The sequence below is a fragment of the Desulfobulbaceae bacterium DB1 genome, from assembly GCA_001914235.1.
Classification (GTDB): domain Bacteria; phylum Desulfobacterota; class Desulfobulbia; order Desulfobulbales; family SURF-16; genus DB1.
Genome location: MQUF01000016.1, coordinates 57,672 through 115,342, shown reverse-complemented (window position 1 = coordinate 115,342; position 57,671 = coordinate 57,672). Strand labels below are relative to the sequence as shown.

Annotated in this window: 51 protein-coding genes, 2 tRNA genes and 1 other RNA gene (1 of these 54 only partly in view); 26 read left to right on the top strand and 28 right to left on the bottom strand. The window is 57.5% G+C overall.

Annotated features, from left to right (window positions below):
- Nucleotides 1-54 precede the first annotated feature (54 nt).
- The 9 genes from BM485_14200 to BM485_14160 form a co-directional block, all read right to left on the bottom strand.
- Nucleotides 55-1,974 (bottom strand): threonine--tRNA ligase, encoded by a 1,920-nt coding sequence (locus BM485_14200; protein ID OKY74405.1) that lies wholly within the window; start codon nucleotides 1,972-1,974, stop codon nucleotides 55-57.
- 108 nt (nucleotides 1,975-2,082) lie between these two features.
- Nucleotides 2,083-2,157: transfer RNA gene (locus BM485_14195), tRNA-Val, on the bottom strand.
- A gap of 89 nt (nucleotides 2,158-2,246) precedes the next feature.
- Nucleotides 2,247-2,846 (bottom strand): recombination protein RecR, encoded by a 600-nt coding sequence (locus BM485_14190; protein ID OKY74404.1) that lies wholly within the window; start codon nucleotides 2,844-2,846, stop codon nucleotides 2,247-2,249.
- Between the two features lie 7 nt (nucleotides 2,847-2,853).
- Entirely contained in the window at nucleotides 2,854-3,174 is a 321-nt protein-coding gene (locus BM485_14185; protein OKY74403.1) for a YbaB/EbfC family nucleoid-associated protein, read from the bottom strand.
- A 186-nt stretch (nucleotides 3,175-3,360) separates the two neighbouring features.
- Nucleotides 3,361-5,142, bottom strand: a complete 1,782-nt coding sequence (locus tag BM485_14180) for a DNA polymerase III, subunit gamma and tau (protein ID OKY74402.1) — start codon at nucleotides 5,140-5,142, stop codon at nucleotides 3,361-3,363.
- Nucleotides 5,143-5,254: 112 nt separating this feature from the next.
- Nucleotides 5,255-5,354: signal recognition particle sRNA small type (ffs, locus tag BM485_14175), an RNA gene on the bottom strand.
- Nucleotides 5,355-5,410: 56 nt separating this feature from the next.
- Nucleotides 5,411-5,498, bottom strand: a tRNA-Ser gene (locus BM485_14170).
- A 64-nt stretch (nucleotides 5,499-5,562) separates the two neighbouring features.
- Nucleotides 5,563-6,039, bottom strand: a complete 477-nt coding sequence (locus BM485_14165; protein ID OKY74401.1) for a tRNA-specific adenosine deaminase — start codon at nucleotides 6,037-6,039, stop codon at nucleotides 5,563-5,565.
- Nucleotides 6,039-6,956, bottom strand: coding sequence for a thioredoxin reductase (locus BM485_14160; protein ID OKY74421.1), 918 nt, complete (start codon nucleotides 6,954-6,956; stop codon nucleotides 6,039-6,041). The genes BM485_14165 and BM485_14160 overlap by 1 nt, the downstream gene beginning before the upstream one ends.
- A gap of 173 nt (nucleotides 6,957-7,129) precedes the next feature.
- On the opposite strand from BM485_14160, the gene BM485_14155 reads away from it, so the two are divergent.
- From BM485_14155 to BM485_14145, 3 genes are read left to right on the top strand one after another with little or no spacing between them, the layout of a single operon-like run.
- Nucleotides 7,130-10,321 (top strand): DNA helicase II, encoded by a 3,192-nt coding sequence (locus tag BM485_14155; GenBank protein OKY74420.1) that lies wholly within the window; start codon nucleotides 7,130-7,132, stop codon nucleotides 10,319-10,321.
- Nucleotides 10,317-10,859: a hypothetical protein gene (locus tag BM485_14150; protein OKY74400.1), complete on the top strand. Its 543-nt coding sequence runs from the start codon at nucleotides 10,317-10,319 to the stop codon at nucleotides 10,857-10,859. The genes BM485_14155 and BM485_14150 overlap by 5 nt, the downstream gene beginning before the upstream one ends.
- Nucleotides 10,856-11,932 (top strand): NADH-dependent flavin oxidoreductase, encoded by a 1,077-nt coding sequence (locus BM485_14145; GenBank protein OKY74399.1) that lies wholly within the window; start codon nucleotides 10,856-10,858, stop codon nucleotides 11,930-11,932. Before BM485_14150 ends, BM485_14145 begins: the two co-directional genes overlap by 4 nt.
- A gap of 35 nt (nucleotides 11,933-11,967) precedes the next feature.
- Here BM485_14145 and BM485_14140 read toward each other — a convergent pair whose 3' ends face one another.
- The gene (locus BM485_14140) at nucleotides 11,968-12,345 is read right to left on the bottom strand and encodes a response regulator (GenBank protein OKY74398.1); all 378 of its coding nucleotides are present in this window, start codon (nucleotides 12,343-12,345) and stop codon (nucleotides 11,968-11,970) included.
- A 160-nt stretch (nucleotides 12,346-12,505) separates the two neighbouring features.
- Here BM485_14140 and BM485_14135 point away from each other — a divergent pair, with 160 nt between their 5' ends.
- On the top strand, nucleotides 12,506-13,669 hold the full coding sequence (locus BM485_14135; protein OKY74397.1) for a hypothetical protein: 1,164 nt from the start codon (nucleotides 12,506-12,508) through the stop codon (nucleotides 13,667-13,669).
- A gap of 125 nt (nucleotides 13,670-13,794) precedes the next feature.
- Here the strand turns inward: BM485_14135 and BM485_14130 are convergent, their stop codons facing one another.
- Both BM485_14130 and BM485_14125 read right to left on the bottom strand, forming a co-directional pair.
- Nucleotides 13,795-14,826, bottom strand: a complete 1,032-nt coding sequence (locus BM485_14130) for a hypothetical protein (protein ID OKY74396.1) — start codon at nucleotides 14,824-14,826, stop codon at nucleotides 13,795-13,797.
- 120 nt (nucleotides 14,827-14,946) lie between these two features.
- Nucleotides 14,947-15,711 carry a hypothetical protein gene (locus BM485_14125; protein OKY74395.1) on the bottom strand — a complete coding sequence of 255 codons (765 nt, stop codon included), beginning with the start codon at nucleotides 15,709-15,711 and terminating at the stop codon, nucleotides 14,947-14,949.
- A gap of 457 nt (nucleotides 15,712-16,168) precedes the next feature.
- Here BM485_14125 and BM485_14120 point away from each other — a divergent pair, with 457 nt between their 5' ends.
- From BM485_14120 to BM485_14090, 7 genes are all read left to right on the top strand, one after another.
- Nucleotides 16,169-17,953, top strand: a complete 1,785-nt coding sequence (locus BM485_14120; protein OKY74394.1) for a sodium-independent anion transporter — start codon at nucleotides 16,169-16,171, stop codon at nucleotides 17,951-17,953.
- 308 nt (nucleotides 17,954-18,261) lie between these two features.
- Nucleotides 18,262-18,786: a hypothetical protein gene (locus tag BM485_14115; protein ID OKY74393.1), complete on the top strand. Its 525-nt coding sequence runs from the start codon at nucleotides 18,262-18,264 to the stop codon at nucleotides 18,784-18,786.
- Complete coding sequence (locus tag BM485_14110) at nucleotides 18,732-19,121, top strand: hypothetical protein (GenBank protein ID OKY74392.1); 390 nt, start codon at nucleotides 18,732-18,734, stop codon at nucleotides 19,119-19,121. Before BM485_14115 ends, BM485_14110 begins: the two co-directional genes overlap by 55 nt.
- Nucleotides 19,078-21,276 carry a hypothetical protein gene (locus BM485_14105; protein OKY74391.1) on the top strand — a complete coding sequence of 733 codons (2,199 nt, stop codon included), beginning with the start codon at nucleotides 19,078-19,080 and terminating at the stop codon, nucleotides 21,274-21,276. Before BM485_14110 ends, BM485_14105 begins: the two co-directional genes overlap by 44 nt.
- Nucleotides 21,155-21,457 (top strand): hypothetical protein, encoded by a 303-nt coding sequence (locus BM485_14100; GenBank protein OKY74390.1) that lies wholly within the window; start codon nucleotides 21,155-21,157, stop codon nucleotides 21,455-21,457. Before BM485_14105 ends, BM485_14100 begins: the two co-directional genes overlap by 122 nt.
- Nucleotides 21,403-21,627 (top strand): hypothetical protein, encoded by a 225-nt coding sequence (locus BM485_14095; GenBank protein OKY74389.1) that lies wholly within the window; start codon nucleotides 21,403-21,405, stop codon nucleotides 21,625-21,627. Before BM485_14100 ends, BM485_14095 begins: the two co-directional genes overlap by 55 nt.
- On the top strand, nucleotides 21,591-22,229 hold the full coding sequence (locus BM485_14090; protein ID OKY74388.1) for a hypothetical protein: 639 nt from the start codon (nucleotides 21,591-21,593) through the stop codon (nucleotides 22,227-22,229). The genes BM485_14095 and BM485_14090 overlap by 37 nt, the downstream gene beginning before the upstream one ends.
- A gap of 32 nt (nucleotides 22,230-22,261) precedes the next feature.
- On the opposite strand, the gene BM485_14085 is transcribed toward BM485_14090, so the two are convergent.
- Genes BM485_14085 through BM485_14070 form a run of 4 tightly spaced genes read right to left on the bottom strand, consistent with a single transcriptional unit; the run spans nucleotide 22,262 to nucleotide 25,056 of the window.
- Entirely contained in the window at nucleotides 22,262-22,741 is a 480-nt protein-coding gene (locus BM485_14085; GenBank protein OKY74387.1) for a flavodoxin family protein, read from the bottom strand.
- A gap of 58 nt (nucleotides 22,742-22,799) precedes the next feature.
- Nucleotides 22,800-23,690, bottom strand: coding sequence for a (4Fe-4S)-binding protein (locus BM485_14080; protein OKY74386.1), 891 nt, complete (start codon nucleotides 23,688-23,690; stop codon nucleotides 22,800-22,802).
- Nucleotides 23,687-24,514: a (4Fe-4S)-binding protein gene (locus BM485_14075; GenBank protein OKY74419.1), complete on the bottom strand. Its 828-nt coding sequence runs from the start codon at nucleotides 24,512-24,514 to the stop codon at nucleotides 23,687-23,689. The genes BM485_14080 and BM485_14075 overlap by 4 nt, the downstream gene beginning before the upstream one ends.
- Before the next feature lie 17 nt (nucleotides 24,515-24,531).
- A complete protein-coding gene (locus BM485_14070) occupies nucleotides 24,532-25,056 on the bottom strand; it encodes a hypothetical protein (protein ID OKY74385.1) in 525 nt (174 codons plus the stop codon).
- Between the two features lie 259 nt (nucleotides 25,057-25,315).
- Between BM485_14070 and BM485_14065 the strand changes: the two genes are divergently transcribed.
- Nucleotides 25,316-26,395 carry a hypothetical protein gene (locus BM485_14065; protein OKY74384.1) on the top strand — a complete coding sequence of 360 codons (1,080 nt, stop codon included), beginning with the start codon at nucleotides 25,316-25,318 and terminating at the stop codon, nucleotides 26,393-26,395.
- Nucleotides 26,396-26,410: 15 nt separating this feature from the next.
- Nucleotides 26,411-28,852 (top strand): hypothetical protein, encoded by a 2,442-nt coding sequence (locus BM485_14060; GenBank protein ID OKY74383.1) that lies wholly within the window; start codon nucleotides 26,411-26,413, stop codon nucleotides 28,850-28,852.
- A gap of 18 nt (nucleotides 28,853-28,870) precedes the next feature.
- On the opposite strand, the gene BM485_14055 is transcribed toward BM485_14060, so the two are convergent.
- From BM485_14055 to BM485_14045, 3 genes are all read right to left on the bottom strand, one after another.
- Nucleotides 28,871-30,067 (bottom strand): hypothetical protein, encoded by a 1,197-nt coding sequence (locus BM485_14055; GenBank protein OKY74382.1) that lies wholly within the window; start codon nucleotides 30,065-30,067, stop codon nucleotides 28,871-28,873.
- Between the two features lie 115 nt (nucleotides 30,068-30,182).
- Complete coding sequence (locus tag BM485_14050) at nucleotides 30,183-30,662, bottom strand: hypothetical protein (protein ID OKY74381.1); 480 nt, start codon at nucleotides 30,660-30,662, stop codon at nucleotides 30,183-30,185.
- Between the two features lie 36 nt (nucleotides 30,663-30,698).
- Entirely contained in the window at nucleotides 30,699-33,047 is a 2,349-nt protein-coding gene (locus BM485_14045; protein ID OKY74380.1) for a penicillin-binding protein 1B, read from the bottom strand.
- A gap of 200 nt (nucleotides 33,048-33,247) precedes the next feature.
- Between BM485_14045 and BM485_14040 the strand changes: the two genes are divergently transcribed.
- Together BM485_14040 and BM485_14035 are read left to right on the top strand one after the other, a co-directional pair.
- Entirely contained in the window at nucleotides 33,248-34,750 is a 1,503-nt protein-coding gene (locus BM485_14040) for a radical SAM protein (GenBank protein OKY74418.1), read from the top strand.
- Nucleotides 34,751-34,853: 103 nt separating this feature from the next.
- On the top strand, nucleotides 34,854-36,497 hold the full coding sequence (locus BM485_14035; protein OKY74379.1) for a glycosyl transferase family 1: 1,644 nt from the start codon (nucleotides 34,854-34,856) through the stop codon (nucleotides 36,495-36,497).
- Between the two features lie 78 nt (nucleotides 36,498-36,575).
- On the opposite strand, the gene BM485_14030 is transcribed toward BM485_14035, so the two are convergent.
- The gene (locus tag BM485_14030) at nucleotides 36,576-37,655 is read right to left on the bottom strand and encodes a hypothetical protein (GenBank protein ID OKY74378.1); all 1,080 of its coding nucleotides are present in this window, start codon (nucleotides 37,653-37,655) and stop codon (nucleotides 36,576-36,578) included.
- A gap of 76 nt (nucleotides 37,656-37,731) precedes the next feature.
- Nucleotides 37,732-38,073: an alkylphosphonate utilization protein gene (locus tag BM485_14025; protein OKY74377.1), complete on the bottom strand. Its 342-nt coding sequence runs from the start codon at nucleotides 38,071-38,073 to the stop codon at nucleotides 37,732-37,734.
- 298 nt (nucleotides 38,074-38,371) lie between these two features.
- On the opposite strand from BM485_14025, the gene BM485_14020 reads away from it, so the two are divergent.
- From BM485_14020 to BM485_14005, 4 genes are all read left to right on the top strand, one after another.
- The gene (locus BM485_14020; GenBank protein OKY74376.1) at nucleotides 38,372-38,806 is read left to right on the top strand and encodes a hypothetical protein; all 435 of its coding nucleotides are present in this window, start codon (nucleotides 38,372-38,374) and stop codon (nucleotides 38,804-38,806) included.
- Nucleotides 38,807-39,227: 421 nt separating this feature from the next.
- Nucleotides 39,228-40,667, top strand: a complete 1,440-nt coding sequence (locus BM485_14015; GenBank protein OKY74375.1) for a hypothetical protein — start codon at nucleotides 39,228-39,230, stop codon at nucleotides 40,665-40,667.
- Between the two features lie 167 nt (nucleotides 40,668-40,834).
- The gene (locus BM485_14010; GenBank protein OKY74374.1) at nucleotides 40,835-41,515 is read left to right on the top strand and encodes a hypothetical protein; all 681 of its coding nucleotides are present in this window, start codon (nucleotides 40,835-40,837) and stop codon (nucleotides 41,513-41,515) included.
- The gene (locus tag BM485_14005; protein ID OKY74373.1) at nucleotides 41,512-41,874 is read left to right on the top strand and encodes a hypothetical protein; all 363 of its coding nucleotides are present in this window, start codon (nucleotides 41,512-41,514) and stop codon (nucleotides 41,872-41,874) included. The genes BM485_14010 and BM485_14005 overlap by 4 nt, the downstream gene beginning before the upstream one ends.
- Before the next feature lie 108 nt (nucleotides 41,875-41,982).
- Here the strand turns inward: BM485_14005 and BM485_14000 are convergent, their stop codons facing one another.
- Together BM485_14000 and BM485_13995 are read right to left on the bottom strand one after the other, a co-directional pair.
- On the bottom strand, nucleotides 41,983-43,071 hold the full coding sequence (locus BM485_14000; protein OKY74372.1) for an arsenical-resistance protein: 1,089 nt from the start codon (nucleotides 43,069-43,071) through the stop codon (nucleotides 41,983-41,985).
- Nucleotides 43,072-43,108: 37 nt separating this feature from the next.
- Nucleotides 43,109-43,546 (bottom strand): MOSC domain-containing protein, encoded by a 438-nt coding sequence (locus BM485_13995; protein OKY74371.1) that lies wholly within the window; start codon nucleotides 43,544-43,546, stop codon nucleotides 43,109-43,111.
- 486 nt (nucleotides 43,547-44,032) lie between these two features.
- On the opposite strand from BM485_13995, the gene BM485_13990 reads away from it, so the two are divergent.
- Together BM485_13990 and BM485_13985 are read left to right on the top strand one after the other, a co-directional pair.
- Nucleotides 44,033-45,475 carry a hypothetical protein gene (locus BM485_13990; GenBank protein ID OKY74370.1) on the top strand — a complete coding sequence of 481 codons (1,443 nt, stop codon included), beginning with the start codon at nucleotides 44,033-44,035 and terminating at the stop codon, nucleotides 45,473-45,475.
- Complete coding sequence (locus BM485_13985) at nucleotides 45,459-46,136, top strand: hypothetical protein (protein ID OKY74369.1); 678 nt, start codon at nucleotides 45,459-45,461, stop codon at nucleotides 46,134-46,136. The genes BM485_13990 and BM485_13985 overlap by 17 nt, the downstream gene beginning before the upstream one ends.
- A 695-nt stretch (nucleotides 46,137-46,831) precedes the next feature.
- Here the strand turns inward: BM485_13985 and BM485_13980 are convergent.
- From BM485_13980 to BM485_13970, 3 genes are all read right to left on the bottom strand, one after another.
- On the bottom strand, nucleotides 46,832-47,161 hold the full coding sequence (locus tag BM485_13980) for a plasmid stabilization protein (GenBank protein OKY74368.1): 330 nt from the start codon (nucleotides 47,159-47,161) through the stop codon (nucleotides 46,832-46,834).
- Nucleotides 47,158-47,436 carry an antitoxin, Phd family protein gene (locus BM485_13975; protein ID OKY74367.1) on the bottom strand — a complete coding sequence of 93 codons (279 nt, stop codon included), beginning with the start codon at nucleotides 47,434-47,436 and terminating at the stop codon, nucleotides 47,158-47,160. Before BM485_13975 ends, BM485_13980 begins: the two co-directional genes overlap by 4 nt.
- Before the next feature lie 151 nt (nucleotides 47,437-47,587).
- Nucleotides 47,588-50,218 (bottom strand): hypothetical protein, encoded by a 2,631-nt coding sequence (locus BM485_13970; GenBank protein OKY74366.1) that lies wholly within the window; start codon nucleotides 50,216-50,218, stop codon nucleotides 47,588-47,590.
- Between the two features lie 265 nt (nucleotides 50,219-50,483).
- Between BM485_13970 and BM485_13965 the strand changes: the two genes are divergently transcribed.
- The 5 genes from BM485_13965 to BM485_13945 are packed head-to-tail and all read left to right on the top strand — an operon-like array spanning nucleotide 50,484 to nucleotide 55,146.
- The gene (locus BM485_13965; GenBank protein OKY74365.1) at nucleotides 50,484-51,191 is read left to right on the top strand and encodes a hypothetical protein; all 708 of its coding nucleotides are present in this window, start codon (nucleotides 50,484-50,486) and stop codon (nucleotides 51,189-51,191) included.
- Between the two features lie 22 nt (nucleotides 51,192-51,213).
- Nucleotides 51,214-51,408, top strand: a complete 195-nt coding sequence (locus tag BM485_13960; GenBank protein ID OKY74364.1) for a hypothetical protein — start codon at nucleotides 51,214-51,216, stop codon at nucleotides 51,406-51,408.
- 14 nt (nucleotides 51,409-51,422) lie between these two features.
- On the top strand, nucleotides 51,423-53,339 hold the full coding sequence (locus BM485_13955; GenBank protein OKY74363.1) for a carbon-monoxide dehydrogenase catalytic subunit: 1,917 nt from the start codon (nucleotides 51,423-51,425) through the stop codon (nucleotides 53,337-53,339).
- Between the two features lie 27 nt (nucleotides 53,340-53,366).
- Nucleotides 53,367-53,873 (top strand): 4Fe-4S ferredoxin, encoded by a 507-nt coding sequence (locus tag BM485_13950; protein ID OKY74362.1) that lies wholly within the window; start codon nucleotides 53,367-53,369, stop codon nucleotides 53,871-53,873.
- A 1-nt stretch (nucleotide 53,874) separates the two neighbouring features.
- Nucleotides 53,875-55,146, top strand: a complete 1,272-nt coding sequence (locus BM485_13945; protein ID OKY74361.1) for a hypothetical protein — start codon at nucleotides 53,875-53,877, stop codon at nucleotides 55,144-55,146.
- Here the strand turns inward: BM485_13945 and BM485_13940 are convergent.
- Complete coding sequence (locus tag BM485_13940) at nucleotides 55,143-55,973, bottom strand: hypothetical protein (GenBank protein OKY74360.1); 831 nt, start codon at nucleotides 55,971-55,973, stop codon at nucleotides 55,143-55,145. The genes BM485_13945 and BM485_13940 overlap by 4 nt on opposite strands.
- A gap of 234 nt (nucleotides 55,974-56,207) precedes the next feature.
- Nucleotides 56,208-57,671, bottom strand: partial view of a DEAD/DEAH box helicase gene (locus BM485_13935; GenBank protein ID OKY74359.1) — the 3' portion only. Its footprint extends 309 nt past the window's final position; the window shows 1,464 of its 1,773 coding nt (coding positions 310-1,773); the start codon falls outside the window, past its right edge — the gene reads right to left on this strand; the stop codon is at nucleotides 56,208-56,210.

The following is a 57,671-nucleotide window of genomic DNA, read 5'->3' as shown; positions in this document are numbered from 1 at the left end:
ACTTGTTCGCGGACAAACAAATTTTACAAAGTCTTTCCCGGTGACAACAATCGGCTATCGCTTCAGGCTTTCGCTCCGGATCAGCTCTGCAAAAGCGGAAACAGACATCGGGTCGAGATTCTTGCCGTCGCGCAGACGTACCGTCACCATGCCTGTTTCCTTCTCCTTATCTCCAACAATGACCATATAGGGAATTTTTGCCATCTGCGCTTCCCTGATCTTATAATTCAATTTTTCATTGCGGGTGTCTTTTTCCACCCTGATACCGGCCTGTCGCAGTTGCTGGTAAACCGTGTCAACGTAATCAAGCTGCGCGTCGGTGATATTGAGCACCTTGGCCTGCACCGGAGCCATCCAGAGGGGAAAGGCGCCAGCGTAATGTTCGATGAGCACACCGAAAAAGCGTTCCAAGGAGCCCATCAGGGCCCGGTGGATCATGATCGGCTGGTGTTCCTTGCCGTCTTCGGCGGTATAGCCCAGCTGGAAACGATCGGGCAGATTAAAATCCACCTGAATGGTTGAGCACTGCCAGGCGCGGCCCAGCACATCCTTGATCTTGATATCAATCTTCGGCCCGTAAAAAACCCCCTCACCCGGATCAACCTGATAGGCAAGCCCTTTTCTTTCCAGGGCCCGTTTCAAGGCATCGGTGGCCTTTTCCCAGTTCTGCGGGGTGCCGACAAATTTTTCCGGCTGGGTGGACAGATAGATATCGTATTCAGTAAAGCCAAACGACCGGAGAATATGCAGGTTCAGGTCGAGAATATTGAAAATCTCGTCATCCAGCTGTTCCGGCAGGGTGAAAATATGGGCATCATCCTGGGTGAAGCCGCGGACCCGCATCAAACCCTGCAAAGCACCGGTTCGCTCGAACCGGTAGACGGTTCCCAGCTCGCACCAGCGGATCGGAAATTCCCGGTAACTTCTTTTTTTCGTTTTGTAGATGGCGATATGGAACGGGCAATTCATCGGCTTCAGCTGATAGCTGACGTCCTCGACCTCCATGGGGGAAAACATGTCATCCACATAAAAGTCAAGATGGCCGCTGGTGGCCCACATATCGCGCTTGGCAATGTGCGGGGTGTAAAGCAGCTCATAGCCGTTCCGGTAATGCTCGTCCTTCCAGTAATCCTCGATCAGCTTGCGTGCCAGCGCCCCTTTGGGCTGCCAGAGGATGAGACCCGGACCCACCTGGTCGCTGATGGTAAAAAGCTCAAGCTCCTTCCCCAGCCTGCGATGGTCTCTTTTTTTCGCCTCTTCCAGCTGATACAGATATTGTTTCAGCTCCTTGGGGTCAAAAAATGCCGTTCCGTAAAGGCGTTGCAGCATCGGCCGCTTTTCATCCCCGCGCCAGTAGGCGCCGGCGATGCGGATCAGCTTGAAAGCCTGCAGCTGACTGCTATCGGCAATATGCGGTCCCCGGCAGAGGTCGACAAAATCGCCCTGGCTGTAAAGGCTAACCGTGTCATCCTTTATATCGTCGAGCAATTCAACTTTATAAACCTGCCCTTTTTCCTGAAAAAACTTTTTGGCTTCGCTGAGCGAGAGCGTCTTCCGGCTGAAAGGACGGGCGGCGGCAACGATTTCCCGCATCCTGGCTTCAATGGCGTCGAAATCATCCGGGGTGAACGGCGCCGCCCGGTCAAAATCATAATAAAAACCGTCATCAGTGGCCGGACCGATGGCCACCTTGACTTCCGGTCCGTAAAGAGACACTACCGCTTCCGCCATGATGTGCGACGCGCTGTGCCTCAGGATATGCAGACCTTCCGGTGAATCTTTCGTGATCGGCTCAATCACCCAGTCTTCATGCAGCGCCTCGGAAAGATCAACAAGCCGGTCGCCGAGTCGTGCCGCGATGACACGCTTGCGCTCCTTGCTCGAACAAAGCTCCTTCACCGCCTCGGCCACGACAGTGCCGTCGGGAAAGGTCTTTGACTCGCCGTCTTTTATGCTCAACCGGATTTCAGACATTGGAATTTGATTTCAGCCTGTGCGTCATTTTCTCAGGTACGAATAAAGAAACTTCGCAACAGTGTCTATTGCGAAGTTTCTTTATCCGTACCACAACGCTCAATATTCTGGTAGGCACGGGCGGGATTGAACCGCCGACTTCTACCATGTCAAGGTAGCACTCTCCCACTGAGTTACGCGCCTGTTTTTTTCACATGACTCTCTAAACGGGAAGGAAATACCAATAAAGAGCGCCTCTGTCAAGAACATTATGCATCGCTTGATGCAATCGGTCAATACCTTTTCCGTGCCTCAATCGCCCGGCTCAAGGTCAGTTCATCCGCATATTTGATGTCCATGCCCATGGGTATCCCGCAGGCAAGCCGGGTCAGTTTCACATTGGCCGCCCGCAGACATTCGATGAGATACGCGGCGGTCGCCTCACCCGGCACGGTGGAACTGGTGGCGATCAGCACCTCTTCGGCCTGCTGGCGCTCAATGCGTTTCAGCAGATCATTGACCTTGATTTCATCCGGCCCGATACCGTCCATGGGCGACAGGACCCCGTGCAGGATATGGTATTGCCCCTGAAATGTCCCGGTTTTTTCGATGGCCATGAGATCCGCCGCCTCTTCCACGACACAGATCAGCCGGCTGCTCCTCCGATGGTCCGCGCAGATGGCGCAGGGATCGGTCTCGGAAAAGGCAAAACAGTTGGAACACAAGCGGATTGCCTCATGCAGCTCCGCCAAATCGCGCGCCAGCACCCGGGCCTCCGCCGCCGGACGGCGAAGGAGATGCAGGGCAAGGCGCGTCGCCGTTTTCCGTCCCACTCCGGGCAACCGGTTCAGGTCGACAATCAGCCTTTCAAGGGCCGGAGGGACAACGTTCACCTTTTGCTCACCCGCCGAACATGCCCGGCAGATTGATACCGAGTCCGCCGGTCAACTTCGACAGTTCGGACTGGGTCATCTCCCTGGCCTGGCGCATGGCGTCATTTACCGCGGCAATCACCAGATCCTGCAGCATTTCCGGCTCCGCCGGATTAATCGCCTCTTTGTCGATGCGCAATGAGACGACCTCGAATTTTCCGTTGACGGTGACGCTCACCATGCCCCCGCCGACAGTGGTGGTGATGGTGCGCCGCGCCAACTCCTCCTGCATCTGGCTCATCTGATACTGGAATTGCTGCGCCCTTTTTAAAATCGAATCCATATCCATAATGTTCGTCCTGTTGGTCTTACTGGTCTGACTGGTCTGACTGGTCTGACTGGTCTGACTGGTCTGACTGGTCCTGCTGGTCTTATTGGTCTTATTGATCCTATTGGTCTTGTTGGTCCAACCCGCCTGACTCAAAAACCACTGACCAGCAAGACCACAGAGGCTGGTTAGACCAGTTAGACCAATTTATCGAAACCTCGGCCCGGTGCGGATCGCTCCCACCTGACCGCCGAACACATCAAGTGTCATCTGCACCAGCGGATCATTAGCCAGGGCCCGCCGTTCTTCCTTCGGCCCGTCATGGACCGCTTCTCCGCTCCCGTCCCCGCGGCTGCCGATCTTCAGCGTCAGATCCTTCTGGAAGAAATCCAATGCATACTCCGTCAGATCCTTAACATTTTCCGTCTTTTGCAGCAAGGTGCAATCGGATGGATTTTCAAAACGGATAAGCAGTTCCGTCCCCTCTTCCCGGGGATTTTCACAAAGACGCAGCACCTGAGCCATCCAGGGCTTTCTTTCCTTGACATAGGCCAGGAATTCATCCCAGTTCCGTCGCACATCCCTGGCACGGGGATGAATCGCAAGCCCGCTTTTTTTCATCTCCTCCGGCCCGGCCTTCTCGGCGTGCGGCGCAACGGCGATCTCTTTGTCTTTTTCGGCCTCTTTTATCGGCGCAACCGCCTTTTCTTCCCCGGCAACCGGAGCAGCATCGGCCCCCCGCTCCGCACCCGGCACGGGGATTGCCTTGGCCGACGACGGTACGGGCCGCGCCGTGACAGTTACGGCCGGTTCGGCGGGACCTGTCGGAGCAAAGTTTCCCCCTCCCCCCTTCCGCACCAGATCATCAAGCCGGGCGAGCAGCGTGGCCGCGGGAGTCACCTCTCCCGCCTGGACCGCCTTGATAAAGGCCATTTCCAGCACCAAACGGGGATGAGCGGAATACTGCATCTCGCTTGCGCCGGTAAAAAGCAACTGAAAGACAAGGGACAGCGTTTCCCGTCCGTACCTGGCGCTCAACTCGCGCAGCTCGTCAAGCTCCTGATCGGAAACATCAAGCATGACCTCGGGGTGCGGACTTGTGCGACAAATGAGCAGTGCGCGCATGTAGGCAATGAGATCCGAGGCAAACCGCTTGAGATCAAGACCGGCATCATAGGCCTTTGCCAGCAGGTCAAAACAGCCGGCCAGATTGCCGGACAAAATCGCCTCGGCCAGGCCGAAAAAAATCCGCTGGTCAACCAGGCCGAGCACCTGCACCACATCATCGACCGTGACCGTTGTCCCGCCGAAGGAAAAAACCTGATCCAGCAGACTCAACCCGTCACGCACGCTGCCGTCGGCCTCCCGAGCGATCATCTCCAGGGCCTGGCGGGGGATCTCCACCTCTTCACGGGCGGAAATCCTCTCAAAAAACGAAACCAGCTGACCAAAAGGAACTCGCTTCAACTCATACCGCTGGCAGCGGGACAGAATGGTAATGGGCACCTTGTGCAGCTCGGTGGTGGCAAACATGAAATAAACGTGTTCGGGCGGCTCCTCCAGGGTCTTCAACAGGGCGTTGAAGGCCTCGGTGGTGAGCATGTGAACCTCGTCGATGATGACAACCTTGAAACGGTTCTGGGTGGGAAAAAAACGGATGTTTTCCTTGAGCTCGCGAATCTCCTGGATGCCGCGGTTGGAAGCGCCGTCTATTTCCTGAAGATCCACCGCGGAACCGGCGGTGATTTCCAGGCACGACCGGCACTGATTGCAGGGCTTTTCTCCGCCGTCTCCCAGGCAGTTCAAGGCCTTGGCCATGATACGGGCAAGGGTGGTCTTGCCCACGCCCCGCACGCCGGAAAAAATCATGGCATGGGCAACCCGGTTGCGCGCAAGTCCGTTCCGCAGGGTGCGGACAACCGCCTCCTGACCAACGACGTCAGCGAAAGTCTGGGGCCGCCATTTGCGGGCAAGGACAAGATAGGACATGGTAATTGATAATGAGAAAATTGATAATGGCTGCTTATCAATGAAATTGCGATAATTGCCGTCTCAAGACGGGCAACCGTTCCGGTATCTGTCGAGGGTGGCCTGAAAAAATGATAGCCAGGCACCCCCGCGGCACACAAAGGGGATTCATTACCGCTGCTTCCTCCCGGACCTGACGGGGTTCATGAGCCTCTGTTGCGCGGGACCCGGCTATCACACTCGTAATCAAAAAAAGAGCTGAACGGTCACCCTGCTATGTTCTGCAAACTGGCGGAGAAGGAGGGATTCGAACCCTCGGTACGTTTCCGTACACACGATTTCCAGTCGTGCACCTTCGGCCTCTCGGTCACCTCTCCACATCTTCGTCATTTGCAAAGACAGGCACTTTACAACCAAAGACGACTTTTTCAAAGGGGAATTTTAGAGGTCTTTCGCTTTTTTTCTTCTTTCCCGGAAAAAGGAACTCATCAGCAAAGAACACTGTTCCGCCAGCAGCCCCCCTTCCACCAGCAGGGTATGATTCAGTTTTTTATCCATGCCCACCCCGTAGCGCGAAACAACGCCCCCGGCCTTGACATCATCGGCGCCGAAGACAAGACGGCTCACCCTGGCATGTACCAACGCCCCGGCGCACATGACACAGGGCTCCACCGTGACATAGATGGTGGTGCCGCCCAAGCGGTAATTAGCCGTTTTTTCCCCTGCCCGGCGCAGAACCAGGATTTCCGCATGGGCGCAGGGATCATGCAGTTCAATGGTACGGTTGCCGTCCCGGGCCAGCACCTCGCCGCCCGCGCCCACCAGCACCGCGCCCACCGGCACCTCCCCCCGTTCGGCGGCGCGCCGCGCCTCCTCCAGGGCAATCTCCATGTACAGGGCCTCCTGCTCCTTGCCCATCAATCGGCGCCTTGCTCCCGTTTCTGCTTGTTGGCGTAATTGGCCGCATACCAGCCCGCCACGCAGCCTTCACCCACCGCCTTGGCCATCTGATGGGGAGGACCGGCAATATCACCCGCCGCATAGACCCCGGGCAGATTGGTTTCCTGGCGTTTATTCGTGTCAATAAAGGAAAAGGACTCCATGTCGAGCTGGACGCCGAGATTGGTGGCAAGTTCCATGGCCCCCTTGGCGCCGAGTTCGACGAAAACCCCATCGACATCGAGCATGGAGCCATCCTCCAGCACCAGTTTCTCCACTGTTTTGTCGCCGACGATTTCCTTCACCCAGCTGCCCAGATGCAGCGTGACCCCGCTGCCCTTGATCTTTTCGGCGAGTTCCGCTGAAACGGCGAGTTCCCGGGCGACAAGGTGCACTTCCGAGGCGTATTTCAGCAATGTCAAGGCCCCATCCACCGCGGCGCTTTCATTGCCCACCACCGCCACCCTGGCATTACGGAAAAAATTGGCGTCGCAATCAACACAATAGCTGACTCCCTTGCCGGTCAGTTCTTTTTCGCCGGCCACCTTCAGCTTGTTCTTGTGGGTGCCGGTGGCAAGAATCAACGTCCGCCCCCGATACAGCCCGCTTTCCGTCCGCACCTGGTACTGATCGTCAACCTGCTCAATGCCCAGCACGTCCTCCTCGACAAAGCGGGCGCCGAAACGGACAGCCTGCTCACGACCGATTTTCAGCAGTTCATGGCCGTCGGTCACCCCGTCGACACAAAGATAATTTTCCACATGGGCCCAGTAAATGGCGCTTTTCTGCGGACGACCCAGCACCAGCACGGTGGTTTTTTTACGCGCGGCATGAACCGCCGCCTGCAGACCGGCCGGTCCGGCTCCGACAATAATGACATCCATCAGTTCCGACATGATTGCATCCTTCATATTTTGGGTTCAGGGTATTGAGTCCCGCATTCCGAGTTCAAGGTTCATGACAAAATTTTCTCCTTGGAACTTTGCATCGTGGTCCTTATAGTAAGTCGATACCTTAATTCCGCTTCCGACGAATGTCAAAAAAAGATGGCGCCGCAAAAAAACAATCCATGAAATTTCTCGCCGACCTCCATATCCATTCTCCCTTTTCCCGGGCCACCAGCAAGGAAAGCACGGTTGCCGGTCTTTCCGCCTGGGCGCGGGTCAAGGGCATCCACCTTATCGGCACCGGCGACTTTACCCATCCCGGCTGGTTTCAGCAGTTAAAGGAGCAGCTTATCCCGGCCGAGCCCGGCCTGTTCAAGCTGCGCGATGAAAAAAACGCCCCGGCGTTGCCCGGCGTTGCCCCCGAGGACATCCCGGTGCGCTTCATCCTGACCGCGGAAATAAGCTCCATCTACAAACGGCACGACCGGGTGCGCAAGGTGCACAACATCCTCTTTGCCCCGGATCTCGAAGCCGCCGAACGGATCAACCGGCGGCTGGCCGCCATCGGCAACATCGAGTCCGACGGCCGCCCCATTTTAGGCCTTGACTCCCGGAACCTGCTGGAAATCCAGCTCGAGGAGATGGAAGAGGGATTCCTGGTGCCGGCCCATATCTGGACCCCCTGGTTTTCCCTGTTCGGCTCAAAATCAGGTTTTGACTCCATCGAGGAATGTTTCGGCGATCTCACCCCCCATATTTTTGCGCTGGAGACCGGCCTGTCGTCGGACCCGGACATGAACCGGCTGGTCTCGGCCCTGGACCGCTACACCCTGATCTCCAATTCCGACTGCCACTCCCCTGGGAAGCTGGGCCGGGAGGTCAACCTCTTTGACTGCGAACTCGATTTCTTCTCCCTGAAAAAGGCCCTGCAAAAGCCATCCCTGGGCTTTCTCGGCACCATGGAATTTTTCCCGGAAGAGGGCAAATACCATCTGGACGGCCACCGCAAGTGCAATGTCGTCATGGAGCCCAACGAGACCAGGGGCTGCCGGGGGATATGCCCGGTCTGCGGCAAGCCGCTCACTGTCGGCGTCTTCCACCGTGTGATGGACCTGGCCGACCGGGACACTCCCTTTTATCCGGAAAACGGCCCGACATTTCAAAGCCTCATCCCATTGCCCGAAGTGATCGGCGAGATCATGGGCAAAGGCCCTGCCGGCAAGGGGGTCATGGAGCAGTACCGGAAAACGGTCAACCGCTTCGGCTCGGAATTCAACCTCTTTCTCCATGCCCCGCCTGAAGAAATCAATGCCTTTTCGCCCCTGCTGGCTGAAGCGGTTGCCAGGATACGCACGCGCAGGGTGATCCGCCGGGCGGGCTTTGACGGCGAGTTCGGGGTCATCCACGCCTTTGCCGAGGGCGAGATCGAACGTTTGCGCGGCCAGGCCGCCCTCTTTGCCGATCAGCCGCCGCAAGCCGGAAAAAAACCAAAAAACGCCGTGCCGAACAGCGCTCCGCATCGCGACCGCGAACCGGCATTACCGGCCGCTCCGGCCGCCGCCAACACGAAGCAGCAGCAGGCGGTCAGCAGCAGTGCCCGCCGCATTCTGGTGTCCGCCGGACCCGGCACCGGCAAGACCCACACCCTGGTTGCCCGCCTGGCTCATTTGCTGACGGTACGAAAAATCGACCCCGGGCACATTGCCGCCATCACCTTTACCAACCGGGCGGCGGATGAGGTCAAGGACCGCCTGCTGCAAAAAGCGGGTGAGGGATCGGAACGGGTCTTTGTCGGCACCTTCCACCGCTTCTGTCTCGACTGGCTGCAGCGGGAAACTCCGGATCTGGCGGTCATCGGCGACGACGATCGCGAACTGCTGGTCAAACGCCTTTATGCCGGGGCAACACCAGGGGAACGAAAAAAAATCATTCAGGCTATTCGCGCCTTTCCGCCGCTGCCGGAAAACGTACCACTCGTCACCCCGTATCTCGCGGAACTGAAAAATATCAAGGCCGTCGACCTGGAGATGATCATTGCCGTCTTTGTCGAGAAACTGCAAAACGATGCCGATTTTGCGGAGCTGGTGCGGGACCGGGTGCGCCATCTCTTTGTTGATGAATTCCAGGATGTCAACCGGAGCCAGTTCACCCTGGTTTCCCTGCTGGGCCGGTCCGCCTCCCTCTTTGTCATCGGCGACGCCAACCAGTCCATTTACGGCTTCCGGGGCAGCGACCTGACCTTCTTCCTCCGTTTTGCCGAGGAACCGGGAACAGAATGTCTGGCCCTTGACCGCAATTACCGTTCCGCACCTGTTATTCTTGCCGCGGCAAGCGATCTGATCCGCCATAACCGGGTCCGCAGCGACGTAAAGATAACGGCGGAACGCCCTACCGCGGGCCGCATCTCCCTTTTTACCGCGCCAAGCGGGCGGGCGGAAGCCGAACACGTGGTCAGGCAGATCGAAAAACTCCTGGGCGGCATCTCAAGCTTTTCCATTAATTCCGGCCGCTCCAGCGGCGAGGAACGCCGGTACACCTTCCGTGACATCGGCGTTCTTTACCGCCTCTCCCGCCAGGCCGAATCCCTGGCCGAGGCCCTGGAACGCCGGGGCATTCCGTTTCAACTGGTGGGCGCGCGCCCCTTTTTCATGGGAAAGGACATTCTCCCCCTTGCCCTTGCCACACTGGTTGCGGCAGGCATCGCCACCCCGGTGGACGCCCTGGCCCTCTGCCGGGAAATGCCGGGAATAGGCCCCGTGGCCCTGGCGCGGCTGGAAAAGGAGCTCCCCCTTACCGGCCCGGATTTCTTCAGCAGCATGCAGTCCCTGCCCCTTGGCGCCGGACAGGCGACAATACTGGACACCCTGCGACAGGCGACAAAGGTTTTTCATGATACGGCGCCCGCCTCCCTTGCCCGTGCCTATCAGCCGCTTTTTTCCCTTTTCCGGCGCGATCCCGCTGCCGCCAATGCCCAGCGCTTTCTCCGGCTGGCAGGCGCTTTCAATGATCTTGCCTCATACGCCCGTCATCTTGCCGAAAACAGGGCGGCAACCATCTATGACGACCGGGCCGAGGCGGTGTCGCTGCTGACCCTGCACGGGGCCAAGGGTCTGGAGTTTCCGGTGGTGTTTATTACCGGAGTCAACGACGGCCTGCTGCCTTGCCGCATGCCGGGCTGCGACCCGGAAGAGGAACGGCGACTTTTTTATGTCGGCATGACCAGGGCGAAAGACCGGCTGCTCCTTTCCTGTTCAGGCGAGGAGAAACCATCGCCGTTTCTTGCTGAAATTCCGTCGGAACTGGTGGAAATAACGAAAGAGAACGGCCCAAAACGAAACAAACCCCAGGGGAAACAACTCAAACTTTTTAATTAAACAGCCAATCATGCAAAAAAAAATACAAATCGGCCGGGCCACCATTGGGCTGATCGGTCTTGATCAGGCAATGCAGCAGGCTCTCACCATGGGAATCCAGATTGACGAGGCGGTTGAATTTCTTTTTGAATCAATAAGCCGGGAAAACTACGTGCCGCCCGTTGCCGTTGATCTTTACAAAAACGCCCTGCGTGCGGAGTTTGAACGGGCTTCAGGCGGCAAGGAGCAAAACCGGCAGCAGCTCACCATCAAAATCCTTGGCCCCGGCTGCGTCAGCTGCAACAAACTCAACACCATGATTTTCGATATCATGCAGCGGCTGGACATTGCCGCGGACATCGAGCAGATCCACGATCTTGATGAGATATGGCGTCATGGGGTCATCACCACGCCGGCGCTCATCATCAACGGCGGGATCAAATGCGCGGGCCGCATGCCGCCGCCCGCCGAGGTGGAAAAATGGCTGGTTGACGAATGGGAAAAACTGCCATTCCCGTCAAAACAAACAACCTTGCCCAATCAGGAGGAAAAATCATGAGCACGGACACGGGAAAAACCTTTACCCCCTTCACCCTGAAGAACTTCACCCTGAAAAACCGGCTCGGCGTAGCGCCGATGACCCGCATGTCATCGGTCAAAGACGCCATTCCCCGCCAGGATGTGCTTGATTTCCTGGTGCGCCGCGCGGCCAACGGCGCAGGCCTAGTGTTTACCGAGGCGATTGTCACCGATTATGAAAGCGCCCAGGGCTATCCGGGACAGGCGCGGCTGCTCACCGAGCGGCAGATCGCCGCCTGGCGCCCGGTAACCGAAGCGATTCACCGGCACGGGGCGCTCGCGGTGATGCAGATGTTTCACTGCGGCCGCATGAGCTGGAACGAGGTCAATCCGGCGGGCCGGGTCATCGCGCCGAGCCCGGTTGCCCCCAGTCAGCAGAACCCGCTGACCGGCGCCCCCTACCCGGTGCCGGACGAAATGAGCCGCTTTGACATCGACCACGCCGTCAATGGTTTTGTCGAGACGGCCAAAGGTGCGGTGGCCGCCGGTTTTTCCGCCATCGAAATCCACGGGGCGCACGGCTATCTCATCAACCAGTTTCTTTCTTCCTACTCCAACAAGCGAACAGACGGTTACGGCGGCAGTGCGGCCAACCGCTTCCGTTTTGCCGGGGAGGTGATCGCGGCGGTCAAGGCGGCGGTGCCGGAAGAAATCATTCTCACCTTCCGCATCTCCAACTGGGGAATCGCCGACATGGATGTTTCGCTTTTTGCGGACAGGCACGAGTGGCAGGAAATGATCGCCATGATAGACGCCGCCGGGGTCGATGCCGTCTCGGTCTCCACCTATAATTTCAGCGACAGGGCTTTCGGCACGGAACACACCATGGCCCGGCTCACCCGGGAGATGACAAAACTGCCCCTGATGATCTGCGGCAAGATCCATGACCGGAAAACAGCGGAAGAGGCCCTGCTGGATGCGGACATCGCTTTAAGCGGCAAGTCGATACTGCTGAACCCGAACTGGGTGGAGGACGTAAAGGCCGGCAAGGAGCTGCCCGGCTTTTCATCGGACGAGGCCAATATCGCCTACACGACCGAGCCGCTGCCCTGACAGCGGCAGAAAAGCGGCAGGTTCCCGCACCTGCGCTAATGAACAACCATGTTGATTTTTTCCTCCAGCACCTGGAGAGAAAACGGTTTCAGAATAAACTGATTCACCTTGAGCTGCAGGGCCATGGCGACCTTGCTGCCGCATGTCTCCGCGGTGATCATGATAAAAGGAATATCACTGAGGTCGCTGTCTTCACGCACGGACTTCAACAATTCATAGCCGTTCATCTCCGGCATATTCCAGTCGGAGATGATGAGATCGATTTTTTTCTTCCGGAGAATTTCAAACGCGTCGCTGCCGTTGGCCGCTTCGCTGACCCGGTCGTAACCCATTTTCCGCAGGAGCACCCTCATGATGGTCCGCAGGGAGGAAACATCATCGACAACCAGTATTTCCATGTTTTGGTTCGGCATTTTTCTTCCTCCATGGCTGTTACGGCGGTAATCGTCGTTGAAAACCGGCCTTTTTTAAAAGCCTTCAACCTACTTTTCGGCAGATGCAAAAAAAACTTTACCGGCCGTCACCATGGGGACGCACCCAGAGGCATCCCCCAAAATATCTTTTCCCCATTCCATGAAACGCGACATCATCCATCTTGACATGGACGCCTTTTACGCTTCCGTGGAGGTTATGGACAACCCCGAACTTGCCGGCAAGCCCGTTATCGTCGGCGGCGCCTCAGACCGCAGCGTGGTGTGTGCCGCTTCCTATGAAGCGCGGGCTTACGGCGTTCATTCGGCGCTTGCCGTGGCCATTGCCCGCAAACGCTGCCCGCAGGGGATCTTCCTGCCGGTGCGCATGGGCCGCTACCAGGAGGTGTCGGAACGGATCATGGATATCTTCCACGACTATTCGCCCAAGGTGGAGCAGATCTCGGTGGATGAGGCATTTCTTGACGTTACCGGCTGCCACCGCCTTTTCGGTTCCCCTGCGCGGATTGCCGAAATGATCCGCGCCCGGGTCCGGGAAGAAATCGGGCTGACCGTTTCCGCCGGGATCGCCGGCAGCAAACTTGTCGCCAAAATCGCCTCTGACCGGGACAAACCGGACGGACTGACCATCGTCCCCCATGGCGAGGAAGAGCGGTTTCTTGCCCCGCTCGCCATTAAGTGCCTGTGGGGCGTGGGCAAAAAAACGCTGCCCGCCCTGGAACTGCTCGGGGTAAGAACCATCGGGGATCTCACCCGCTTCTCCCTTGATTTCCTGGAAAGAAAATTCGGCAAACAGGGCCGCCACATGTACTTCTGCGCCAGGGGAATTGACAATCGCCGGGTGGAAACGGAGCATGAAACCAAGTCCATCGGCAACGAGGAAACCTTTGCCGCCGACATGACGGACATGATTGCAATCAGAAAGGAACTGCTGCGGCTGGCCACCAGGGTGGCGGAACGACTGCGCCGCCATCATTGCAGCAGCCGCACCGTTACCCTGAAAATCAAATATTTTGATTTTTCCGCAATAAGCCGGGCCGTTACGCTGCATCATCCAACCAACGACGCGAAGCAGCTTTACCAGGCGGTCATTGACCTGCTGCCCAAGACCATGGCCGGCCGCAAGCCGTTGCGACTGGTGGGAATCATTGCAGGCAACCTGACAAACGACACCCTGCCCGCCCAGCTCAACCTCTTCGACGGCAACGGCAGGACCGAACGCCGGGCGTTGAACAGCGCCCTTGACCGGATCAACGAACGCTTCGGCCCGCAGACCATCAAACCGGCCGCCCTGACTGAAGAGTGAGCAGATAACGGGGGACGGCAGGAGTGTGGCTCCAGGCCATCCGCCGAAAAACCGAGGAAAATTGATGGAGGAGAAAAATGAAGATGAGGGGTGAAAAAAAGCTGGTTCACCGTCGGCAAGGCGGATCACCCCAGTGTTCGCGGACAGTCACAAACCGCCCATACGGAGAAATGAGCCCCCTGTTTGTATCCGACCCCCACCGCCCCTTTGACGAAATAGAGCGCCCATGCCCAGTCCGGCTCGAACATGCTCGAGGTGGACGACCAGTATCCTTCCCGCACCAGTTGAAAGGGATGCCCGGCGGGCAAGGCGGGTCCATGCCTGCTGCAATCCACCAGGGATTCAAGTTCGTTGATGGTGGGCAGCCGCCAGCAATTTTCCCCGCACTTCCGATTGAAATCCTTCACCGCCGCCAATGCGTCGCTCCATGATACCGGCCTGCCGGTGAGATCGGCATTCCTCAGCCAGCAGAGATTTGTCAGATGATCGATGACGGCAGCTCCCAGAACCTCAAAACGAGGCAGCGGCCATGCCCGCCCGGATCGGAGTTCTCCGTCCTGCCCCGTACCCGCGCAGGGAAGCAGCCGGCCGGCCGTATCGTAACACGCTGTCTGTCCGGTGGCGGGCAACACGGCATATCCTTGGCCGCGGACCGGCCAGAGCAGACAGAACTGCTCTTTAGCGCCGTAAAACATCCGCGCGCCTTCCATGTGCACATACCAGGCGTAAGCGGTATTGATCGCCGCGGTCGTGGACGTCCAATACCACCCAAGAAAAACGTTTTGAAACGGGTGGTCTTCCGGCAGGGCGGGTTTTTTTGCTTGATGGCTGACCAGACTGCGAAGTTCGCGCCGATTGGGCAGCCGCCAGCCGGAGAAACCAAAGGCACTCTCCCGATTCATTTCCGCGACAAAGTCAAGCGCCGCCTGCCAGGCCATGGGAAATTCGGCAAGGTTTGCGTTCAGGGTCCAGGTGAGACCTGTCAGGCGATCCAGCGCCGTCTCGGCCTTCGGCTCAAATCGCGGCGTCGGCCAGGGGGCGCCTTTGCTGAATTCTCCATCCTGCCCGCTTCCGGCACAGGCAATCTCGTTACCTGACGTGTCGTGACATGTGCGCTGGCCGGTCTGCAGATATCCGAAAAACTTCGCTTTCGTCATCCATGCCTCCTTTTCGCGGATTCCCCCCGCTTTTCCCCGACCTCCCCGGGGACGCTTTCAACGACAACGGCAAGGCGGTCCGGTTCATGGTGCAACAAGGGACTCTTCGGGCCGCGGGCATCACAGAAACGGCGTTATCAGAAATCCCCACAGCCGCTGGTACCTTGTTTCCCTGTAGGACTCCAACCCCATCGTGACGGCATGCGTGTCTTCCCTTGTCCGGAAGGACCGGAACAATCGGTCCCAGACGGACAGAAGGCTGGTGAAGTTCGAGTTCGTCTCGGCCATTTCCACCGAGTGGTGCACACGGTGCATGTTCGGCGTCACAATGACCGTGCGCAGCAGGCGGTCCCATTTCTCCGGCACTGCCAGGTTGCTGTGGTGGAACAGGGTGGAGACATTCAGTAAAACCTCGAACAGGAGCAGTTGGGAAAAGCTCATGCCGATCAGGATGAGGACGGGCAGTCGAAAAAACGTGGAAAGGAGGAGTTCGCCGGGATGAAAGCGAAGCGCCGTGGTCGTATCCATCTCGGTGTCCGAATGGTGGGCCCGGTGGAACCGCCACAAAAATCCGATATGGTGGTTGGCCAGATGCCACCAGTACATCCATATATCGAAGAGCACGAAGACAATAATGAGTTTCGCCACAGCAGGAAGCGGCAGGACGTGGGCAAGCCCCAGGGATTTCGTTTCCGCCCAGGCGATTGCCGCCATCGTCAGCCCCGCCAGAAGAAACCTTGTCAGAAGGCCGTTCATGATCGCTGTCATGAAGTGGGGAAGGGCGTGTTTCACCCTGGCCGTGCGGTTCCGATAGTGGGGAAACACGCCTTCGAGCGTAAAGATCAGGGCGACTGCCGCGATGATAAAAAAGAATTTGGTATCCATAACCGTGCGTTATCCTCCTGAGCAGTGCACTGAAAACCAGGATCGATGGATTGCCCGCAGCGGACAAGCTCCTTCTTCCCTGCATGCAGGACGTCAACAAAAGTGCCTGCTGTTTCACCATAATAAACTTGATGTTTCCCTGTCAAACAACATCCTTGTTTTTTGTCTGCGACAAGAACCTGGTAATTGACAGGCAAACCGACCGCACGCGGGGTGCAATGTCCGGAGCGCGCAGCCGATTCAGTTCACCCCCTCGTGAGGGAGACACGGTTCCGCCCATGATGGGCAAGAGAGGATCGCCGGGGAACATTTATCGAGTAACAAAAGAAAAAACTTGGCATTGCCGAACAAGGGCGCAATAATCATGACAGGAGAAGATTCGGCAAGTCATTCCAGGCCGGTTGCGCGCCACGACTTGTATCGGCTGCGCTCTACGGCAAAAAAGGAGAAAAACGCCATGAATCAGCGGAACTGGATTGCAGCATTGTTTCCTTTTGTCTCCTGGTGGCCGCTGGTTACCGGCAAGACCTTTCGCTGCGATCTGACCGCGGGCATTACCGGCGCCGTCGTTGCCCTGCCCCAGGGGGTCGCCTTTGCCACCATCGCCGGCATGCCGCCGGAATACGGGCTTTACGCCGGCATGATCCCCGCCATCGTTGCCGCGCTTTTCGGCTCATCCCGGCATCTGGTTTCCGGCCCCACCACCGCCGCCTCCATCGTCATCTTTTCCGTGTTGAGTGAACATGCCACACCCGGCAGCGCCGAGTACGTCAAACTGGCCCTGACGCTTACCATCATGGTCGGCGTCATCCAGCTCAGCATGGGCCTGGTCCGCTTCGGCACCCTGGTCAATTTCATCTCCCATTCCGTGGTGGTCGGCTTTACCGCAGGCGCCGCCATTCTCATTGCAACCAGCCAGCTCAAGCATTTTTTCGGACTGGCGCTGCCCAGGGGCGGAAATTTCCTGGAAACAATTTTTGCCATCCTTGCCGGCTGGCGGGACATCAATCCATACGCCGCCGGTGTCGGGCTGATGACCATGCTTGCCGGACTGCTCATCAAAAGATTCCGTCCCCAATTTCCCTATATGATCGTTTCCATGCTGGTGGGCAGCCTGTTTGCTTTTTTTCTGTCCCGCATGATGGGCGACGAAGTGACGCACATCGCCTCGGTCGGCGCCCTGCCCTCTTCCCTGCCGCCCCTGTCCGCTCCGCATCTGACCCTTGACACCATCCGGATGCTCGCGCCGGCGGCCCTGGCGACAACCCTTTTCGCCCTTACCGAGGCCATATCCATCGCCCGTGCCCTGGCGGACAAGTCCGGCCAGGATCTTGACGCCAACCAGGAATTCATCGGCCAGGGCCTTTCCAACATCATCGGCAGTTTTTTTTCCGGCTATGTGGCCACCGGTTCCTTCAACAGAAGCGGCCTCAATTATCAGGCCGGAGCGAAAACACCGCTGGCCGCCGTTTTCGCCGGAGGATTACTGATTGTCCTGGTTGTGCTGGTTGCCCCTCTGGCCCGCTACCTGCCCAACTCGGCCATGGCCGGTATCCTCTTTCTGGTGGCCTGGGGCCTGATCGATTTCCACCACATCAAAAAAATCCTGCGGGCCAGCCGCTATGAAAGCCTGATCCTGGGGACAACATTTTTTTCCACCCTCTTTCTGGAACTTGAATTCGCCATCTTCCTGGGAGTGATGCTGTCCATGGTTCTCTACCTGCGCCGCACCTCCCAGCCTCGGCTTCGCGTCAGGGTGCCGGACCCGCGCCAGGCCGGCCGACCCTTTGTCACCGACCCCGGTCTGCCGGAATGTCCGCAACTGAAAATCGTGCGCATCGATCACTCCCTTTATTTCGGCGCGGTCAACCATGTGCGGGAAACGCTTAACACCCTGCTGCGGGAAAATCCCGGCCAGAAACACCTGCTGATCGTGGCCAGCGGCATCAATCTCATCGACATGGCGGGCGCGGAATTTCTCGTCCGCCTGGCGGAGGAGAGGAGGGCGGCCGGCGGCAGGTTATACATCTATCACATCAACGAGGGGGTTTGTGATCATTTTCGCCTGGTCGATGAACTCGTAAAAATAGGGGTTGAAAATCTTTATGAAAAGAAAGCGGATGCCATCGCCGACATCTTCCGGCGATTGGACAAGAATATCTGCGCCCGCTGCACGGCTCGCATTTTTCTCGAATGCCGGTCCGTACCGCAAATAAAAGAGACACGAGATGATTCAGCGTAATACCATCAATTCCCCGGCCTGGCGTTTCCACCCGAAGGAAATCCCCTTGCCGTCTCATTTCCTTACTCTCTCCCGACAAAGGAGGTGTAGTGACTGAAACGGAAGCACACCACTCATTGGACGAGATCCCGGCAGCAGACCTCCGCCCGTAACCCTTTTCAATTGCTTTTTTTCGCCGCTCTTGCCAAAATTATTTCATACGCGACATCTCGTGTCGCCGCCACCGGCGGTCTCCCCCTCACCTCACATTGAGAAAACTTTCGTGAACAACATGAAAAAAAACGCCCTCCCCCTGCCATCCGCACCTTTTGTTACGGATGCTGCCCGTCCTCGCCCTGCTGCCGGCCTGGGCCGCGCCGCTGCTGAAGATCAGTCTCAGCGTACCGGGCCCGCACAATCTTTCCTTTCTGCCGGCCGACCTGATGCGGAAAGTCGGGGCGGACCGGATCGAGGGGGCCGAACTCAGGATCATCTCCGTCGGCGGCGGCAGCGGAGCACTGCGCAATCTCAATACCCGCAACAGCGATTTCGCCATGCTCGGCATGCCGGCCATCATGTCCCAGAAGGCGAAAGGTCTTGATGTGGTCGCCATTGCCGCGGTGAACGACGCGCCGCTGTGGACCCTCATGGTCCGTTCCGACCTGAAGGACGAGGTGCGAAACATTGCCGATCTCAAGGGACGGACCATCGGCGTGACCACCAGTTCCGCCACCAGCAAAACCTTACCCAGCAGGTTATGGAAGCTCTCCTCGCCCAGGCAGGTATCGAACCCGGCAAGGTGCGCTTCCTTTCCATCGGCAAGAACTGGCAGGACCAGTCGGCCTGCATCCTGAGCGGCTCGGTGGACGCCATCATGGGCGACGAGCCATTCGCCACTCGGCTTGCGGCCGAAGGCAAAGTTTTTATCCTCGCCAACCCGGCCATACCCGAACTGTCGCCCTCCATTCCCGGACTCGGCTTCCTCCACGCCACCCTGGTCACCCGTTCCGATGTCATCAACGACCAGCCGGAGATGGCCGCGACCATGGTGCGCATTCTCCGCCGGACCCTGGAATGGCTGGCGTCCCACTCGCCGCAGGAAGTGGTGGCGCAGCTATATCGAGGCGGGACGGCTCACCCCCGACATGCAGGATACGTTACGAAAGGCGGCTCGCGGCGGCAACGATGAAATATCCCAGGTCACTTCTTCCTTTCAGGAACTGATCGGCTGGGTGCAGGGACGCGAGGCCGGCCTGCGGGAAAGCGAGGAACGTCTGCGGGAGATCACCACCACGGTGGCGGAAGGAATCTTCGTTCTCGACCGGGAGGGACGCATCACCTTCATCAACCCGGCGGCGGAAAGGCTTCTCGGCTGCCAGTCCGCCGATGTGCTGGGCAAGGGAAGCCATGACATCTTTCACCATTGCCGGCCGGACGGTTCGCCCAATCCGATTGCATCGTGCCCGGCGCATCTCGCCATTGTCAACGGCCTGTCCCAGATCGAACGCGATGAACACTTTATCAAATCAGACGGTTCATTCCTGCCCGTCTCCATCAGCTCCACCCCCATCATCCGTCAGGGAGTCGCGGCCGGCGCGGTGGTGACCTTCCGCGACATCAGCGAACGACTGGCTGCCGAGGAAAAAACCAGGGAACTGGCAGCCATCGTCTCCTCCGCCGAAGAGGCGATTATCGGCAAAACCCCCACGGGCATCATCACGAGCTGGAACCGGGGGGCGGAAAAAATTTACGGTTACCGGGAAGAAGAGGTGATCGGCCGTTCCGTCCTCATGCTCTCCCCAGCCGGCCATGACGATGAAATGCGGGACATACTCGCCACCCTCCAGCGGGGCGAGGCGGTGGAACATCTCGAAACCACCCGGCGGCGCAAGGACGGCCGGGAGATCGACGTCGCCCTCACCGTATCCCCGATCAAGGACAACGCGGGCAGGATCATCGCTGCTTCGGTCATCGGCAGCGACATCACCCGACGCAAACAAACGGAAACGCAGCTGGCCAGGACCATGGACGCGCTGCGCCGGGAAGAGGAACGTCTTTCCGTCCTGCTGCAGCTTTCACAGCGCCCCTTTGCCTCGGAACGGGAGCTGACCGATCATGCCCTGGAGGAGATGGTGCGACTGACCAGAAGCGAGGTTGGTTATCTCCATTTCTTCCATGAGAACAAGGAAGGCATCGAACTCTATTCCTGGTCGCGGGCGACGCGGGAACGCTGCACCGCGGCGCCGACCCTCCATTACCCGCTGGCCGACGCCGGTATCTGGGCGGACAGTATCCGCCTGCGGCAGGCCGTCATCCACAACGATTATCCGGGCATGGCCGAAAAAAACGGCCTGCCCGACGGCCATTTTCCCCTCAGCCGCCACCTGTCGACCCCCATTTTTTCCGGGGAACGGCTCGTCGCCGTCATCGGCGTCGGCAACAAGGAAGAGCCCTACGACGAAACGGATGTCCGCCAGATCAACCTTTTCATGAACACCATGTGGAACATCCTGATGCAGCGCCGGGCGGAGGAGGATCTCGCCTTCCGCTCGCTGATGCTTGACAACGCCATCGACTCGGTTTTTGTTCTCGATCTCGAGGGCCGCATGGTTTATGCCAACCGCGCCGCTTACACAAGCCGCGGCTACAGCCAGGCGGAGATGCTGGAACGTGGTCTTTCGGAAATCGATACCCGGGAACAGGCCCACCTCATCGAGCAGCGACTGCGGCAGATCTTCACCACCGGAGAGGCGGCTTTTGAGACGACCCATTCCCGCAAGGACGGCACGGAGATGGAGGTCGAGGTCTTTGCCCGCCTGGTGACCGTGAGCGAACGGCAACTCATTCTCAGCGTGGCCCGTGACATTACGGAAAGAAAAAAGGCGGCGCGGGAACTTCTCCATGCCAAGGAGGAGGCCGAGGCGGCCACCCGGACCAAAAGCGAGTTTCTCGCCAACATGAGCCACGAGATTCGCACGCCGTTAAACGCCATCATCGGCATGGCCGATCTGCTCAAGGAGACCCCGCTCACCCACGAACAGCGGGAATACGTTCAAGTATTCGAAAACAACGGCGAGGCCCTGCTCGCCCTCATCAACGACATCATTGATCTTTCCAAGGTGGAGGCCGGCCGGATCGAACTCGACCTGACTGAATTCAGCCCCCTGGAGCTGCTGGAAGGCGTCTGTTCGCTCATGGCGTTGAAGGCCCATGAAAAGGGGCTTGAACTGCATCTCGACCTGTCCCCGGACGTCCCCCTCCTGCCTGCGGGGCGATTACGGCCGGTTGCGACAGATTCTCATCAACCTGACCGGCAACGCCATCAAGTTCACGGCGCGAGGTGAGATTACCGTGCGCTGTCGGCTTTCCAACGACGCCTGCCGGGAAGACGCGGTGGATCTGCTCTTTGCCTTGCCGACACCGGCCTCGGCATCCCGGCGGACAAACAGGAGGCCATCTTCGAGCGCTTCGTGCAGGCTGATTCCTCCACCACCCGGCGTTTCGGCGGCACCGGCCTCGGCCTGACCATCTCCAAGGAACTGGTGACCCTGATGGGCGGTCGAATCTGGCTGGAAAGCAGGGAGGGCCGGGGCAGCACCTTTTTCTTCAGCCTGCCCATGGGGACGGCACCCGCCCTGCCGGCCTCCGCGCGGCCAGGGTGCTGCTGGTCGAGGATTACATCCACAACCGCCTGATCATCGAACGCTTTTTCAGGGGCACCCCCATTCAGCTCGACATGGCGGAAAACGGCACATCCGCGGTGGAAATGTTTCAAAGCAGGGATTATGACCTGGTGCTCATGGACATCCAGATGCCGGTAATGGACGGTTACAGCGCCACCCGCCTGATCCGCGACCATGAAAGGGAAACCGGCCGGCCGCCGACACCGGTGATCATCATCACCGCCGACACCTCAAGCGACAGCCTGCAGGCCGCCTTTGATGCCGGGGCGGTGGATTACATCACCAAACCTTTCAACAAGGTGGAACTCATTGCCAGGGTGCGTTCCCTTCTCCGCCTGAAAACCGAAATCGACACCCGCAAGGTCAGGGAACGGGAAAAGGAGCGGCTTATCACGGAGCTGCGCGAGGCCCTGGAGCACATCAAAACCTTGCGGGGCATCATCCCCATCTGCGCCAGCTGCAAAAAAATCCGCGATGACGCGGGCTACTGGCAGCAGGTGGAAGGCTACATCATGAAGCACTCCGACGTCTCCTTCAGCCACAGCATCTGCCCGGAATGCGTGAATAAGCTCTACCCGGAACTCGATCTGGACGAGGAAGAGGAAAACGACTGACCGGTCCGACTGAGTCGGACCGGCCGGGCAGATTAAAGGCAGGCCAGGACCGCGTCTTTGACCGCGGCAATATCCGTCGCGTCCGGGTGTCCGGCGGCAAAGGGGGCATCGGCCAGCCACAGCGGCGGCGGTACTTTGGCCCGGGCCGTTTCCATCACCTTGGCCTGCACCTCGCCCTGGCAACTGAAGCTGCCGACCACCTGGGCGCCAGCCGCGATTTTAACCGCATGCGCCATGGCTGCCGCGGCATGGGCCGAGCCTTTGGCCGCGCCATGGGTGGCGAAAAGAAATACTTTTTTCCCCGCCACCCCGGCCAGGAATTCACTGCTTTTCGGGTCCGGCTTGCCCGCCATCAGCCAGAATCCCACGGCGACAAGATCGACTCCGTCCAGTTTTTCCGGCGCGCCATCCACCGCCACCACTTCTTTTTCTCCGGGCAGCGCATCCGCCACCGCCTGGGCCAATTTTTTTGTATTGCCCGACTGACTTGAATAAACAACGAGTGATTTCACCAGCTACCTCCACAAATTAAAATTTTAGGAAAATATCCTCAAAGGGATTGTCTTTTTTTTAATCCGGCACCTTCATTCCCAGATCCGCGAAATTCAACAAATTCTGCCACAACTGCCGCACCGCCCGGGCAGCCGGGGAATTTTCCGCATGCTCAATAAGGGTACGTCCCTGGACAATGGAATCAACCACCGCCACGTCAAAAGGAACCCGGCCGAGGAGCGCAATATTTTTTTCCCGGCAGAACGCCTCTATCTCCGCGGCAACGTCCGGCTGCAGATCCCACTTGTTGATACACACCCCGGTCAGGATTTTAAAATGCGCGGCCAGTTCCGCCACCCGCGCCAGATCATGCAGGCCGGATCGGGTCGGTTCGGTAACCAGCAGGGCAAAATCAACCCCTGACAGGGAGGCAATGACCGGGCAGCCGATGCCGGGCGGGCCATCCACCAGCAACCACGAAGCGCCGCATCCTTCCGCCACCTCGCGCGCCTTTCTTTTCACCAGACTGACCAGTTTGCCCGAGTTTTCCTCGCCGATTCCCAGCCGGGCATGCACCATGGGACCATACGCCGTATCAGCGACAAACCAGTCGCCGGAAAGCTTTTCCTCCAGCCGGATGGCCCCTTCCGGACAGAATTCGGCGCATACTCCGCACCCCTCGCAGGAAAAAGGCAGGAGTCGCGCTGTTTCCTCAAGGGTGATGGCATGAAAACGGCACAGCTCGACGCAAGTGCCGCAGGCCACGCAACGCTCCGCATCAATCACCGCCTCCACCCCGGACCAGAATTCATGCTCTTCCCGGGCACGCGGGTTCAGGACAAGATGCAGGTCCGCGGCATCCACATCACAATCGGCAATCACCTTGTTTTCCATCAGGGCAGCCAGGGCGGCGGCAATGGTGGTTTTGCCGGTACCGCCTTTTCCGCTCAGCACAAGAAGCTCTTTCATGATTGCAACTCCTCAAGCAATGAAGAAAAGGTCTGCCGCAATTCCGGTCGACTGTCGACCAGCGGCACACCCGCGGCATATCCTTCGGCAATTTTCCGGTCAAAGGGTATTTCACTATGAATCGTGATATTTTCCCGCCTGCACCACGACGCCGTCTTGACGTCACCCAGATCGGACCGGTTGATGATCACGCCGAAGGGCAAACCGAGCTTGCGCAGCACGGCCACTGCAATTTTCAGATCATGAAGACCGAAAGGGGTGGCCTCGGTGACCAGCAGGACGTATTCAGCCTCTTTCACCGAAGCGACAAAAGGACAGGAGGTGCCGGGCGGCGCATCAATGATCACCAAACCCTCCGCCGCAGCCTCCTCCAGGACGGCATGAATAAGCGGTACCGCCATGGCCTCCCCCACCCGCAAACGACCATGAACAAAATCGATTTCCCCGGATCGTCCCTTTTCCAGCAGACCGAGCACCCGTCGTTCTTCGACAAATGCCTTTTCCGGACATACGAGAAAACATCCGCCGCAGGCATGGCAGAGGTCGGGAAAAACCATGATGGTGCGACCGAAGACGGTAATGGCGTTGAATCGGCAGAGATCGCGGCATTTCCCGCACCAGGTGCATTTTTCCTCCAGCACCCGGGGAACGGCCAAAGAAATTTCCCGGCTTCCGTGAAAAACGGGCCGGAGAAAGATATGTCCGTTCGGTTCCTCCACGTCACAGTCCAGATACTGCACCGGCCCCCCGGCCGAGCAGGCCAGGGCCACCGCCACCGTGGTTTTGCCGGTGCCGCCCTTGCCGCTGGCCACCGCTATTTTCATCACGCCCCCGGATCCGCTCACTGATTTCCGCATTGGCCACGGCGCCTGCCGCCCCCAAGCCCCATTCCGCCGCTCATTCTTCCACCCAGGCCCTTCCCGCCGCACCTGCCCATGCCGGCCCCCGCAACCGTGCCGGTTCCAGCACTCCTTCCGAGTCCCAACCGTGGCCTGCCGGGTTGCGTTGCCGTTGTTTGCGCGATCCGCGCCCCAGGCTCGATTTCATACTCGCCGACGAATTGTTCCACCGCCTCGCGAACCGTGCCGCTTGCGCCGTTAATCATGGAGATGCCCGCCTTGTCGCAGACCGCCGCCGCTTTGGGGCCGATGAGACCGCTGAGCACCGCCTGAACCCCTGCCTCGGCAATGCGTGAAGCGGCGTTGATGCCTGCTCCGTGGGCCATGGATACGGCCTGGCTGTTATCGATCACCTGGGCCACGGACATGGTGTCCGTCTCCACCACCACCAGGTATGCTGCCCTGCCGAAACGCGGATCAACTGCGGATTGAAGCTCTTTTCCCGTGGAACTGACGGCGACTTTCATGACGATTCCTCCTCATTTTGCATGAATTAATTATGAACATATGCACATAATATATCCCTGAAATACGGGTTGTCAAGCACATGAGAAAAAATAATTTATAACAAGCCGGAGAGGTGCCCGAAATATAAGAAAAATTCCATGGAGTCGAGGAAAAAAACTCGTGATTTTTTTTTCCCTGCTATAATAAAATCAGCAGTAACAAAAGACGCAAGGCCGGGACGCCCTGTCCCATCGCCATAATTCTGAGAGCTGTGCCGCCATGCAAAAGACGCGATTGCCCCGTACCCTTCTGCTTTTTTTCCTCTTTTGTTTCCTCATGCCGTTTTTTTCCGGAGCCTGCCGGGCGGAAGCGCAAACCGATGAGGAAAAGAAACTCATCCTGCTCAACTGGTCGGACTATATCGACCCGGAGATTCTCGCTGAATTCAAAAAAAGGACGGGCATCACGGTGAGCGAGGTCTATTATGAAACAGATGAAATGAGAAACGAAATGCTGGTCAATGCCGACGGCAAAGGCTATGACCTGGTGCTGTCCAACGGCAGCAGTATCGCTTCCTTTGTCGCGCGGGGCTGGCTCGTCCCCATCAACGAGAAGGAAATCGACAACCTGCGTTTTATCGACCGCAGATGGAGGGAGGCCTTTCCCGAGGCCGAAAAGTACGGCGTCCCCTATTTATGGGGAACCCTCGGCATCGGCTACCGAAGCGACAGGCTGGCGGAACCGGTGACAAGCTGGATGGACCTGTTCAGGCCGGATCCCGCCCTGAAAAACAAGATTCTCATGATCAAGGATTCCCGCGACCTGGTGGGCATGGCCTTGAAGGCCCTTGGTCATTCCGCCAACTCCATCGACCCCGGCCAGCTCGACCAGGCCGGGGAACTGCTGCTGGCCCAGAAACCCTTTGTCAAGAGCTATTCCCTTTATTCCCTTACCGAAGACTCGGCCCTGGTGCAGGGCGAGGCCCTGATCTCCATGATGTATAACGGCGACGCCCTGGCCCTGCGGGAATTCAATCCGGCCATCCGTTTTGTGCTGCCCAGGGAAGGCGGCAATCTCTGGTGCGACTATTTCGTCCTGCTCCGTTCTTCGACCAAGGGGCAGTGGGCGCGACAGTTTCTCAATTTCATCCATGAGCCGACCGTCATGGCCCGACTCGCCCGTTTCGCCTATTTCGCCACCACCAACAAGGAGGCGGAAAAGCTGCTGCCGAAGGAATTTCTCACCGACCCCGTCATCTATCCCTCCAGGGAAAGCCTCTTGAAATCGGAAAGTTATGCCCAGCTTCCACCCCGGGTGACCAAAAAGGTCAACACCATTTTCAATGACGTCATCCACTAAGCGGAGAATCTGCCGGTGCGATTACAGTCGAAAATAATCCTGCTGATCACCCCGGTGGTTGTCGTCAGCATGGTGGCGCTGGGCGCGATATCCTGTTCGTTTCTCCGCAACGCCACGGTGAATCAGGCGTTCAACTCCGTCTCCATGTTCCTGGCCCGCACCGCCGATCACTTCCAGTCCGTGCTGGCCGCCGCCTTCAAGGATGTCGACGTGATCGCCGCCTCAAGCATTCTCCAGCAGTATCTGCTCACCCCGGACGAAAACGAACGATACAGCCTGCTGCAGCCGCCCCTGAATCGTTTATTCAGCTCCTTCCGGGAATCAAACCCCGCCTACTATGAAATGCGCGTTTTGCTGCCGGACGGCTATGAAGACACCCGGGTGGCTCCCCCTGAACCGGCAAACGTTACCGAAGAGGAAGGGAGTTCACCATTTTTCCAGGCCATGCACGCCAACCCGCACAACCTCTTTGCCACGTTCTTCATCAACCCCGACACCAACCGGGTGGCCCTGCTGGTCAGCCGGCGAATCCTGCTGCGCGATCTCAGCCGGGAAAGCGTCACCGCGCCGGAGCAGTTGCGCGGCTATGTCGCGCTTACCATCGACTGCGGATTTATTGCCGAACAATTACGCCGGTTCAAGGATGACTACCAAACTTCTTTTTTTCTCCTCAACCGGCATGGCCGCATTTTTTATGAAGCCGGCATCCCGGAACTTGCCCACGTCCTTACCCCGGAAAAGCTTGATTCGCTCCAGCATTCCGGCAAAGACGATTTCACCGTGATTGACGATGGGCACGAAAGATATTTCATCGCCGGCCGGCGGTTTGTCGGAGATGTCTTTCTCTTTTCCGTCACCCCGCAAAAAAATCTGACCGCGGCGAGCAACCGGCTCGCCGTCTTCACCGGGATTGCCGCCCTTGCCGCGATTGCCGTCATTTCCCTTCTCCTCCTTGCCGCCTGCCGGAAAATGATCATCAGTCCGGTGCAACGATTACAAAATGCGGCGCGGCAGTTCGGCGAGGGCAACCTGGACGCCGCTCTTTTCCCGGCAAACACCGGACAACACGATGAAATAGCGGAACTGTCCCGCTCGTTCAGCGACATGCGGGAAAACCTGCTCGCCTCCCAGGAGCAGATCCGCCAGCTCGCCTACTATGATTTCCTCACCGGCCTTCCCAACCGGGTCATGTTCCATGATTTTCTTTCCCGGACCATGGCCCGGGCCAAGAGACACAACGAGATGCTCGCCCTCATGTTTGTCGATCTGGACGATTTCAAAAGGATCAACGACACCCTCGGCCACAAACTTGGGGATGAGCTGCTGAAAAACACGGCGCAGCGGCTGACTACCGCGACCCGCAACTCCGATTACGTTTTCCGCGACTTCGCCGACCGGGAGCCGGACATGGTTGCCCGGCTGGGCGGCGACGAATTCACCATACTGCTGACCTACATCAAGGAACGCAGCGACCCGGCAACAACGGCCCGCCGGATTCTTGAAGACGTTTCCCGTCCCATCATCCTTGCCGGGCACGAGCTCTCTATCGGGCTCAGTATCGGCATCGCTCTTTTCCCCGATGACGGAGAAAACGCCGACGAACTGATCAAAAACGCGGATATCGCCATGTATCACGCCAAGGAACTCGGCAAAAACAATTACCAGTATTTTTCCCCGTCCATGAACGCGGCCTCCCTGGAACGGCTCACCCTGGAAAGCGAGTTGCGACGGGCCGTCGACAACCAGGAATTTTTCCTGCATTATCAACCCCAGGTGGATGCCGTTTCCCTTGCCGTTGTCGGCCTGGAAGCCCTGATCAGGTGGCGGCATCCGCTCCGCGGCACCATCCCGCCCGCCCAGTTCATTCCGGTGGCGGAAGAATCGGGCCTCATCGTGCCCATCGGCGAATGGGTGCTGCGCCAGGCCGCCCGTCAGCTCAAGACGTGGCAGCAGCAGGGCAGACGCCTGGTACCTGTTTCGATCAATCTGTCGAGCCCCCAGTTCCGGCATGTAAAAATCGACAAACTGATCGCCGGGGTGCTGGAGGAGGAGGAGATAGATCCGCACTATCTGAAGGTGGAGTTGACGGAAAGCATCCTGCTGGGGGCGGGAAGCGAGGTGGTCCGCATGCTGCGGGCAATCAAAAAAACCGGGGTGCAGATCTGCCTGGATGATTTCGGTACCGGGTTTTCATCACTGAACTACCTGAAACGTTTTCCCATTGATGTGCTGAAAATCGACCGCAGCTTTGTCATGAATCTTGCGCACGACACCAAGGACGCGGAAATCAGCGCGGCCATCATCGCCCTGGGCAAATGTCTGAATCTTTCCATCGTGGCGGAAGGGGTGGAGGAGAAGGAGCAGTATGATTTCCTGCGGGGGAAAGGCTGCGATGCGATCCAGGGCTTTTATTTCCACAGACCGCTGCCGCCGGAACAGGCGGCTGAATTCCTCTAGGAATTTGCCGCCATACCGTTATCCTCGCGAAAACTCGCCTCCCCGGAAAAATGCCCGCACCTGGTCGCGACCGGTTTCCTTGGCCACATAGAGGGCCTGATCAGCGGACTCGGAAAGCATGCAGGTCAGTTTATACATGGGGTTTTCATTGGCAGGATCGCAAAAGATGGATTTGGAGTTCAAAGTGTCGGCCGGCACATCCTTCCAGCCGATATCGAGTTCGCAGACGCCGATGCTGGCGCGGATGGTGAAAGATATCTCCCGGGGCGGACCGTCGGTTTGCCGCAGGTTGAAGCAGAGAGGTTTTTTGCAAATCTCCCCCCGGATGATTTCGGCCTTTTTCAACGCATTGTCGCGGTTGGTGCCGATGAGAAAAAGGGCAAATTCATCGCCGCCCAGTCTGATGGGCGAATCAATGCCGGCCCGGCAATTGTTCTGAATGATGGCCGCCACCTTCTGCAGGGCCCGGTCGCCGATGAAATGACCATGCGTGTCATTGACCTCCTTGAAGTGGTCGATATCAATCAGCAGCAGGGAAAAGGGCACCTTGCCGTCATGGTCGAGAAAGGTCTGGACCACCTTGGGCAATTCCTGGTCAAAGAAACGACGGTTGAAGATGCCGGTCAGCTTGTCGATCAGGGCGTTTGACTCCAGCACCAGCAGGCTTTCCATGGAAAGTTCCATTTTCTCCTGGGCCTTTTTCACCGTGCCGTGCAGCTCATCAAAGCCTTTTTTCACCGCCTGCAGGATCTCCTGCCTGTTTTTGACTTCCCGGATAACCTTCAGGGTGTCGGCCTTCAGGCTTTCAATCATGCCGCAGGTGTCGGCGCCATTGATGATACCGGCCAGCTGGTTGATATTTTTACCGATGGAATCAAGAAGTTCGCGGATAAAATCCTGTTCCTCCTTCAACACCTTGGCCACGCCGCTTCTTTTCAGCTTGTCCACCTCGGCCAGGAAATCGCGGCCGAGCCGCTCCACCTCCGCATCCCGCTTGCCCGGAATCAGCTTCAGATACTCATCAAAGGCCTCCTGCACCATCTCTTTCTGTTCCGTGGACAAACAGGTCGAGTGCTCAATATTTTTGATGAAATGGCCGATCTGCAACCAGACGGAGGTGTAAGGAAGGCCTTTTTCCTTCATCTTGGCGCAGATGGCGTTGCAGGCAATGAACGGCGAGCCGACCAGTATGGTGGTGTCTTTTTTGTCTGTCATGATTAAAAACGAAAGATAACGAAAAAAAGAAATGTTTCTGCTGAAATGTTCTTATGTCCTATCATACCGACAAAATGGAAGTAAAGCAAAAAGCATCACTGGATATGATCGTTTGCTAATAACTTCCGGACTGCACCCTGCGCCGCGCCTCACTCGCCCCGGCGCTGTCGCCCATGCCGCCGTAGGCCTGTTCCATCAGGCTCCAGTTTCGTTTCTTGAGTGCCCGGTTTTCGCCGGCCAGGCTGTTTGACTTGAGACAAAGCTGGATGGCCTGGCCGTAGTTCCGCTGGCCGTAACGCACCTGGGCCATGGTATGCCAGACCCGGGCGTTGCGCGGTTCAACCCGCAAGGCCCGTTCCATATTGAGCTCGGCCCGGTTGAAATCGCCCGCCCGCAGGGCGCTGTCCGCCTCGGCCAAGAGTCCCGCCGCCGGGCCCCTCTCAATTTTCTCCACCTCTTTGTGAACTTGCGGCTCCGGAACCCTGCCTGTTTCGGGGAATTTAACCGCGCAACCGTTGGTGAAAAGGACGAAAGCCGACAGCAAAAGCCAATAAAGGCCGGACGCGATACGGGGGAATTTATCAGCGATGATCATGCAAATATCCTCGATATACAGGAAAAAAAGTTTTTTTCACCACGGCAGCCATTTGCGCAGCCGCTCAAGCACGCCGCTGCCCCGGTTGTTGTTTCGCGGGGCGGGAGAAGATGACGGCGCCGCGGCAAGCGTTCCCCGGGGGGCGGTGCCCGGTGCAAAAGGCAGGGTGACGCTTCTGTCCCGGTACCGGCTGGACGGCGAATAGTCGGCGCCTCCCACCCGGGCCCATTCGATACCGTCAGGAGCGGCAAGATCAAGGGGTTGCGGATTCAGCCCCCCCATTATTTTTCCCCAGACCACCATGGCACCTCCCGAACCGGTGAGTCCGGTCGGCTTGTTATCATCCGTGCCGAGCCAGACCACCGCCAGCCGGTCACCGGTGAAGCCGGCAAACCAGCTGTCTTTCAGATCATCGGATGTGCCGGTCTTGCCCGCCGCGGCAAGGGCCGGGGGAAGATAGCGGGAAAGAGAGGCGGCGGTGCCGTCGCTCACCACCCGCTGCATGCCGCTGTTGACCAGAAAAACCGGCAGCGGATCTACCCGCTGTTCCACTGAAAGGCCGTAGCTCTGCACCACCTTGTTATCCGCGGAAAGCACGCTGCTGATGGCCCGCTGGGGTACGTGAAATCCGCCGGCCGCCAGGGTCTGGTACATCCCGGCCACGGCCAGCGGGGTCATCTGCCCGGCGCCGAGAAGAAAAGAGGGATAGGCCGGGAAATCGCCCTCCGCGCCCAGTTTTTTTGCCGTGTCAATCACCTTTTTCACCCCGACCGCCATTCCGGTTTTCACCGTGGCCAGATTATAGGAAAAGGCCAGGGCCTCGACCAGCGGCACCGTGCCGTGCTCCTTGCGGTCATAATTGGCCGGGGTCCATTTACCGCCCCCGGGATTTGCCAGGGTGAGCCCGGTATCGGCAAGCGGACTTGCCAGGGTAGAGCCGTTCATCAAGGCGGTGAGAAAAACAACGGGCTTTATCAGCGAACCCACCGGACGGCTGGCGTCAAGGGCGCGGTTAAAACCGTAATCCAGCGGTTTCCGCCCGCCGGCAATGGCCTGGATCTCGCCGTTTTCCCGGCCGGCAACCACCACCGCTCCTTCCAACCCCTTGCGGCCCGTCTTCTTTTCCAGCTCGGCCACGGTTTCCGCCAGGCTTTTTTCCACCTGTTTCTGCACCTGGGGATCGAGGGTGGTGAATATCTTCAGCCCGTCGCTGGTGAGATCCCGCTCTTGATAATCACGGGTGAGCTGCCGGCGTACCAGATCAAGAAAGGCGGGAAAACGGTTGAAACCGCTCATCACCTTGTCCACGCCGGTCAACGGCGCATTCCCGGCCCGAATGAATTGCTCCTCGGAAAGAATGTCGCGCTCCCGCATGACCGAAAGCACCATATCGCGCCGTTGCCGGCAGCGGTCGGGATGACGGCGGGGGTCATAATAGGACGGCCCTTTCACCATGCCGACCAGCACCGCGATCTGCTCGGCGGGGAGATCCCCCAGATCACGGCGAAAATAGAACTGGGCCGCCAGCCCGAAACCATGCACGGCCCGCCCGCCGTCCTGGCCGAGAAAAACCTCATTGACATAGGCGGCAAGAATCTCATCCTTGCTGTAATGGGACTCAAGCAGAATCGCCATGACCGCCTCGTTCAGCTTGCGACGCAGGGTCCGCTCATTGTTCAGAAAAAAATTCTTGACCAGCTGCTGGGTCAGGGTGCTGCCGCCCTGCACCGTTTCCCCGGCACGGACATTGGCAAAGGCGGCCCGGAGAATGGCCAGCAGGTCCACGCCCATGTGGGAATAAAAATTCCTGTCCTCCACCGCCACCAGTGTTTTGACCAGCAGATCAGGCAGTTCCTTGCGGGTCAGCAGCACGCGATCCTCGTGCTCCAGGGGATGAAAACTGCCGATGCGGGCCGGATCGAGGCGAACCAGGGAAAGAACGGCGCCGCTGCCCGTGTCGTGTATGTCGCGAACCGCATTGTTGCTGAAAGTCACGGTAATCCGGGCCGTTTTTTCCAGGCCGTCGGCAAAGTGAAAATCACGGCTGACCAGTCGGATGGTATTGCCCTGCCGATGGAATCCTCCGGCGCCTTTCACCTCCGTTTCAGCCCGGTAACCGGCAAGCAGCAATTCCTCCTCCAGCATGCCGGGCGTCATGGCGCGTCCGGCAAAAAGCTCCAAGGGCCGGGCATACACCACTGCCGGCAGGGACCAGCGCTTTCCGGCAAACTTCTGGCGCACCACCGTGTCCAGATGGCCCACATAAAGGAACAAGCCGACAAAGACAAATAACAGGAAAAATCCCACTGCTTTTTTGAACATGGCGCCGCTTTTTTTGTTTTTTCCAGCCGGGGTCTTCCCGGATTTTTTCTTTTTTCGTGCCAAGGTGATCTGCTTCGCTGATAAAATGAATAGTTGATTGACTCCCGACTCCTGACGAAGCCCCTACTATCCCACGATCCCCCTGCAACTTCAACTGATAAATGAGGCCCTTGACACATGAGCCGTTGACGGTTCACGGATCACGGTTTACAGTGACCCTTTTCCCAAGTGTCCACCAACTCTTTCCGGCAATCGCTTCCATGATACTGCTCATCAATCCGCCCATCGCCAAACCCTGCGAGCCGCCGGCAGGCATTGCCCGTCTGGCCGGGGCCCTGCGCGGGCGAAAGATCACCTGCACCACTCTTGATGCAAGCCTGGAGGGACTTCTTTTCCTTCTTGCCGATCCCCCTGCCGCGGACGACACCTGGAGCCGCCGCGCCTGCCGCAATCTGCGGCACAACCTTGCCGCCCTGCGCACCCCGGAGCCGTATGGCAATTTCGACCGCTACAGCCGGGCGGTAACCGATATCAATCGGGTGCTGACCCTGGCAGGCGCTCCCAGGCTGTCCCTTTCCCTGGTCAACTATCAGGATGAAACGCTGTCGCCCTTGAAAAGTAATGATCTGCTTCAGGCCGCGGCCCAGCCGGAAAGAAACATCTTTTACCCCTTCTTTGCCGAACGTATCACCCGTCTGGTGGAAACAGAACAGCCCGCGTTTGTCGGCATTTCGCTCAATTACCTGAGCCAGGCACTTCCCGCCTTTGCCATGCTCGGCTTTGTCCGTCAGCGTTTTCCCGGAATCAGTACCGTGCTCGGCGGCGGGCTTGTCACCTCCTGGCTCAGCAAGCCGGGCTGGCAAAATCCCTTTGGCGGACTGGCGGATCATCTGGTGGCCGGGCCGGGCGAAGGTCCGCTGCTCGCCCTGCTCGGCGCAAACGCCGACTCCCCCTGCGCCGCCCCGGACTACAGCGCCTTGCCCCTGCATGATTATCTTGCGCCGGGCATCATTCTGCCCTATGCCGCATCATCCGGCTGCTACTGGAACAAATGTTCCTTTTGTCCGGAAAAGGCGGAACACAATCCATATCTGCCCCTGCCGACCACGCAGGTGCTCCACGACATCAACCGTTTGACAAAAGAAATCCGTCCCAGCCTGCTTCACCTGCTCGACAATGCGGTCAGCCCGGGCCTGCTGACGGCCCTGAGCGAGAATCCACCCGGGGTTCCATGGTATGGTTTTGCCCGGGTCAGCCCGCAGCTCGGCAACCTCGACTTCTGCCGGCAGCTGCGCCGCTCCGGCTGCCGGATGCTGAAACTCGGCCTCGAATCAGGAGATCAGGGGGTGCTCGACGCCATGGACAAGGGCATCGACCTGCCGCTGGTTGCCGGAACGCTTGACGCGCTCAAGGCCGCGGGCATCGCCACCTACATCTATCTCCTTTTCGGCACCCCGTCGGAAAACCTCGCCGCAGCCCGGCGCACCCTTGATTTCACCGTCAAACACCATGAGGCCATCAGCTTCCTCAACCTGGCGGTCTTCAATATGCCGGTTGCCGGCCCCGATGCCGCGGCACTCTCGGTGAGCGATTTCTATGAAGGCGACCTTTCCCTCTACAGCGATTTCGACCACCCTCTTGGCTGGCACCGCAAGGAGGTACGCCGTTTTCTCGACCAGGAATTCAAGCGCCATCCGGCCATCAGTGCCATCCTGCGGCGCGATCCGCCCCTTTTCACCTCGAATCACGCCCCCTTTTTCCAATGATTTCCCCCGGAAATCCCAGGGCAGCCGCCCTCAACCAAAATAAGCTTGCGCTCGCCTTCGTCCTTATGCTACCTTCCGCCCTTTTTTAACGGAGCGTTTTCTCATGATTTCCCTGACCAATATCAGCAAGCAGCACGGCTCGCAAATCCTTTTCCAGGGGGCCGGCCTGCAGATTCCGCCCGGCACCCGCACCGGGCTGGTCGGCCCCAACGGCGCCGGCAAGAGTACCATTTTCCGCCTCATCACCGGCGAAGAGGAGCCTGACAAGGGAGACGTTTCCTGTCCCAAAAACATCGTCATCGGTTATTTTTCCCAGGATGTCGGCGAGATGGCCGGCTGTTCCGCCCTGGAGGAAGTCATGTCCGCTTCAAGCGAAGTGGTGCGGCTCGGGGAAGAGATGCGGCAAATGGAGGCCGCGATGAGCCTCCCCATGTCGGACGACGAAATGACGGCCCTGCTCGAACGGTACGGCAATGCGGTGGAGCAGTTCGAGCACCGGGGCGGTTACGATCTCGATGTTCGCAGCCAGGCGGTGCTCACCGGACTCGGCATCGGTCCGGACGACTTCCACCGGCCGGTGGAATCCTTTTCCGGCGGTTGGAAGATGCGCATCGAACTGGCCAAGATCCTGACCATTAATCCCGATTTCCTGCTGCTTGACGAACCCACCAACCACCTTGATGTCGAATCCATCATCTGGCTGGAGGAATGGCTGACCACTGAATTCAAGGGCGCCGTGCTGATGACCAGCCATGACCGGGATTTCATGAACCGCATCGTCTCCCGCATCATCGAGGTGGCCAACCGCACGGTGACCACCTACGGCGGCAACTATGACTTTTACCTGCAGGAACGGGAAATCCGCCGCGAACAGCTGCTGGCCAGCTACCGCAGGCAACAGGAGATGCTGGCCAAGGAGGAGGAGTTCATCGCCCGCTTTGCCGCCCGGCCCTCGCACTCCGCCCAGGTGCAGTCCCGGGTAAAAAAAATCGACAAGATCGAACGCATCGAACTGCCCCCGGAACAAAGGGTGATTTCCTTTGAATTTGCCGAACCGCCGCGCAGCGGTGACGATGTTCTCTGCCTGGACAACCTGAGCAAGTTCTGGGAGCTGCCGGACGGCGGAAGAAAATCAGTCTTCGGCGGCATTTCCGGCATGATCCGCCGGCGGGAAAAGATCGCGGTGGTGGGGGTGAACGGCGCGGGAAAATCGACCTTTCTCAAGGTGCTGGCCGGCCGGACCGACCCATCATCCGGCACGGTCAGGGTGGGGGCCAATGTCGGCATCGGCTACTTCAGCCAGCACTCCATGGAACTGCTCGATCCGGCCCGCACCGTCTTTGAAACGGTGCAGGACGCCATCCCCCAGGCCACCATCGGCGTCATCCGCAACCTCTGCGCCGCTTTTCTTTTCCAGGGCGAGGACGTCGACAAGCGCATCAGTCATCTTTCCGGCGGCGAAAAGAGCCGGGTGGTGCTGGCCACCCTGCTGGCCCGGCCCCACAACCTGCTCATCCTGGACGAGCCCACCAACCATCTCGACATCCAGTCCCGGGAAACCCTGCTTCAGGCGCTGACGAAATACAGCGGCACCGTGGTGCTGGTCAGCCATGACCGCCACTTTCTCCGCTCCCTGGTCACCCGGGTTTTTGAAATCGACCACGGCGAGATGCGAATCTACGAAGGCGACTACCGCTATTACCTGGGCAAATCCGCTGCAAGCGGAAATGCCGGCCGCCTTGGCTGATTGCGGCAAAAAAAGCAAAAGAAAAAAACAACGTTCGCAGGCCGGGATTGCGGCATGCAGGCCCGCCGCTGCAAGTCGTTATATCTCGACGCACTCCTGCTTGATCATTTTCACGCTGTTTTTCTCCCATTTCATCAATCTGACGTGATATTCCCGGCCTGTTTCATCTTTTTGCGTTTCGATGAAGGAACACGGTTTCTTTTCATCGCACCATGCCCCGCAGTTGGCATAGATCCGGTCATCGACGAACCAGGAATCCTTGTCCAGTTCACTATCGTGCGAATGGCCGAATATGATGATATTGGTGTCCCCTTTTTTGCTGAGATAATCAGCAAGGTCGCCGAGATATCCTATTTCCGCCATGACCGCCTTAAAGGCCAGCCCCTTGCCGTAATGCGACTCCCATTGCCGGTAGAGGTCGGCATATCTTTCCTTTACGGCTTGAACGGTTATGGTGATCAGTGTCCCTTCGGGCGTTTGGTCCTCGGTGCCGAGAATGATCTTTGCGTCGTCTCTGATGTTTGCCTCTTCCAAAACAGCTTCAAAAACCGACTGGGGAAGTTTTTGCGGGCCGAGCAGTTCAAGCATGTCGTCGATAAAAGTCCAGAAGTGTCGTTTCGCATTTCCTGTTCGCGCGGCTTTGGTCGCGGCCACGCGCGAAATAAAGTAGCCGAGCGGCAACCGGCTCCGGGGATCGTTAATCGGATCCGGGGCGTTAAACATCGCGTACGAACTGCCGTGCTCCGCCAGCAAACGGCCCGTCCGGTAGCTGCTTTTATTGTAAGCGCTGCCGCCATAGATCAGTTGCGGGACATGCTTTTTAAGCACCTCCTCCGACACCTGCATATCGTGGTTGCCCGGCATACAGACAACTTTCTTTTTCCCGGCAAGGGCATTCAGGCTGCAGACGATCGTTTGATTGTGGGCAAGGATTTCATCAAAGGTCGGGGGCACCAGGTCGATCGGACAGACCCAATTATCCAGGGTATCACCGAGAAGGACGATCTCCCCGACATCATCCTGGGTATTGAGATAATCGAGAAAGTGCGCGAAGTTCTCGGCCGCCGCCCGACCGAGCCAATTATAGTCATAGTCGCAACCAGGGCGCTTTGCCGCCCCCATATGCACGTCGCTTACATAGATTCTCTTTTTGTCCATTCCAGCCTCCCTTTCAAGGTTGCACATTTTCCCCGGCGGCAAAATCCAGGTTGCCGTTCAAATCGGCGCCTTCCCCCTATGCCTTCTTGACGAATTCCGACTTCAGCTGCATTGCGCCGAATCCATCAATCCTGCAGTCAATTTCATGATCGCCGCCGATCAGACGGATGTTCTTCACCTTGGTGCCGACTTTAAGCGCCGAGGAAGAGCCCTTTACCTTCAGGCCCTTGATCACGGTCACGGTATCACCGTCCCGCAGGACATTGCCGTGGGCGTCACGCACGACTCGCTTGTCACCACTGTCGTCCGCCTTTGCATCTTTTGCCCATTCATGCCCGCATTCCGGGCAGATAAACAATGTTCCTTCTTCATATGTGTATTGCGAACCGCATTGAGGACATTCCGGCAAACTGCTCATGCTGCACTCCTGTTTGATTGAATCCGTCACTTATTATCTTACGCGCGTTTTTTTCCCGCATACCCGTTCTTCATCAGGGGATGATCGGCACATCACCGTGATTTCAGCAATAACTGGAAAATCTGAACCGCGCCTCATTTTTCTCTACTGCATCCCATGGTACCCGTCAAGGAGGAAGAAAGGAAAATGCGTCTGCGGCCCAATCAAGCTTCATTGGCGTCCCCGGATAAGATGTGCTATAAATTGAAAAGAAATCAGGATTCATACTTTTTCACTCTTGCATCCCCCAAGGAGCCCTATGAAAACATTGTATCTGTCGTGCCTTGTCCTTTTGCTGCTGAGCGTCTCCACTGCCGGCGCCGAGGAAAAATTCAACTTCGGCGAGCAGTGGACCAAGGCCCCCATCCCGGAAAAAACCCAGTATATGGAAGGCTACCAGGCCGGTTATACCATGGGGGTGATGAACGCCACCAAACAGTTCATGCCCACCGCAACCGAGGCGGACAAGGAAAAGGCCTTCAAAATGGCGTCCATGATCTTTGCGGACAGACGACTCGGCAAAGACATGCTGATCGATGTGATCATCACGATGGACCACCTCTACAAAGACCCGGCCAATGGTTATATCGACAAAGGCGTCATGCTGGAACTGGCCCTTGACAAGGTCCGGGGCCGGGACATTGCCGATGATCTGCTCCAGCAGCGCAAAGCTGCCGAAAATGAGTCCAAATAAGTCACGACCACCGTTTCTTCCCACCACCGGCGCCGCATCATCGAAACTCCCCACTGTTGGGCAATCACACCCAACAGTGGACCACCACAATGTATAGCACCACCAAGCAGTTACCTCCCCCCCCCGTTGCCATCATCCAGGGAAAAGATCAGATTCTGGGCACCATTACCCAATTGATTAACCAGTTTCTGGTCGGAGACAGATGGACACTTCCCCTGTGCCACGCGGTGGCAAAATTAACTTTCCGAATCATTTCAAAATGATACCTACTTTGTAGGTGCGGCATTTTGTCGCATCCACAAAGTAGGGCATTTTTCCTGCTTTAGTGGCCTGCAGCTTGTGAATTGAAAGAAATTGCGCAATTTCCGATCAATCATTATTGAACCATACGAAATGACATTCATTCCATCAGGAGGAAAAAATGAAAAAGGTTTTGAAAAAATCAGCCGCACTTCTTTTCACCGTCATGGGCACGTTTGCCGCGGCCGCCACCGTCAATGCCGGTGTCATCAGCGGCTGGGATACCACCAACGTTGTTACTGCCCCCGGCCCCTATACTGAATATGTCACCTATTACAGCACCATCTTTACCGATGCGAGCAAAACGACAAGCAACGGCGTCATCTCCTGGAAGGAAACCGATGTCCAGGCCCCCGGCCTGAAAGTCGTCAACGGCGACGATGTTGATGGAACCAACTGCCTGATGACCACCGGCTACAACCCATACGACATGACCGACAAACAGTGCAGCGACCCGCTCCAGTCCAGCAAACGCTTCAAGGTAAAAAACACCGCCAACGGCCCGGTTGACGTCTCCTTCAATGTCAGCGACGGCATGATGAATGTTTACAGAAGCCTGCAGAAACTGACCAACGGCACCGACGCCCGCTGGGGCGGCTTCACCATCGAACTGGGTTTTACCGTGAACGGTGTGTTTGTTCCTTCCACCTCCGCCGACGGCCTGGGCTTCTCCGACTTGAGCGGCAATGTCTGGACAGCGCCGGTCACCACCTACCAGACCATGCCCGATATCTTTTCCGCCTATTTCGCCCAGGGTCTGGCCGGGCCGGCTGACCAGTACCATGAGGAAACCGGTTATTTCAACCCGACCGAGCGCATGGGTTTCGGCATGATCGCCACCGAAGACACCATCACCAGTGACGGCATCACCGCCACCTACTCCGGCATCTTCGGCCAGTGGTTGAACAGCTCCGCCGTACCCATCGGCATTTTCTGGGACAACGACGGCGACATCAACACCGACAACGTCCTGATGGCCAACTGCGCCGACGCCGCTGATATCACCAAATCCGGCACCCACAGCGGCGACGACATCACCGGGCTGACCTGCAACGGCGTCTGGGCTACTTACAGGGCAGAAGCCGGACTCGACGCCAACGGCATCCCCTATCCCTCCGACGGCACCCCGAATCTGATCGATCTGGCCGACCTTGACCCGAACGGCGTTTACACCAGCATCACCGAAGCAGTCGCCTCCGGCAACCCTTCACCCTACTACATGGATTACATAGAAGATCTGGCCAACCTGGGTCTCAACTTCTGGATCTCCGTGGGTGACACGACCAACTGGCCAACCCCGGGCAATTTCACCATCCGCTACACCCCGGTTGTCGACGACGGGTCAACTCCTCCTCCGGCCGAACCGGAAACCCTCTGCACCGACGGCATGGATAACGACGGCGACAGCCTGGCTGATTGCGCTGATCCCGATTGCGCCGGCATCTCCGTCTGCGGACCGGAAGGTCTGTTAAAGACCTGCTCGGATGGTTTCGACAACGACGGCGACAGCCTGACTGACTGCGCCGATCCGGGTTGCGTCAAAAACAAAGCCTGTCGGTAATTTTTTTCATCTTCCCCGGTCCGGGCGGAACAATCCGCCTGGACACTTTTTTCATTTCATCGCTTCTTTTTTTCATGTGACCACCCTGTTCCCCGGAACAGGGTGGTTTTTTTATGGACTTGTGCCGCGGCAAAAGAATGGCTATGTTTGTCCCAGCAGGTAACGGTATGAAAAATTTCAGCAAAGGAGACAACGTGACCAAAGAACTTTTTGACAAGGCCGCGGCAAACTGGGACAACAAAACTCTGCGTTTGCAGCTTGCCGGACAGGTCGTCCGGGCCATCGGCCAGGCCGTGCCGCTCAAGCGCACCATGGATGCCCTGGAGATCGGCTGCGGCACCGGGCTTGTGACCATTTCCCTGTGCCATGACCTCAACAGCATCGTTGCCGCCGACACCTCGTCCGGCATGCTTGACGTGCTCAAGGAAAAGATATCCGACCTGGGGGTGGAGAACACGACGCCTCTGCTGCTTGATCCGAGCGGTGATCTTTCCCGTCTCGGCAGCGGAAAATTTCATCTCATCTACAGCAGCATGACCCTGCATCACATCAAGGATACCGCCGCCATTCTCAGTGCCTGCTACAGCCTGCTGCACCCGGGCGGCTCTATCGCCATCGCCGACCTGGCCGAAGAAGACGGCTCATTCCATGGCGACATGGCCGGGGTGGAACATCTCGGCTTCGACCCGCAGAAACTCGCCCGGCTGGCAACGGAGTGCGGCTTTTCCGAAACAGCTGTTACCGCCGCCCACATCATCACCAAGGAAGACGGGCAGGGAAGAAAACGTTCCTATCCCGTCTTTCTCTTGACCGCCAGAAAACAGATAAAGGAGGAAAACGGCTCATGAAGTGCGCACGAGAAAACTGCCGGGAGGAAATCCCCGACGGAGAAGAAAGAAACTGGCACGGGCAGCTTCTCTGCGAAGACTGTTACATGGATGCCTTGTCACCCGCCAAAACATGCGACCCCTGGGCCGTGCGCAGCGCCACCATGTCCAGGGATATCGGCGAGACCACTGAACACTCGGGACTCCAGGCGCAAATTCTCCGGCAGATCAGGCAAAGCGGCGGCATCTCCCCTGCCGGCCTTGCCGAAACCCTTGCCGTGCGCCTCAGCGATATAGAAAGAGAGATTGCCGCCCTGCGCCATATGGAAAAGGTGCGGGCCGCGATGCAGGACGGCAAAAAGGTCATTGTCCTCTGGTGACAGGGGGAGAGACGTTTTTCGCTTTCTCTTTTTCGACCGAAGATCCGACGCAGCCATTTTAGCCTCCCTCAGCGATTGCGAAAGAAAATGTTTTCTTTTTTCAGCTGCTCATGGTTCGCAAGCGACATGACAGACGCCTCTTGGCGTCTCCTTGGCAAACGGAAAATATTTTTTCTTGAGCCAAAAGGCGACATTGACCAGGGCAATCAGCACCGGCACCTCGACCAGGGGACCGATCACCGCGGCAAAGGCCTGGCCGGAATCAATGCCGAACACGGCGATGGCCACGGCAATGGCCAGTTCAAAGTTGTTGGAGGCGGCGGTGAAGGAAAGAGTGGTGGCCTGTTCATAGGTGGCGCCGACCTTTTTTGACATGAAAAATGAAACCAGGAACATGACGAGAAAATAGATCGAAAGCGGAATGGCAATGCGCACCACGTCAAGGGGCAGCTGGACGATATACTCGCCTTTCAGGGAAAACATGACCATGATGGTGAAAAGCAGGAAGAGAAGGGTCAGCGGGCTGAGTCGGGGAATGAGTTTTTCCTGGTACCACGCCTCGCCCTTGATCCTCAGGCCGATGAAGCGGGTGAGCATGCCGGCGATGAAGGGAATACCGAGATAGATAAACACCGATTCAGCGATCTGCCCCATGGAGATGTCGACCACCGCGCCCTCCATCCCCAGCCGGCCCGGCACAACGGTAATAAAGAACCAGGCGTACACCGAAAAAAACAGCACCTGAAAAATCGAATTGAAGGCCACCAGGCCGGCACAATACTCGGTGTCGCCCTCGGCCAGGTCGTTCCAGACAATGACCATGGCGATGCAGCGGGCCAGACCGATGAGAATCAGCCCCACCATGTATTCGTTGTGTCCGGAAAGAAAGGCCACGGCCAGCCCGAACATCAGCACCGGGCCGATGATCCAGTTCTGCACCAGGGAAAGGGCGAGCACCTTGACGTTGCGGAAGACTTCATGCAATTTCTCGTAACGCACCTTGGCGAGCGGCGGATACATCATCAGGATGAGGCCGACGGCAATGGGAATGTTGGTGGTGCCGACCTGAAAGGAATTGATGACATCCTTTGTCCCCGGAAAGAAATAGCCGCCCATAACGCCGATGAACATGGCGAGGAAGATCCACAGGGTGAGAAAGCGGTCGAGAAAGGACAATTGTTTCTTGTGTTCGAGCATAAGGTTCCCTCTGAAAACAAGGAGGACAGGGCAGGCCCTATTCCAAGGGCACGATGGGGTCTGACGCTTTGATTGTCCCGCCCGTGATCACCCTGCTGAAAAGTCCTTCACGGGGCATGATGCAATCACCGGTGAGCTTTTTGATGGCGCAGCCGCTGTTATGACACTCTTTGCCGATCTGGGTGATTTCAACAATCACACTGTCGCCGATCTGCAGGCGATCACCGATTTTCAAGGCGGCGAGGTTGATGCCGCGAGTGATGATATTTTCCGCAAAGGCGCCGTTTTTCAGGGTCGGCAGCCGCTTCTTCACCGCATCGATGCTCTCGCCGGCCAGCAGGGACACCTGGCGGTGCCATTTGCCGGCATGGGCATCGTTTTCAATCCCCCAATCGGCCTGCAGTGTTACTTCTGCCCGCCGGCGCTTGACAACACCTTTTTTTTCACTGGTACAAACCGCTTCCACATATCCCATGACAAGGTCACCTCCTGATTGAAAATATTCTTTTTTGCCTCATGCCACTGGAGCCTCCCCTTTGGCTCAAGGGGCGGCCGGAGCTTTCCATGCCGATCCGGCGATGCGGGATGCGACATGCGGCTCGTCCAAGATTCCGGCATGCTGAACCGGAAAGCGATTTCCCCCAAAAAACTCCATACAAAACTCCCTGTGAAAATTTATTCTCACTACGAAAAAACAAGAGGTTGTGCTATGTTATCGAGACAATGGCAAGTATATGCTCACGTCCGGAGAATTTAATGATACAGCTTAAATTTCATGATTTCAATATCCGCCTGACTTGCATTGATAAAGCAGGTGTTCCGATGCCCAGAATAAATGTCCCGATTTGCTCGGGAAACATTGCGCCCACCTCGCGAATACAAGGATGATTTTGCGAATCAAAAAGGCTTTCCGGGCACACAATGGGCAGATTATTCATGCCGCCACGAGCAAGGGTCCCCAATGAACAGCACCGCAGCAGCCCCCTCCCCCGCTGAACAAAAAACCGTCACAACGGATCGGGACATGCCCAAAGCCCCGATGCGTGACGGCGTTTCCCATGCCGTTATGCTCGGCGCGGGTGAAACCTACATCGGTCCCTTCGGCATCTTCCTGCAGGCATCAACCCTGCAGATCGGCCTGCTGGCCACCCTCCCCCTGGTTTTCGAAGCCGCCGCCCAGTGGATCAGCGCCCTGACCATGGACCGTTTCCACAGCCGGAGAAAGGCCATTTTCCTTTGGGTTTCAATCCAGGCCGCGCTCTGGCTGCCCATGGCCCTTCTGCCCTTTCTGCCCCTGCCCGCGCCCGTGCTGGTGACCATGCTCATCTGCCTGACAACCATGAACCACGTGGCATCAGGTTTCATCTATCCCGTGTGGAGCAGCCTGGTGGGGGATCTGGTGCCCATTTCCATCCGCGGTCGTTTTTTCGGCCAGCGCAATCGTCTCACCGGCCTGAGCAGCTTTCTCAGTCTGCTGGCCGCGGGAGGCATTCTCCATCTTTTCAAAAATTCCGGCTGGGCCGCCGTCGGTTTCCTGCTTATTTTCCTGACGGCCATGGCGGCCCGGATCAATTCAGCCCGCTGGATACGCCATTACAACGATCCGCCCCACCGCATGGAACCGGAACACGCCTTTTCCTTCTGGCAGTTTCTGCAACGCGCGCCGAAATCCAATTTCGCCAAATTCGTCTTCTTTTTTGCCGTTATGAACTTCTGCGTTTCTTTCGCCTCGCCTTATTTCGCCCTGTACATGCTGCGGGATCTCAAACTGAGCTACCTGCAGTTCACCTCGGTTTCCGCCGTGGCCACCATGTGCCAGTTCCTCACCTTTCGTTACTGGGGCGATATCAGCGACCGTTTCGGCAACAAGAAGATCCTCAACATCTGCAGCTGGGGGATAGGCATTGCGCCCATCTGCTGGCTTTTTTCCAGCAATCTCATTTACCTCTGCGCCATTCAGATCCTGGCGGGTTTTGTCTGGGCCGGCTTCAATCTGGCCTCGGCCAATTTCATCTATGATGCCTGTTCCCCCCCGAAACGGGCCCGTTGCGTGGCATATCGCGGGGTTATCAACAGCGTCTGTGTCCTGCTCGGCTCCCTGGCCGGCGGCTTTACCGCCGGGCACCTGCCGGAAGCAGTAAAAATCGGCCCGGTCACCCTGCCCCATTCACTGGTGGTTATCTTCGTTCTTTCCGGCCTTCTCCGCCTGATCACGGCCGGCCGACTCCTCAAAAAATTCCATGAAGTGCGCGAGGTGGAAAGCGTCCGCAGCCGTGACCTTATTTTCCGGGTCAGCCACATCAAGCCCATTGCCGGGGCCACCTTCAATCTGATGACCTATTTCTTCCGGGATCAACGCGAGGAAAAAAACAAAAAAGAAACGGAATATGAAACAGAAAAATAACAGCGTACAACCGGGGGTACCCGCTGCCGTCAGCGATGAAACGGCCGAAACATTGCCTGTCCCCGAAGGATGGGAGTTCCTTCCGGCCGGCGATGCCGCCGTCACGAAAAAAGTCACGGCCAAAGGCCTTTTCCGACGAGTACACCGCAAAATGGGGCGGCGCATCATTTCCATGGGCATCTGGGCGCCGGCGACAACGATTGCGGCGGCCAGGCACGAGGTTGCGGCCCTTCGCTCCACGGAAACGTACAAAAAGAAACTTGAAAGCGGACGCCTGCGCAGGGAAAAAAAACAGGCCGAATACGAAATGGATTTTTGCCGGCAAGTTCGCGCCTTCCTCGCCTTTGCCCCGCGATACCGCGATTTGGAAAAGAAGATGGCCGCGGCGATTACCCTTCATGCGACCCCGGTCGGCAGCGGAACGGTGGCCCGAACGGCCATGATCCCTGTTGCGGAGCGCGCGGAAAAAGCGGTGACAGCCTGGATGAGGCATCAAACAACGGCGTATGAGTCCATGAGGATTCCCAGGATAAAAGGAAAACGCAGGGAAATCAGAAGAATGCTGGCAAGCCGGTCAGTCGAATTGCTTCAGGCATATAGAGAAGGCCTTGAGACGCCCAGCGGCTGCCCATTAAAAAAAGCCTTGGAAAAACTTCCATAAGGTCAGGCAACCTGATCCCGGCGGATTTTACTTTGACACCGGAATTGCGCTTCGAGAAAAGAGCCTAAAGTACTTGAAGCGGCGGTACATTTTGATCGGATAACACCTTTAACTTTTATATGAAACTCTCAGTTTGGGGGACAACAAAGTCCTTTTTTTTTAATAGGAACAAAGGGGACAGGAACAAAGGGACGGAACAAAGGGACGGAACAAAGGGAATAAAGGAAGAACAAAGGGGACGGATTTATTTAACGCCCGCTATGTTTACGACATGAACGGCAACCTCTTTGCCGGGCCACCTCTCCTCTACCGCCGGGGTTACCCCCGCCACAGTCCAAAGGACTCGCTACCCGGTGGGTGGCTCGCCCTTCCGGAGCGGACTTCGCACCCGCTGGAATATGCAACCTTGCCCGGCCGCACTATGGACGTCCCCAATTGACTCCTCTGCTTGGAATTATCCTCACTTTTCATGAAAAGGACAGGTTGACTTTTCTGATGGTGGGAAATTGTTAGACGTCCAGTGTTTTATACTCTTTCGAGAATCCCCATACTGCTATTTCTTGATACACATCGGCTTCGGAATCATGTAATCTCAAGTTTTCATTATTTGACTGACCAAACTTGCAACCGCCGGTGGAAATCTTTTGAAACCCAATCCCACCGGGATGTGAAATTGTCTGGGATTGACGACCTCTTTACAGCCCCCCCAGCAACCTGCGCTGGAGGAGCGTTTGCATATCACGGCGACCATCAGCAATGAGGTAGATAGAGACATTTGCTTTGACAATCCGACAGATGATGCGATAAGGCTTAAAGAAAATCTCCCGATAATCACGAATTCCCAAAGCCAGAAGTTCTTTTGGGTACACTCCCCGCTCCGGCAATTCGCTCAAGCTGACAAATTTTTTCTCGAACTCATCAAGCACATGCTCCGCATTGTTTGCCGAGTCGTGTTCTGATATGTATGTGTAAACGTCTTTAAGGTCAGCGGCAGCGTCTTCAGTGAGCAGAACTGTGAAACTCACGAGATCGATTCCTTTTTTTCACGAAGACGGTTTATTGCTTCAGTTGCGGAAACGACTTTGCCTTCTTCAATCTGACGACTCCCAAGGGCAAGAATCTTAAGCAAAGCCATGGTTTCCTGGGTTTCCTCGTAACTCTTGATCCCCTGGATAATGACCTTCGCTTCTCCGTTTTGGGTAATGATAAGCGGATCCCCATTATCATCAAAATTTCGTATGATCTCAGCCGCATGTGCCTTCAAATAGCTGATTGGCTTAATTTGGTCAGATAATCTCATGAGTCGCCTCCATGTAAAGGGTGTGAGACTATATTAAAACCAAATTTGGTCACATATCAACGGGGTATGTATTAAAGAAAGAAAAAGGCGTTAAAAAAACAGTCTCTTGTTTCCCAAGACCGGATCTGATTTCGGGAATTTTGTCTGACTTTTAATCCAGTGCGTGACGAACCTGCTGGGCCAATTCATTTGTGGTGAAAGGCTTCTGGATAAACCGGACGCCTTCGTCGAGAACACCCTGGTGGGCGATGAAGTCGGCGGTGTAGCCGGACATGAACAGACATTTCATACCAGGAACAAGGGCCTGCAGCCGTTTGGCCAGGTCCTGCCCGTTCATTTCCGGCATGATGACATCGGTGATCAGCAGGTGAATGGAGTCCGCATGTTCCGCAGCCAGTCGCATGGCATCCCCGGGTGTCGCCGCGCTCAGCACGGTGTAGCCGAGACTTGTCAGCAGTCGCCGGCAGAATTCCATCACCGAGGGCTCGTCTTCGACCAGCAGCACCGATTCCCCCTTTCCCCGGGGTGCGTCCGGTATCGGCAAAATATCGGGCAGCACCATCGCACCGGCGAAGCGCGGCAGATAAACCCGGAACATCGTTCCCTTGCCGACCTCGCTTTCCACTCGAACAAATCCTTTGTTTTGCCTGATGATACCGTAGGCCGTGGCCAGGCCCAAGCCTGTGCCCTTGCCAAACTCCTTGGTGGTGAAGAAGGGCTCGAAGATATTGTCCAGCGTCTCGCGGTCCATGCCGCATCCATTGTCGCGCACGGCGAGCATGACGTATTCTCCGGGAACACAATCCGGTTGCATTTCACAAAATGACTGATCAATAACGACGTTTTCCGTTTCTATGATAATCCCGCCTGTTTCACCGATAGCATCCCTGGCATTGACACAGATGTTCGCCAGAACCTGATCGACCTGGGACGGGTCAATTTTAATCGGCCACGGATTCGCGGCAGGATGCCAGGTGAGCTCAATGTTCTCGCCGATCAGCCGGCGCAGCATCTTGAGGATGGCCTCCACGGTTTCATTAAGATCCAGAACCTTCGGCTCGACGATCTGCTTGCGGGCAAAGGCCAGCAGTTGTTTCGTCAGATCCGCCGAACGACCGGCCGCCTTGGCGATCATCTGCAGCTCGGCATGGAGCGGATCGGCGGGGGAGAGCTTCAGCAGCATCATTTCGGCATGGCCGAGAATCACGGCGAGCATGTTGTTGAAATCATGGGCCACGCCTCCCGCCAGTCGGCCGATGGATTCCAACTTCTGCGCCTGGCTCAGTTGAATCTGCAGCTTTTCCCGCTCTTTTTCGGCCAGCCGTCGTTCGGTTACATCAAGCAGGGTTCCGCGAAGTCCGGCAATAGTACCTTTTTCATCCCGCAGCACTTCACCCCGGGCCAGCAGCCATCTGTTCGTGCCGTCCTCCTGTTTTTTTTCCAATTCGACCTCATAGGGCTCGCCCGTGCTCATCGCCGTTTCCATGGCAACACGCACCTTCCCGGCGTCGTCGGGAGACAAGATCTTTTCCAGCTCGCCCAGCAGGGGAAACGGCTCCTGCGGATCGACTCCCAGCAGACGGCACAGCTCCTTCGAACAGGTCGGTCGCTCCGCTGCCGGGCACCATTCCCAGCTGCCGATATGGGCAATGCGTTGCGCCTCTTCCAGGTGTTCCTCCCTTTCACGCAGCAGCGCCTGACTTGCGGCCAGTGTATCGGCCATATCATCAAAGGCCCTGGCCAGGGCGCCAAGTTCGTCACCTTTGTCGCTCAGACCGCTGCGGGCATCGAGATTTCCCATGGCAAAATTTTCCGTCGTGTTCACAAGGCGTTTTATGGGGAAAATCAATGTGTTTCTGCCCAGCGTCCAGGAAACGGCAAGCACGATCGCCATAACCAGAGCCATAAGCAACAGATTCCTGAGCAGAACCGCATTGGCCGGCGCAAGCACCGCGGATTCCGGGATTCCTGCCCACACCCAGATATACGGGGCATCTCCCGGCTGCAGGGAAACCTGTTCATAGGCAATTATCCGGCGGATCCCGTCCGAGGCCTGCTGGATGAATATGCCGGGCTCCCGTTCCTGCCGAACCAGCTCCCAGTTCCGGGTCAGAATCGGTTTGCCGAGGGGATTGGTGTCCTTTTTCGGAGGGTAGTAAAAGAGCCTGATTCCCTGGTGGTCGGTTACGGCTAAAAATGATTTCGCCGGCAGACTTGACACGTCAAAGAAATCGGCAAAGCGCTCAAGCCCGATAACCACGGACAAACTCCCCATGAGCCGGTTTTCCGTATCAAGCACCGGAGAGGAAAACGAAAAAGATGGTTCCTGCGCCCCGCCCCTTGCCACGAAATATTCCCCCGCGACAAAACCCCTTGTCGCCAGGGAGTCACGGATATGTTTGCGATCCGACATGTCCATGCCGGCGGCAAGCCGGTTCGAGGCCACCACCTTGCCGGCGGTGTCTGTCAGGGTAATGCCGAGATAATCGGCATTCTGCGCAACCATTGACCGGAAAAGTTCGCTGCCGGCCCGGGAGTCCATGTCCTGCACCGGCGGCATCTGGGACAAGGTGGAAAGAAGCTGCCTTGCGGAACCGGCAATCCCCTTCTGAACTTCCGCCATGGAGTGGGCCAGCAGCAAGACGTCATGCTTGGCGCCTTCAATGGAATGACGCCGCTGCTCCATCCCGGAATAAAGGAAGATACCCAGGGCGGGCAAAAGCGAAAGCATGACCAGCAAGGCCAGTTTTTTGCTTATTGATCCGGAAATGAAAAATTTCATGTCCACCTTTCTCCTGCGGAACATTCCCAAAAGGGATTATGGAAGGCGTCACCAGCGGCCCAGCCGGAAAGAAACGGAGCCTGACGTCGGTGATCATTGCGCGCGTATCAAATCTTATCACAAGATTTGACAAAATGGCATTTTTCCGCCCGATAAAATAATCAAACAAAAAAATTGCGCGGCTGGAAACAAGGAGATACCCGGCCGAAACCCGGCGTCTCTTTTTTGATTGCATGAGCTTTTTTGTTCATGTTATAGCAGGTGCATGAAACCGGTGGATTTCGCCGGGCCATCCTGCTGCCGCGAATTTCCCGGCATTTCAAGCAGACAGTGGGCTGATCGCACCCCCATCAGCACACAGGAGAAGATGTTGGAACACTCACCCACCCTCGTTGACCGACTGACTTCGCGCCTGAAAAACAACCCCGTCACCGCCGTTCTCATCATGGTCGGGCTGGTGGTGATTGCCCTCGCCGGCTTCACCGACGCCCTCAAAAAACTGATCCATGTCATCCCCGCTTTTTATCAGGCAAATGTCAGCGGCGACTGGCGATCCGACTTTCTCACGGATCCCGTCATCAAGGCCGACTTTCAATACATCTTTTCCCTGAAAGCCGACCGGGACATCCTCTACGGAACGGCCCGGCGCCTGGTGCCCTCCTGTCTCGGCCATGAAGATTCAGGGATATGCAAAAATCACGACAAACCCGCCGCCGTCGTTGACGGCAGGATCAACGGCAAGGAAATTTCTTTTTCCTGCAACTGGCGGCTGCCGAGCAGCGAACCATGGAAATGGGTGCAGATGCGGGAAAGCTTTCACGGCAGGATCAACGGCGACGAAATACGGTTTATCAGACAGGACGGCAGCAATGCACCCGCGGCAGAGTTTCTTTGCCGCCGCTTTGCGCCCGCAGGAGATGAACCAGAAAAACAGAACGGAACAGCAACAACAACCCGGCACAATAACAAATAAAATAACAAAAAAAGGAGCACACATGGACCCGGAAAAGATCATGAACGGCATCGCCAAGGAACTGGAATCCGCCTTCACTGCCATGGCAAAGACCAAAAAAGTCGAAGAAAAACTGCAATACAGCCAGATCATTAAGAATTTATGCGAATCGCTTGGTGTTTTTCTCGAGCTGGCAAATGATATGATGCCCTATGAATACGAAGAAGAGGACAATTAACCACGGAGGAGACCATGGCGGCAACAAGTGACAGTGACATGCTCAGCTCGGACCCTGCCGTCCGGCAGATGATAGACAAGGCCAGGGATCTCGGCGTGATTACGGTCTGGGACCGCTATCAGGCCATGACCCCGCAGTGCGGCTTCGGCGACACGGGCCTCTGCTGCCGCCACTGCCTGCAGGGGCCCTGCCGTATCGACCCCTTTGGCGAGGGACCGAAAACAGGCATCTGCGGGGCCGACGCCGACGTCATGGTGGCCCGTGGGCTGGACCGGGCCATTGCCGCCGGCACCGCGGCCCATGCCGGTCATGCCAGGCATCTGGCCCACACCTTGAAAAACATGGCGCTGGGCAAGGCCCCTGATTATTCGATCAAGGAGCCGGAAAAACTAAAAAGTGTCGCCCGGCGTCTGGGTATTGCCGTGGATGGCCGTGAAAACAATGAGATCGCCCTGGATCTGGCCCGGGCTGCCCTGGCCGACTTCCATGAAAAAGAAACACCGGTGATGTGGGCGGCCACCGTGGTCACCACCGGACGGGTGGAGGTGTTGAGCCGACTGGGGATCGTGCCGCAGGGCATTGACCATGAGGTCTCCGAGATCATGCACCGCACCCTCTACGGGGTTGACGCCGATCCGGTCAACCTGCTGCTGGCCGGTCTGCGCTGCGGGGTGGCCGATCTGGCCGGCTGCTACATGGCCACCGACCTCGCCGATATCCTCTTCGGCGTTCCCGCCCCCCAGGTGACCAGCACCAACATGGGCGTCCTGAAGGCCGATGCGGTCAACATCGCCTTGCACGGGCACAACCCGATTCTTTCCGAAGTGATCGTCAGCGTGGCGCAAGGAAAACAGGCCCGGGCCAGGGAACTGGGCGCCTCCGGCATCAATCTGGTGGGCATCTGCTGCACCGGCAACGAGGTGATGATGCGGCACGGCATTCCGTCCTGCACCCATTCGGTGAGCCAGGAAATGGCCCTGTTGACCGGCGCGCTTGACGCGGTGGTTGTCGACTACCAGTGCATCATGCCCTCGCTCGTCACTGTCGCCGAATGCACCGGCACACCGGTCATAACCACCATGGACATTGCCAAGATCAGCGGCGCCACCCATATCGCCTTCACCGATGAGGGGGCCGCGGCAAAGGCGGCGGAAATCATTGATGTCGCCCTTGACCACTTCCGGCGGCGGGACGGCCGACAGGTCGACATTCCGGATGTCCGCTCCACCGTGGTGGCCGGGTTTTCCGTGGAAACCATTGTCGGCGCCTTACGCAAGGTGGACGCCCGGGATCCTCTCAAACCGCTGGCGGACAACATCAAATCCGGCAACATCCGCGGGGTGTGTCTCTTTGTCGGCTGCAACAATGTCAAGGTCACCCAGGACAAAAATTTCCTGCACATCGCCAAAAAACTGCTCAAGGAAAACGTGCTGGTGCTTGCCACCGGCTGCGGCGCCGGCGCCCTGATGCGGCACGGCTTCATGGATCCGGCCAATGTCGGGGAACTGTGCGGCGCCGGTCTGGCGGCGGTGCTTACCGCAATCGGCGAGGCCAACAATCTCAATGGCCCCCTGCCGCCGGTGCTGCACATGGGTTCCTGCGTCGACAACTCCCGGGCCGTGGCCCTGTGCGTGGCCCTGGCCGACTACCTCGGGGTGGACACCGACAAACTGCCGGTGGTGGCCTCCGCCGCGGAAGCGGTTTCCGAAAAGGCGGTGTCCATCGGCACCTATGCGGTAGCCGCCGGTCTGCCCACCCACGTGGGGGTCATGCTGCCGGTGCTGGGCAGCGCCCTGGTGACGAAAATCCTGACTGACAAGCTGAAGGATCTCACCGGAGGCTATTTCATCGTGGAACTTGACCCGGAAGCCGCGGCCGACCGTTTGCTGGCAGCCATTAATGAACGGCGTGCCGGGCTCGGTCTTTCCTGACAGATCAGCTTGGAGCGAGGATCTCTTATGAACCAGCCAAAAGAAATTTTTGTCAGAACGGACCGCTGCATGGGGTGCCACAGCTGCGAAACAGCCTGCGCCGTGGAACATTCATCCGGCAAGTCCCTGTACAGCGCGATGCTGGAACAGCCTGCCCCCAGACGCCGGTTTTTTGTCGAATGGGTGGCCCCGGACAAAAGCATGCCGGTGCTCTGCCGCCACTGCGAGGATGCGCCCTGCATGCATGCCTGTATCAGCGGCGCCATCAGCCGCACCCCGGAAGGAGTGGTTGTCACGGATGCGGAAAAATGCATCGGCTGCTGGACCTGCGTCATGGTCTGTCCTTTCGGCGTTATCAATCGCCATCTCGAAACCCACAAGGCTTACCGCTGCGACCGCTGCCCCGGCCGGGAGATCCCGGCCTGCGTCGATGCCTGTCCCACCAACGCCCTTATTTACCGCACCGCGGATGAATTCACCCAGCTGATTCGTCGCCACGCGGCCCACGAACTTGCCTCGAACCAGGGAGAATGAGATGGGGCGCGACAAACAAAAATACCTGATCATCGGCGCCGGTGCCGCCGGCCTTGCCGCTGCGTCCGCCATCCGGCAGGCGGATCAGACCGGGTCCATCACCGTGCTCTCCGCCGAGGCGGACCCTCCCTATTTTCGGCCGATGATTCCGTTTATCGTCAGCGGCGGGAAAACGGCGGAAGCGATCCGCATGGAGGGCTGCGGCCCCTTTTGGGCAGGCGGCATGGCTATTTATCTGGGGAAAAAGGTACGTGCCGTGGAGCCGGAAACCAACAGGGTGGTTCTTGCCGGCGGCGAGGCGCTCTCCTACGATAAACTGCTGATCGCCTCCGGCAGCCGCCCGGCACTGCCCGGCCATCTCGCCGCGGATCCGGGCAAGGGCATTTTCACCTTCAGAACCCTGGCCGATGCCCGGGCCATGGCACACCACCTGCCCAGGACCGGACAGGCCGTGCTGCTGGGCGCGGGCATCCTCAATATCAAGGCCGCCTTTGCCCTGCTTGAGCGGGGAATCGAGATCACCATGGTGGAACTGGAGAAGTCCGTGCTGCCCCGGTTGATGGACGCCGAAGGGGCCGCCCTTTTCCATGACATCCTGCGCGGCAAGGGCATCCGTCTCATCACCGGCCGGACAATCGCTCGAATCGAGGCAAATGACGACGGCGTAAACGGCGTCATGCTCGATGACGGGCAACACATATGCTGCCAGATGGTCTGCATCGGCACCGGCGTGCGACCCAATGCGGAATTTCTCGAATCAAGCAACATTGCGGCGCAACAGGGAGTGGTGGTCGACCATTTCACCCAATCAAGCGCAGCCGGGGTTTATGCTGCCGGCGATGTGGCGATGACCACCAATCCCGACAGTGGTGAAAAAATCATCAGCGGCCTGTGGACCAATGCCGTTGCCATGGGCCGCTGTGCCGGATTCAACATGGCCGGGCGCCGCAGCGCATACGACGGCGCATTGACACGAATGAATGCCGCCCAGGTGGCGGATACCCCTTTTGTTTCCATGGGAGTTGTGCATACCGAGGGCAGCGGCTGCGAAGTTCATGTCAGCAAGGGACAACAGGGATATCGCAAGCTGGTTTTTTCCGCTGACGGCAATTACCTGACAGGCGCGCTGTTTATCGGCGATATCGACCGGGCCGGCATCTACCGGCAGATCATATGCGGCAGGCGGCCGGTGCGCGCCATAAAAAAAGAACTCATCAGCCATCGCATCCACTACGGCCACTGCCTGCACCGAGGTATGCCCGGCAGCGGCTAATCCCTGCCGCGCCCGGTTCTCCGCCGTCGTACCGGCATGCCGATCTTTTTCACAAAACGCCCAACCACCTCGAAATAGAGTTTGCCGGTTTGCTCAAAAATGGTGTTGTGATCAGCGCCCGGCACAATCTGAAATTCACCCATGCGGGACATGCACCGGGCATGCAGTTCCGCGGCATCACCGACCGGAATGATTTGATCCAATTGGGCATGGAGGATAAGCAGGGGCTTGATGAATGTCGTGATCTTCTTCAGGTTGTTGAAGCACTCATCCTCCGTGATTCCCAGGCCGTCGACATCAACCCCCAGACAGCGCAACAGGGGCAGTGTATGACCAAAGCCGCTGTCGATGATAAGCCCGGCAACCGCCTGCCTCTCGGTCACGGCAAGCTCGATGGCGCAGGCGCTGCCCAGCGAACGCCCCATGACAACCAGATACCCTTTGCGCTCCTCCGCCGCCAGCCAGTTCCGCACGTATTCAAAAACAACATGACAGTCCCGCATCATCTTCCCGGCTGACGGTTCGCCGCCGCTCCAGCCGTAACCTCGATAGTCGATTGCCAGAAAACTCATGCCGTGGGCAACGAAACCGCTGCCGATATCGTCATATTCACTGACAATCTCGCCGTTGCCGTGGAAAAACAGGATATTCGGGGCGTCTTTTCCGGCTGGATGAAAACGAGCGCCGATGGTGACGCCGTTGTCAACGGGAATATCGAAATCGAGGCAACCGTCCGGAGTCTCCCCTTTCCCTTCACGGCGGGGGTAAAAAAGCACCTTGGTTACCTGGGGATGATCAAGTTTTATCTCAGGGGAAAGTCCGTTCATGGGCGGCCTCGTATCTTCGTATTTGCTGGGGAGTATTGCGACCGGCAGCGTCACTATACACAATGAGCAAAGCAGGCACAATGACTGTCGTGTGATCGCGGCAGAGGGACACGGGGAAGCTGCCGGAAAAAAACCATGATTTTCATGGGGTTTGCCGGCTCGTGCGCGGCGGGGGCAGGGCAAAAAAAAAGGACAGTCGCGGGACTGTCCTTTTTCACCAATGATCAGGTTTCGTTAGCGTTGCGCCCTGCGGCTTCCCGACTTGGGATATTTGGGAGCGCTGCTTCCCTTGACGGCCCTGGCCGGCCGGCTGCCGGCCGCACTTTTTGCACCGCCGTTCTTTTCCTCCACCACCTCAACGGCAACGGGCTTGCCGTTGATGACAAGATGGCGGAAGGCACCGAGCACCTCGGAGATGAAGCGGTTGTCCGCCTCCACCAGGGAGGAATGTTTCATTATTTCGATCTTGCCGATCTTGATGCGGGAGCCGCCATTCATTTCATTAATTTCCCCGATAATGCGCTGGGGCAGCAGCCCATCCTTTTTTCCCACATTGAGATAGAAACGGGCAAACTGCTCTCCCTGGAACTGCCGTGGGCTGCTTTTGCCCGACAGCGGCCGACGTTCCGTTTGGCGGTCCGATTGCCTGTCCGACTGGCGGCCCGATTGGCGCTTTTCTTCCGGTTGGTTCAGATCCGGCACATTACGGTAATAATCAAGAAACCGGTTAAATTCGATGGACAGGAATCGCTTGATCAGCTCTTCCCGGTCAAACGAAGCCAGCTTTTCGGCAACCTGGGCAAAAAAAGGCTCAATCTGCGCATGATCGACATCTCTGTTCTGCAGGGTATCAACCAGGCTGAGCAGCTGTTTCTGACAGATTTCATGGCCGGTGGGGATACGGGACAACTCGAACTTTCTCCCCAGACGCTGTTCAATCTCTTTTATCTTATGCTTTTCCCGCAAATGGATGATGGCGATGGAGGTTCCCGTCTTTCCCGCCCTGCCGGTGCGGCCGCTGCGGTGGGTATAGGAAGCGATATCATCGGGCAGGTTATAATTGATGACATGGGTCAGGTCGTTCACATCAAGTCCGCGGGCCGCCACATCGGTTGCCACCAGCATCTGCAGATTCCGGCTGCGGAAACGGCCCATCACCAGATCACGCTGGCCCTGGGACAGATCCCCGTGCAGGGCATCGACACTGTAGCCTTCCTGCATGAGCTTATCGGCAACATCCTTGGTTTCTTCGCGGGTCCGGCAGAAGATGATGGAATAAAGTCCGGGGTTGCCGTCAACGATGCGCTTCAAGGCCAGAAAACGGTCCCTGGCGTGAATCATATAATAGAGATGACGAACGTTCTCCGTTCCGACATTGCGCTGACCAATGGTAATTTCCAAAGGCTTGTTCATGTATTTTGCAGCGATTGTCGCCACCTCCTTGGACATGGTGGCGGAAAAAAGCAGGGTGTTCTTGCTTTGCGGCGTGTGGGCGAGGATCGCGTTCAACTCGTCCTGAAATCCCATCTGCAGCATTTCATCCGCCTCGTCAAGGACAACGGTGGTAATATGGGAAAGATCGGCGACGCCTCGGCGCAGCAGATCGTGCAAACGGCCCGGAGTGGCGATGATCAGCTGAGCGCCCCGGCGCAGATCCCTGATCTGCTGTTCAATATTTGCGCCGCCGTAAACCGCCGA

Bases quoted from the DNA above. Each gene is read 5' to 3' on its own strand.
- BM485_14200 (OKY74405.1), bottom strand. From the start codon at position 1,974: ATGTCTGAAATCCGGTTGAGCATAAAAGACGGCGAGTCAAAGACCTTT.
- BM485_14185 (OKY74403.1), bottom strand. From the start codon at position 3,174: ATGGATATGGATTCGATTTTAAAAAGGGCGCAGCAATTCCAGTATCAG.
- BM485_14180 (OKY74402.1), bottom strand. From the start codon at position 5,142: ATGTCCTATCTTGTCCTTGCCCGCAAATGGCGGCCCCAGACTTTCGCT.
- BM485_14165 (OKY74401.1), bottom strand. From the start codon at position 6,039: ATGGGCAAGGAGCAGGAGGCCCTGTACATGGAGATTGCCCTGGAGGAG.
- BM485_14160 (OKY74421.1), bottom strand. From the start codon at position 6,956: ATGTCGGAACTGATGGATGTCATTATTGTCGGAGCCGGACCGGCCGGT.
- BM485_14155 (OKY74420.1), top strand. From the start codon at position 7,130: ATGAAATTTCTCGCCGACCTCCATATCCATTCTCCCTTTTCCCGGGCC.
- BM485_14145 (OKY74399.1), top strand. From the start codon at position 10,856: ATGAGCACGGACACGGGAAAAACCTTTACCCCCTTCACCCTGAAGAAC.
- BM485_14140 (OKY74398.1), bottom strand. From the start codon at position 12,345: ATGCCGAACCAAAACATGGAAATACTGGTTGTCGATGATGTTTCCTCC.
- BM485_14135 (OKY74397.1), top strand. From the start codon at position 12,506: ATGAAACGCGACATCATCCATCTTGACATGGACGCCTTTTACGCTTCC.
- BM485_14130 (OKY74396.1), bottom strand. From the start codon at position 14,826: ATGACGAAAGCGAAGTTTTTCGGATATCTGCAGACCGGCCAGCGCACA.
- BM485_14125 (OKY74395.1), bottom strand. From the start codon at position 15,711: ATGGATACCAAATTCTTTTTTATCATCGCGGCAGTCGCCCTGATCTTT.
- BM485_14120 (OKY74394.1), top strand. From the start codon at position 16,169: ATGAATCAGCGGAACTGGATTGCAGCATTGTTTCCTTTTGTCTCCTGG.
- BM485_14105 (OKY74391.1), top strand. From the start codon at position 19,078: ATGCAGGATACGTTACGAAAGGCGGCTCGCGGCGGCAACGATGAAATA.
- BM485_14080 (OKY74386.1), bottom strand. From the start codon at position 23,690: ATGAAAGAGCTTCTTGTGCTGAGCGGAAAAGGCGGTACCGGCAAAACC.
- BM485_14075 (OKY74419.1), bottom strand. From the start codon at position 24,514: ATGAAAATAGCGGTGGCCAGCGGCAAGGGCGGCACCGGCAAAACCACG.
- BM485_14070 (OKY74385.1), bottom strand. From the start codon at position 25,056: ATGAAAGTCGCCGTCAGTTCCACGGGAAAAGAGCTTCAATCCGCAGTT.
- BM485_14065 (OKY74384.1), top strand. From the start codon at position 25,316: ATGCAAAAGACGCGATTGCCCCGTACCCTTCTGCTTTTTTTCCTCTTT.
- BM485_14055 (OKY74382.1), bottom strand. From the start codon at position 30,067: ATGACAGACAAAAAAGACACCACCATACTGGTCGGCTCGCCGTTCATT.
- BM485_14050 (OKY74381.1), bottom strand. From the start codon at position 30,662: ATGATCATCGCTGATAAATTCCCCCGTATCGCGTCCGGCCTTTATTGG.
- BM485_14035 (OKY74379.1), top strand. From the start codon at position 34,854: ATGATTTCCCTGACCAATATCAGCAAGCAGCACGGCTCGCAAATCCTT.
- BM485_14030 (OKY74378.1), bottom strand. From the start codon at position 37,655: ATGGACAAAAAGAGAATCTATGTAAGCGACGTGCATATGGGGGCGGCA.
- BM485_14025 (OKY74377.1), bottom strand. From the start codon at position 38,073: ATGAGCAGTTTGCCGGAATGTCCTCAATGCGGTTCGCAATACACATAT.
- BM485_14020 (OKY74376.1), top strand. From the start codon at position 38,372: ATGAAAACATTGTATCTGTCGTGCCTTGTCCTTTTGCTGCTGAGCGTC.
- BM485_14015 (OKY74375.1), top strand. From the start codon at position 39,228: ATGAAAAAGGTTTTGAAAAAATCAGCCGCACTTCTTTTCACCGTCATG.
- BM485_14010 (OKY74374.1), top strand. From the start codon at position 40,835: ATGAAAAATTTCAGCAAAGGAGACAACGTGACCAAAGAACTTTTTGAC.
- BM485_14005 (OKY74373.1), top strand. From the start codon at position 41,512: ATGAAGTGCGCACGAGAAAACTGCCGGGAGGAAATCCCCGACGGAGAA.
- BM485_14000 (OKY74372.1), bottom strand. From the start codon at position 43,071: ATGCTCGAACACAAGAAACAATTGTCCTTTCTCGACCGCTTTCTCACC.
- BM485_13995 (OKY74371.1), bottom strand. From the start codon at position 43,546: ATGGGATATGTGGAAGCGGTTTGTACCAGTGAAAAAAAAGGTGTTGTC.
- BM485_13990 (OKY74370.1), top strand. From the start codon at position 44,033: ATGAACAGCACCGCAGCAGCCCCCTCCCCCGCTGAACAAAAAACCGTC.
- BM485_13985 (OKY74369.1), top strand. From the start codon at position 45,459: ATGAAACAGAAAAATAACAGCGTACAACCGGGGGTACCCGCTGCCGTC.
- BM485_13975 (OKY74367.1), bottom strand. From the start codon at position 47,436: ATGAGATTATCTGACCAAATTAAGCCAATCAGCTATTTGAAGGCACAT.
- BM485_13970 (OKY74366.1), bottom strand. From the start codon at position 50,218: ATGAAATTTTTCATTTCCGGATCAATAAGCAAAAAACTGGCCTTGCTG.
- BM485_13965 (OKY74365.1), top strand. From the start codon at position 50,484: ATGAAACCGGTGGATTTCGCCGGGCCATCCTGCTGCCGCGAATTTCCC.
- BM485_13960 (OKY74364.1), top strand. From the start codon at position 51,214: ATGGACCCGGAAAAGATCATGAACGGCATCGCCAAGGAACTGGAATCC.
- BM485_13955 (OKY74363.1), top strand. From the start codon at position 51,423: ATGGCGGCAACAAGTGACAGTGACATGCTCAGCTCGGACCCTGCCGTC.
- BM485_13950 (OKY74362.1), top strand. From the start codon at position 53,367: ATGAACCAGCCAAAAGAAATTTTTGTCAGAACGGACCGCTGCATGGGG.
- BM485_13945 (OKY74361.1), top strand. From the start codon at position 53,875: ATGGGGCGCGACAAACAAAAATACCTGATCATCGGCGCCGGTGCCGCC.
- BM485_13940 (OKY74360.1), bottom strand. From the start codon at position 55,973: ATGAACGGACTTTCCCCTGAGATAAAACTTGATCATCCCCAGGTAACC.